Source organism: Mesorhizobium carmichaelinearum, from assembly GCF_900199455.1.
In the GTDB taxonomy this organism is placed as follows: domain Bacteria; phylum Pseudomonadota; class Alphaproteobacteria; order Rhizobiales; family Rhizobiaceae; genus Mesorhizobium; species Mesorhizobium carmichaelinearum.
The window spans coordinates 1-54827 of record NZ_FZQR01000027.1; the positions used below are offsets into that span (position 1 = coordinate 1).

Annotated in this window: 59 protein-coding genes, 1 tRNA gene and 1 pseudogene (1 of these 61 running past the window's edge); 39 read left to right on the forward strand and 22 right to left on the reverse strand. The window is 60.2% G+C overall.

The genetic code is table 11. The features are described from left to right. Window positions 1–164 precede the first annotated feature (164 nt). Window positions 165–647 carry a Ros/MucR family transcriptional regulator gene (locus CKW40_RS34425; RefSeq protein WP_095204169.1) on the reverse strand — a complete coding sequence of 161 codons (483 nt, stop codon included), beginning with the start codon at window positions 645–647 and terminating at the stop codon, window positions 165–167. A gap of 338 nt (window positions 648–985) precedes the next feature. Here CKW40_RS34425 and CKW40_RS34430 point away from each other — a divergent pair, with 338 nt between their 5' ends. Continuing rightward, the gene (locus CKW40_RS34430; RefSeq protein ID WP_095204170.1) at window positions 986–1246 is read left to right on the forward strand and encodes a hypothetical protein; all 261 of its coding nucleotides are present in this window, start codon (window positions 986–988) and stop codon (window positions 1244–1246) included. 92 nt (window positions 1247–1338) lie between these two features. On the opposite strand, the gene CKW40_RS34435 is transcribed toward CKW40_RS34430, so the two are convergent. Further along, window positions 1339–1569 carry a helix-turn-helix domain-containing protein gene (locus tag CKW40_RS34435; protein WP_095204171.1) on the reverse strand — a complete coding sequence of 77 codons (231 nt, stop codon included), beginning with the start codon at window positions 1567–1569 and terminating at the stop codon, window positions 1339–1341. A 122-nt stretch (window positions 1570–1691) separates the two neighbouring features. Between CKW40_RS34435 and CKW40_RS34440 the strand changes: the two genes are divergently transcribed. The 18 genes and pseudogenes from CKW40_RS34440 (at window position 1692) to CKW40_RS34525 (ending at window position 16490) form a co-directional block, all read left to right on the forward strand. Then, the gene (locus CKW40_RS34440; RefSeq protein WP_095204172.1) at window positions 1692–2321 is read left to right on the forward strand and encodes a DUF4339 domain-containing protein; all 630 of its coding nucleotides are present in this window, start codon (window positions 1692–1694) and stop codon (window positions 2319–2321) included. Window positions 2322–2371: 50 nt separating this feature from the next. Further along, window positions 2372–2794, forward strand: coding sequence for a superinfection immunity protein (locus CKW40_RS34445; protein ID WP_095204173.1), 423 nt, complete (start codon window positions 2372–2374; stop codon window positions 2792–2794). A gap of 45 nt (window positions 2795–2839) precedes the next feature. Next, a complete protein-coding gene (locus CKW40_RS34450) occupies window positions 2840–3391 on the forward strand; it encodes a hypothetical protein (RefSeq protein WP_095204174.1) in 552 nt (183 codons plus the stop codon). A gap of 369 nt (window positions 3392–3760) precedes the next feature. Continuing rightward, window positions 3761–4483 carry a LuxR family transcriptional regulator gene (locus CKW40_RS34455; RefSeq protein WP_095204175.1) on the forward strand — a complete coding sequence of 241 codons (723 nt, stop codon included), beginning with the start codon at window positions 3761–3763 and terminating at the stop codon, window positions 4481–4483. Between the two features lie 83 nt (window positions 4484–4566). Next, a complete protein-coding gene (locus CKW40_RS34460) occupies window positions 4567–5229 on the forward strand; it encodes an acyl-homoserine-lactone synthase (protein ID WP_095204176.1) in 663 nt (220 codons plus the stop codon). 41 nt (window positions 5230–5270) lie between these two features. Next, the gene (locus CKW40_RS34465) at window positions 5271–6125 is read left to right on the forward strand and encodes a hypothetical protein (RefSeq protein WP_143748426.1); all 855 of its coding nucleotides are present in this window, start codon (window positions 5271–5273) and stop codon (window positions 6123–6125) included. A 20-nt stretch (window positions 6126–6145) separates the two neighbouring features. Then, a complete protein-coding gene (locus tag CKW40_RS34470) occupies window positions 6146–7144 on the forward strand; it encodes a glycoside hydrolase domain-containing protein (RefSeq protein ID WP_095204178.1) in 999 nt (332 codons plus the stop codon). Between the two features lie 21 nt (window positions 7145–7165). Then, window positions 7166–8221 carry a peptidoglycan-binding domain-containing protein gene (locus CKW40_RS34475; RefSeq protein ID WP_143748427.1) on the forward strand — a complete coding sequence of 352 codons (1056 nt, stop codon included), beginning with the start codon at window positions 7166–7168 and terminating at the stop codon, window positions 8219–8221. Then, window positions 8218–9285, forward strand: a complete 1068-nt coding sequence (locus tag CKW40_RS34480) for a hypothetical protein (protein WP_095204180.1) — start codon at window positions 8218–8220, stop codon at window positions 9283–9285. Before CKW40_RS34475 ends, CKW40_RS34480 begins: the two co-directional genes overlap by 4 nt. Before the next feature lie 13 nt (window positions 9286–9298). Next, a complete protein-coding gene (locus tag CKW40_RS34485) occupies window positions 9299–11035 on the forward strand; it encodes a patatin-like phospholipase family protein (protein ID WP_095204181.1) in 1737 nt (578 codons plus the stop codon). Window positions 11036–11197: 162 nt separating this feature from the next. Further along, the gene (locus CKW40_RS34490) at window positions 11198–12388 is read left to right on the forward strand and encodes a hypothetical protein (RefSeq protein ID WP_095204182.1); all 1191 of its coding nucleotides are present in this window, start codon (window positions 11198–11200) and stop codon (window positions 12386–12388) included. A 135-nt stretch (window positions 12389–12523) separates the two neighbouring features. After that, complete coding sequence (locus tag CKW40_RS34495) at window positions 12524–13021, forward strand: DUF4231 domain-containing protein (RefSeq protein ID WP_095204183.1); 498 nt, start codon at window positions 12524–12526, stop codon at window positions 13019–13021. Window positions 13022–13058: 37 nt separating this feature from the next. Continuing rightward, window positions 13059–13544, forward strand: a pseudogene (locus tag CKW40_RS45465) (helix-turn-helix transcriptional regulator); the annotation flags it as partial. An 83-nt stretch (window positions 13545–13627) separates the two neighbouring features. Next, window positions 13628–14299 carry an acyl-homoserine-lactone synthase gene (locus tag CKW40_RS34505; protein WP_095204184.1) on the forward strand — a complete coding sequence of 224 codons (672 nt, stop codon included), beginning with the start codon at window positions 13628–13630 and terminating at the stop codon, window positions 14297–14299. A 43-nt stretch (window positions 14300–14342) separates the two neighbouring features. Beyond that, on the forward strand, window positions 14343–14891 hold the full coding sequence (locus CKW40_RS34510) for a M15 family metallopeptidase (protein WP_095204185.1): 549 nt from the start codon (window positions 14343–14345) through the stop codon (window positions 14889–14891). Between the two features lie 64 nt (window positions 14892–14955). Next, entirely contained in the window at window positions 14956–15636 is a 681-nt protein-coding gene (locus CKW40_RS34515; protein ID WP_095204186.1) for a peptide-binding protein, read from the forward strand. Window positions 15637–15772: 136 nt separating this feature from the next. Continuing rightward, on the forward strand, window positions 15773–16138 hold the full coding sequence (locus CKW40_RS34520) for a hypothetical protein (RefSeq protein WP_095204187.1): 366 nt from the start codon (window positions 15773–15775) through the stop codon (window positions 16136–16138). A 10-nt stretch (window positions 16139–16148) separates the two neighbouring features. Further along, entirely contained in the window at window positions 16149–16490 is a 342-nt protein-coding gene (locus tag CKW40_RS34525; RefSeq protein ID WP_095204188.1) for a hypothetical protein, read from the forward strand. Window positions 16491–17178: 688 nt separating this feature from the next. Here the strand turns inward: CKW40_RS34525 and CKW40_RS34530 are convergent. Continuing rightward, window positions 17179–17598, reverse strand: a complete 420-nt coding sequence (locus CKW40_RS34530; protein ID WP_095204189.1) for a hypothetical protein — start codon at window positions 17596–17598, stop codon at window positions 17179–17181. Window positions 17599–17966: 368 nt separating this feature from the next. On the opposite strand from CKW40_RS34530, the gene CKW40_RS34535 reads away from it, so the two are divergent. From CKW40_RS34535 to CKW40_RS34545, 3 genes are all read left to right on the forward strand, one after another. Then, window positions 17967–18572: a hypothetical protein gene (locus tag CKW40_RS34535; RefSeq protein WP_143748428.1), complete on the forward strand. Its 606-nt coding sequence runs from the start codon at window positions 17967–17969 to the stop codon at window positions 18570–18572. A gap of 61 nt (window positions 18573–18633) precedes the next feature. Further along, window positions 18634–18939 carry a DUF2924 domain-containing protein gene (locus tag CKW40_RS45640; RefSeq protein ID WP_095204191.1) on the forward strand — a complete coding sequence of 102 codons (306 nt, stop codon included), beginning with the start codon at window positions 18634–18636 and terminating at the stop codon, window positions 18937–18939. Continuing rightward, on the forward strand, window positions 18936–20624 hold the full coding sequence (locus CKW40_RS34545) for a recombinase family protein (RefSeq protein ID WP_095204192.1): 1689 nt from the start codon (window positions 18936–18938) through the stop codon (window positions 20622–20624). The genes CKW40_RS45640 and CKW40_RS34545 overlap by 4 nt, the downstream gene beginning before the upstream one ends. 217 nt (window positions 20625–20841) lie before the next feature. Here CKW40_RS34545 and CKW40_RS34550 read toward each other — a convergent pair. Continuing rightward, a tRNA-Ile gene (locus CKW40_RS34550) sits at window positions 20842–20917 on the reverse strand. Between the two features lie 134 nt (window positions 20918–21051). Between CKW40_RS34550 and CKW40_RS34555 the strand changes: the two genes are divergently transcribed. Continuing rightward, window positions 21052–21765, forward strand: coding sequence for an SIMPL domain-containing protein (locus CKW40_RS34555; protein WP_095204193.1), 714 nt, complete (start codon window positions 21052–21054; stop codon window positions 21763–21765). 201 nt (window positions 21766–21966) lie between these two features. On the opposite strand, the gene CKW40_RS34560 is transcribed toward CKW40_RS34555, so the two are convergent. Further along, a complete protein-coding gene (locus CKW40_RS34560) occupies window positions 21967–22353 on the reverse strand; it encodes a hypothetical protein (protein ID WP_095204234.1) in 387 nt (128 codons plus the stop codon). Between the two features lie 204 nt (window positions 22354–22557). Then, complete coding sequence (locus CKW40_RS34565; protein WP_095204194.1) at window positions 22558–23004, reverse strand: YcgN family cysteine cluster protein; 447 nt, start codon at window positions 23002–23004, stop codon at window positions 22558–22560. 198 nt (window positions 23005–23202) lie between these two features. On the opposite strand from CKW40_RS34565, the gene CKW40_RS34570 reads away from it, so the two are divergent. Next, complete coding sequence (locus CKW40_RS34570; protein ID WP_095204195.1) at window positions 23203–25476, forward strand: OmpA family protein; 2274 nt, start codon at window positions 23203–23205, stop codon at window positions 25474–25476. A gap of 515 nt (window positions 25477–25991) precedes the next feature. On the opposite strand, the gene CKW40_RS34575 is transcribed toward CKW40_RS34570, so the two are convergent. Beyond that, window positions 25992–26858 (reverse strand): SDR family oxidoreductase, encoded by an 867-nt coding sequence (locus tag CKW40_RS34575; protein WP_095204196.1) that lies wholly within the window; start codon window positions 26856–26858, stop codon window positions 25992–25994. Window positions 26859–27041: 183 nt separating this feature from the next. On the opposite strand from CKW40_RS34575, the gene CKW40_RS34580 reads away from it, so the two are divergent. Both CKW40_RS34580 and CKW40_RS34585 read left to right on the forward strand, forming a co-directional pair. Next, the gene (locus CKW40_RS34580; RefSeq protein WP_095204197.1) at window positions 27042–27308 is read left to right on the forward strand and encodes a type II toxin-antitoxin system VapB family antitoxin; all 267 of its coding nucleotides are present in this window, start codon (window positions 27042–27044) and stop codon (window positions 27306–27308) included. Continuing rightward, complete coding sequence (locus CKW40_RS34585; RefSeq protein ID WP_095204198.1) at window positions 27305–27694, forward strand: type II toxin-antitoxin system VapC family toxin; 390 nt, start codon at window positions 27305–27307, stop codon at window positions 27692–27694. Before CKW40_RS34580 ends, CKW40_RS34585 begins: the two co-directional genes overlap by 4 nt. Before the next feature lie 6 nt (window positions 27695–27700). Here the strand turns inward: CKW40_RS34585 and CKW40_RS34590 are convergent, their stop codons facing one another. Together CKW40_RS34590 and CKW40_RS34595 are read right to left on the reverse strand one after the other, a co-directional pair. After that, window positions 27701–28336 carry a helix-turn-helix transcriptional regulator gene (locus tag CKW40_RS34590; RefSeq protein ID WP_095204199.1) on the reverse strand — a complete coding sequence of 212 codons (636 nt, stop codon included), beginning with the start codon at window positions 28334–28336 and terminating at the stop codon, window positions 27701–27703. An 8-nt stretch (window positions 28337–28344) separates the two neighbouring features. Beyond that, complete coding sequence (locus CKW40_RS34595; RefSeq protein WP_095204200.1) at window positions 28345–29217, reverse strand: S1C family serine protease; 873 nt, start codon at window positions 29215–29217, stop codon at window positions 28345–28347. A gap of 168 nt (window positions 29218–29385) precedes the next feature. Between CKW40_RS34595 and CKW40_RS34600 the strand changes: the two genes are divergently transcribed. After that, a complete protein-coding gene (locus tag CKW40_RS34600; RefSeq protein WP_095204201.1) occupies window positions 29386–30336 on the forward strand; it encodes a S1C family serine protease in 951 nt (316 codons plus the stop codon). Window positions 30337–30515: 179 nt separating this feature from the next. On the opposite strand, the gene CKW40_RS34605 is transcribed toward CKW40_RS34600, so the two are convergent. Beyond that, the gene (locus CKW40_RS34605) at window positions 30516–33344 is read right to left on the reverse strand and encodes a patatin-like phospholipase family protein (protein ID WP_095204202.1); all 2829 of its coding nucleotides are present in this window, start codon (window positions 33342–33344) and stop codon (window positions 30516–30518) included. A gap of 262 nt (window positions 33345–33606) precedes the next feature. Next, entirely contained in the window at window positions 33607–34032 is a 426-nt protein-coding gene (locus CKW40_RS34610; protein ID WP_095204203.1) for a VOC family protein, read from the reverse strand. A 66-nt stretch (window positions 34033–34098) separates the two neighbouring features. Between CKW40_RS34610 and CKW40_RS34615 the strand changes: the two genes are divergently transcribed. After that, window positions 34099–34725 (forward strand): TetR/AcrR family transcriptional regulator, encoded by a 627-nt coding sequence (locus CKW40_RS34615; protein WP_095204204.1) that lies wholly within the window; start codon window positions 34099–34101, stop codon window positions 34723–34725. Here CKW40_RS34615 and CKW40_RS34620 read toward each other — a convergent pair. Further along, window positions 34658–35614, reverse strand: a complete 957-nt coding sequence (locus CKW40_RS34620; RefSeq protein WP_095204205.1) for a LysR family transcriptional regulator — start codon at window positions 35612–35614, stop codon at window positions 34658–34660. The two genes, CKW40_RS34615 and CKW40_RS34620, sit on opposite strands and share 68 nt — an antisense overlap. A gap of 107 nt (window positions 35615–35721) precedes the next feature. Here CKW40_RS34620 and CKW40_RS34625 point away from each other — a divergent pair, with 107 nt between their 5' ends. Continuing rightward, on the forward strand, window positions 35722–36354 hold the full coding sequence (locus CKW40_RS34625; RefSeq protein ID WP_095204206.1) for an FMN-dependent NADH-azoreductase: 633 nt from the start codon (window positions 35722–35724) through the stop codon (window positions 36352–36354). Between the two features lie 145 nt (window positions 36355–36499). Here the strand turns inward: CKW40_RS34625 and CKW40_RS34630 are convergent, their stop codons facing one another. The 3 genes from CKW40_RS34630 to gap form a co-directional block, all read right to left on the reverse strand. Further along, window positions 36500–37192, reverse strand: a complete 693-nt coding sequence (locus tag CKW40_RS34630; protein ID WP_095204207.1) for a hypothetical protein — start codon at window positions 37190–37192, stop codon at window positions 36500–36502. An 11-nt stretch (window positions 37193–37203) separates the two neighbouring features. Continuing rightward, a complete protein-coding gene (locus tag CKW40_RS34635) occupies window positions 37204–38244 on the reverse strand; it encodes a 3-oxoacyl-ACP synthase III family protein (protein WP_095204208.1) in 1041 nt (346 codons plus the stop codon). A gap of 251 nt (window positions 38245–38495) precedes the next feature. Then, window positions 38496–39503 (reverse strand): type I glyceraldehyde-3-phosphate dehydrogenase, encoded by a 1008-nt coding sequence (gene gap, locus CKW40_RS34640; protein ID WP_095204209.1) that lies wholly within the window; start codon window positions 39501–39503, stop codon window positions 38496–38498. A 184-nt stretch (window positions 39504–39687) separates the two neighbouring features. Between gap and CKW40_RS34645 the strand changes: the two genes are divergently transcribed. Beyond that, window positions 39688–40314 (forward strand): TetR/AcrR family transcriptional regulator, encoded by a 627-nt coding sequence (locus tag CKW40_RS34645; protein ID WP_179298225.1) that lies wholly within the window; start codon window positions 39688–39690, stop codon window positions 40312–40314. A gap of 13 nt (window positions 40315–40327) precedes the next feature. On the opposite strand, the gene CKW40_RS34650 is transcribed toward CKW40_RS34645, so the two are convergent. Both CKW40_RS34650 and CKW40_RS34655 read right to left on the reverse strand, forming a co-directional pair. Then, on the reverse strand, window positions 40328–40627 hold the full coding sequence (locus CKW40_RS34650) for an AzlD family protein (protein ID WP_095204211.1): 300 nt from the start codon (window positions 40625–40627) through the stop codon (window positions 40328–40330). Further along, window positions 40624–41358, reverse strand: coding sequence for an AzlC family ABC transporter permease (locus CKW40_RS34655; protein ID WP_095204235.1), 735 nt, complete (start codon window positions 41356–41358; stop codon window positions 40624–40626). The genes CKW40_RS34650 and CKW40_RS34655 overlap by 4 nt, the downstream gene beginning before the upstream one ends. A gap of 170 nt (window positions 41359–41528) precedes the next feature. Here CKW40_RS34655 and CKW40_RS34660 point away from each other — a divergent pair, with 170 nt between their 5' ends. Next, window positions 41529–41987 carry an Lrp/AsnC family transcriptional regulator gene (locus tag CKW40_RS34660; RefSeq protein ID WP_095204236.1) on the forward strand — a complete coding sequence of 153 codons (459 nt, stop codon included), beginning with the start codon at window positions 41529–41531 and terminating at the stop codon, window positions 41985–41987. A gap of 38 nt (window positions 41988–42025) precedes the next feature. On the opposite strand, the gene CKW40_RS34665 is transcribed toward CKW40_RS34660, so the two are convergent. Next, entirely contained in the window at window positions 42026–42868 is an 843-nt protein-coding gene (locus CKW40_RS34665; protein ID WP_095204212.1) for a hypothetical protein, read from the reverse strand. Window positions 42869–43112: 244 nt separating this feature from the next. On the opposite strand from CKW40_RS34665, the gene CKW40_RS34670 reads away from it, so the two are divergent. Continuing rightward, window positions 43113–44315, forward strand: coding sequence for an MFS transporter (locus tag CKW40_RS34670; protein WP_095204213.1), 1203 nt, complete (start codon window positions 43113–43115; stop codon window positions 44313–44315). A gap of 53 nt (window positions 44316–44368) precedes the next feature. Here CKW40_RS34670 and CKW40_RS34675 read toward each other — a convergent pair whose 3' ends face one another. Beyond that, window positions 44369–45502 carry an NAD(P)/FAD-dependent oxidoreductase gene (locus CKW40_RS34675; RefSeq protein WP_095204214.1) on the reverse strand — a complete coding sequence of 378 codons (1134 nt, stop codon included), beginning with the start codon at window positions 45500–45502 and terminating at the stop codon, window positions 44369–44371. A 37-nt stretch (window positions 45503–45539) separates the two neighbouring features. Continuing rightward, complete coding sequence (locus CKW40_RS34680) at window positions 45540–46208, reverse strand: peroxiredoxin (RefSeq protein WP_095204215.1); 669 nt, start codon at window positions 46206–46208, stop codon at window positions 45540–45542. 144 nt (window positions 46209–46352) lie between these two features. On the opposite strand from CKW40_RS34680, the gene CKW40_RS34685 reads away from it, so the two are divergent. Further along, window positions 46353–48059 carry an AfsR/SARP family transcriptional regulator gene (locus CKW40_RS34685; RefSeq protein WP_095204216.1) on the forward strand — a complete coding sequence of 569 codons (1707 nt, stop codon included), beginning with the start codon at window positions 46353–46355 and terminating at the stop codon, window positions 48057–48059. 51 nt (window positions 48060–48110) lie between these two features. Here the strand turns inward: CKW40_RS34685 and mocR are convergent, their stop codons facing one another. Continuing rightward, window positions 48111–49580 (reverse strand): rhizopine catabolism transcriptional regulator MocR, encoded by a 1470-nt coding sequence (gene mocR, locus CKW40_RS34690; protein ID WP_095204217.1) that lies wholly within the window; start codon window positions 49578–49580, stop codon window positions 48111–48113. Window positions 49581–49677: 97 nt separating this feature from the next. Between mocR and CKW40_RS44850 the strand changes: the two genes are divergently transcribed. The 6 genes from CKW40_RS44850 to CKW40_RS34715 all read left to right on the forward strand — a co-directional run bounded on the left by CKW40_RS44850 (window position 49678) and on the right by CKW40_RS34715 (window position 54717). Then, entirely contained in the window at window positions 49678–50151 is a 474-nt protein-coding gene (locus CKW40_RS44850; RefSeq protein WP_244571401.1) for a Gfo/Idh/MocA family protein, read from the forward strand. Window positions 50152–50202: 51 nt separating this feature from the next. After that, on the forward strand, window positions 50203–50796 hold the full coding sequence (locus CKW40_RS44855) for a hypothetical protein (RefSeq protein ID WP_244571402.1): 594 nt from the start codon (window positions 50203–50205) through the stop codon (window positions 50794–50796). Further along, window positions 50793–51695 (forward strand): myo-inosose-2 dehydratase, encoded by a 903-nt coding sequence (gene iolE / locus CKW40_RS34700; RefSeq protein ID WP_095204218.1) that lies wholly within the window; start codon window positions 50793–50795, stop codon window positions 51693–51695. The genes CKW40_RS44855 and iolE overlap by 4 nt, the downstream gene beginning before the upstream one ends. 113 nt (window positions 51696–51808) lie before the next feature. Next, window positions 51809–52765, forward strand: coding sequence for a rhizopine catabolism ABC transporter substrate-binding protein (locus tag CKW40_RS34705; RefSeq protein WP_095204219.1), 957 nt, complete (start codon window positions 51809–51811; stop codon window positions 52763–52765). Between the two features lie 54 nt (window positions 52766–52819). Beyond that, window positions 52820–53917, forward strand: a complete 1098-nt coding sequence (locus CKW40_RS34710; RefSeq protein WP_095204220.1) for an ABC transporter permease — start codon at window positions 52820–52822, stop codon at window positions 53915–53917. Next, on the forward strand, window positions 53917–54717 hold the full coding sequence (locus CKW40_RS34715; RefSeq protein WP_095204221.1) for an ATP-binding cassette domain-containing protein: 801 nt from the start codon (window positions 53917–53919) through the stop codon (window positions 54715–54717). The genes CKW40_RS34710 and CKW40_RS34715 overlap by 1 nt, the downstream gene beginning before the upstream one ends. A gap of 23 nt (window positions 54718–54740) precedes the next feature. Here CKW40_RS34715 and CKW40_RS34720 read toward each other — a convergent pair whose 3' ends face one another. Then, window positions 54741–54827 carry the 3' portion of a patatin-like phospholipase family protein gene (locus tag CKW40_RS34720; protein ID WP_244571403.1) on the reverse strand. 2616 nt of this gene lie beyond the right edge of the window, so only the last 87 of its 2703 coding nucleotides appear in the window; its start codon lies off the right edge, out of view — the gene reads right to left on this strand; the stop codon is at window positions 54741–54743.

A 54827-nucleotide genomic window follows, 5' to 3' on the forward strand; every position in this document is an offset into this window, starting at 1 on the left:
CATCCGCGTTCGCCCGGGCTGCGCAACCCTCACCAGCTCCGCCCGGGCGAACGCTGACCGCCGCGCATTACATAAGGGGGTCAAAATTGGACGCCGATCGGGGGTCAGTTTTGGAAGCCGTTTGACAGTTCCACGGCATGACGAGTGGACCTACCTTTCAGCTTTCAGGATTTGGCTTTCCGCTTCGCCCCAGGCTTCTTGGCGGGGATCGATACCGGCGCCGGCTTCCTGCCAAGCCCAAGCGATTTTGCCAAGGCAGAGCGCGTCGCAGAGTAGCTCGGCGCCACCATCGGGTAGTCGTTAGGCAATCCCCATTTCTGGCGATATTGCTCAGGTGACAGATCGTGAGCCGTGCGCAGATGGCGCTTCAATGATTTGTATCTTTTTCCGTCCTCCAGGCTGACGATGTAATCCGGAAATACGGAGCGCTTCGGGTTGACCGCGGGCTTCTGCGCCTCTTCAGGTGCAGCAACAGGACTGTTTACCTGAGCCAATGCCATATGGACGCTCGCAATAACATCAGGGAGCGCCGTAACCGGCACTGGGTTTTTTTGAACGAAGGCTGCGACTATATCAGCCGTAAGTTCGATCAGGTTGATCTGATTATCCTCGGTCAAATTCAACGCTCCTTTGCTTTCAAATATCATACGCTCCAAAATCGCGCTGCATACCGCGGTGCATACCGCGATGCAACAACGGAATAGAAAAAGACTAGGTCGCAGTCAATACAGACGAGCTGCCAACCGATGGATATTCACCGAATTTGTCACTGGTAATCGAGCGAGCCTCACGCAGACGATGGATTGATTGCATATCCCCGGAAGCTGGATTCTGACAAAAGTCGCCCTTCCGGCTACCCTGATTTGAATTCGAAAATCGCAGTCTGGAACCTTCATCCAACGCGGATCGCGTTTCAATAATTACTTACGAGATTGCGACTGGACTTCTTCGTTATAGCAAGCATTGGTACCCCACAGAGACGAGGTTGACCGTGCCGAAGAAGAGAACTGAAATCCATACCGGCAAATTAGCCGACGCTCTTCGCCAACATTTGTTCGATATCGAGCCAGAGCTCATAGTGCTCGAAGGCGTGGTGGCGATACTTCACTCACTGAGCACTGCAGCCGATCACATCGCACCCGTTGCGCTTGCACCACTCGCCCATCTCAGCGCCGAGTCCCTGGAGAAGATTTTTGAGGCATGGCGGGAATGTATGGCTGCGGCCTCCAGCAAGGCGGCACGATGATCACCATTCTCCGCCCCGACCAATCACCTCTCGAGCAGCCTAAAGGCGAGCGTGACTTTAGCGGTGGTTTCGAACAGGCCCGGCTGTGGCCGTCATTGTTTCCGAGAGCCCTCGTCGTCTTTTCGCAGCAAGTCGGCCGGATCGAGTTCCAGGACTTTTGCAATCTTCTCGATCGCTTTCAGGCTCGCGTAATAGCGGCCGCGCTCCAGCGAACTGATATACGTCCGATCGAGGCCTGCCTCGTAGGCAAGAGCCTCCTGGGAAAGCGCTTTCGCTTCCCTAGCCGCGCGAAGATTGCGTGCAAAACGTTGTCGTATGTCCATCGGACGTACAACAGTCGGTTGCAGAGTATACTCCACGGAGTATACTCTGCATCTCTCGTTTCTGCCGCGGAGAAGCGGCGGGTCTCCCCAATTTCCAGAGCCACAGCTGAGGACGCAGGCGCATGACTGACTGGTACTATGAAGAGAACGGGGCGCAGCGCGGTCCGATCAAGGAGGACGATCTCGTCACCATGTTCGCAAACCGGTTCTTATCGCTGGAGGCAAGGGTGTGGTCGGCGGACCTTGGCGCAGAATGGACACCGGCCAGCCAAACCAAATTCAAGGACAGCGTTCGTGTAGCGCCGCCACCGCTGCCACCTCTAAGAGATGCACAAACCGCCAATGGCAGCGTAGAATTCGGTTTGCAGCCGCCAGCGTTTCCCAGCACCACTCCGAGCATCGGTTCGTTTTATGCCGTGATGCTGGCCTACTCGCCGCTTGCCATTCTGTTAGCTGATGTCACCGCCAAAGCGGCCAAACTCGATCCGAGCGCCGCAGACTTCAACAATGCCTCTCAGCTCTGGTGGACCCTCGCGACTGTTTTTGTGTCCATCCTGGACGCCAGGCAGCTCTTCCAGAAAGGCTTAAACCCTCGCAGGCGCTGGATTGCGCCATTCGTGCTGTTGACGCCATTAGGGTATTTTTGGCGACGCGCCGCAATCCTCAATGGTGGCTGGCGATACCTGTGGATTTGGTTGGCTTGCACGCTTGTCTGCCTTATCGGAGAGGTCGCCTTCGTCCTCGATGCGTGAGCCGATTACTCGCTCTCCAAAGTTTCAACCTCCCGGATCAAAGCGCTGACATGTCGGACTCGGATTCCAATTTTCTGATAATTTTGCTTGTCGCGGCTGTCATCTTCCTCATCCCGAGCATCATTGCCTTTCTACGGCGCCACCCGAACAGGTGGGTGATATTCCTCCTCAACACCTTTCTCGGCGCGACAGGCATCATTTGGTTCGGCTGCTTGATCTGGGCTTGCAAGGCCATTCATATCACTGCGAGCCCACGGGGCACCAACGGTGGGGAATCCGGTCTCAACGTCACAGCCAACGACGTGATGCGAGTACGCCTGGAACACGGGGTACCTAACCCGCCGCCCTCGCCCCAGATATCAACGGAGGAAATGCTCAGTCGGCTGGAACGCCTCAAGAAATTGCGAGACGACGGCGCCATCGACGCCGAGCAATTCCAGCGAATGCGTGACGCGATTGTCAGGGCCGACTGATGTGGGCTCCGACAGCTGCATGAAGATCGAGGTCAGATAAGGCGGATGGATATGGAGCCGCAACCTTTCCAATCAAATAGCTTGTTCCGCGTGTGGCAGCGCACGCGAAACAGCAACATCGGTATTATCACCGCATTCCGAAAAGATGCCACCCCGCAATCAAACCGGGCGAATAACGGTGTGCTAGCTGCGACCACGCACGGCCGCTTTGGATACCTGAAAGTTCGTCCGCGGTTGATCGAAGGTGACGTCAACGTCCATGAGGAGAGTTTGCTCTTGATCGGTACCGCTCGCAACGACAGCGGGAACTTACTCGGCCATCTGCGACAGCAAGGGCAGCGCTTCGGGCAGGATCGTTTCGTCTTCAAGCGCTATGACGATGAGAACGCATATCTCCTCGGCGCCAGCACAGCTTTCCCTGCACGTCGCGAAATGCACAAGCTCGGCCCTTGGCACCCGAACCGAATGGCAGAGTATCACGCATTGTTATTCACCAATGAAGGCTTCCCGGACGAAACTCAGCATGCGTGCCGATACCCAGAATTCAGATTTCTTCGGCCGAGAAGCTTCTTTTCGCGTGTCGAAGCGGAGTTCTAGAGGCCCGACACCGCTTGCCAGGGCACGCCCGTCCAGGCTCGAGCCAAGCTAAAGCGGTCGAACGCGAAGGAATTCGTCGCTCTCCAGGCTTCAATCCGAAGGGCGATCAGGAAACTAGGACTTCGGCAGAATTTCGATACATGCGTCATGCTCACCGGCCCATACCAGGCTGGAGGCGATGTCGCGATGATCATGCCATGGGGAAAGGAAGGGTTTTATCCCGAGCATGATCAATGATCGCTCTTGCCCGATGTATGGCAACCCCGACCGCTTAAAAATGATTGCGAGATGCGCTTCGCATCCTGAATTGGCATTCACAAGCAATCATTCTTACTATATTTTCTATACTTGGCGGGTGGGGTATCTGGCGTGATAGATTCAGATGTCTTTGACTTTATCGAACGCTGTAGGAAGCACACGGCAACCGCCTCGCTCCTAGGCGATCTCCTAGAAACCGTCAGAAATCTCGGCTTTGAACACCTTATCCTCAGTGGCGTTCCACTAGGCGGCCAGCAGCTCGCACCGATGGTCGAACTGAATGGCTGGCCGACAGGCTGGTTTGAGCGATACATTGAAGCGGAGCACGCTGCCGTTGATGGCGTTTGCATCTATTCGGCAAAGACCCTGAAGCCGTTTCTTTGGGCCGATGTCCCTGCAAAATGGTCCAACACGGATGGCTCCAGGAGAGTTGCAGGCGAAGCGGCGGAGTTTGGCATCTGCAGTGGTTTCGCTGTCCCGATGTTAAGCGTTCACCACTGGCAGTCGGTTCTCTCGTTTGCATCTTCCGCGAAATCTTGCGCGCTATCGCCACGACAACAAGTGCAGTTGGTCACCATGGCGGTTTATGCCGGCATGTCGATCCAGGCCCTGTCGAGTGACGATAGTGGCGAAGACGGTCTACTAACAGACAGGGAAAAGGAAGTGCTGTTGTGGGCGGCGGCTGGCAAGACTTCGTCGGAAACGTCACAAATTCTCGGCGTAGCCGAACGAACCGTCAAATGGCACTCCAACAAGGCTCGGGAAGCCTTCGGAGTCAGCACAACCACGCAAGCCGTTGTTGAGGCGGTGCGCCGGCGCCTGATCCATCCCTAAACGCGTCAACTGTCCGATCGGACAGGTGACGCATTTTAGAACCACTGCAAGTATCCCCTCCCACAACGGTTGGGGATCGCGCCATGATAACTGCTCATGTCGTCAATGCGCAGAATAAGCATCTCTATGAGAACGAATTCGATGAGTTCCTACGCCGACGTCATGACTTTTTTGTCCACCAGAAGGGCTGGCGGCCGCCAAGCCCCGACGGTCGGGAGCGTGATCAGTTCGACACCGATGCGGCGACATATCTTCTAGGTATCGAAGACGATCGGGTGGTGACGTCGGCGCGGCTGATCCCGACAACCGAACCCCACATGGTCTCGGAAGTGTTTCCGCATATGTGCGAAATAACAGGCGTCCCGAGACGACCGGACTGGGCCGAATGGACACGCACTTTCGTTGTCCCCGATAGACGCTCGGCCGGGCTAAGAGGCACCCTCACCGAACTGTGTTGCGCGGTCATGGAGTATGCTCTCGACGAGGGCCTCAGCGCAGTCGGAGGAATTCAGGAGACCTACTTCATGCCCCACCACGGAGCGTTGAAATGGCGGGCCGAGCCCATGGGAATGGCGCGGGAAGAAAACGGCGAATGGTACATCGTCGCGTATATCGACGTGAATGAGAAAGCGCTGCAGAGCGTCCGCAAGATCCTCGGCATCGACCATTCGATAATCGTTCGTCGTGGCCCCCAAATGTCGTTTCTTGAGAGAGCACAAAAAGCCATCGAAGCTCCGGCTCGCTAGACAAAATATCGCAATTAATTCAGTTCTTTATTGGAGTTTCAATGCGCCTCGCAGTTAACAGAAGCTTGACCGCAGGCCCACATGCCCCCTGGACACGGGCAATTTTTTTATGTGTGTCAGCCGCAGCCGGGCTTAGTGCGTGCTCCACCGTACCGAAGGAACAGACGCTCGCTTTCTCAGGCATGGTCAACAGCGTTGGCACCGCCATCGATCCTCTATTCGACAATCTAAGCGCGGTAGAGCGTCGCCACAAAATCGCGGCGACAGCTGCACACCCAACCATCTTCGTTGTCGCTGACGCGCCATATTATTCAAGTATCGGTGACGCGCCCGAGGCAGCGCAGTTTCGCGCCGGGTTTGCCGTCATCGATGGATATACCAAGCTACTGGTGTCACTCGTAGACGGCTCCTCGGCAGCGGCCTGGCAGGCCCAGGCGCAAAGTGTCCTCGGCAACATTACCGCCATTACCGGTTCAGCGATATCGACAGGCTCCGCGGCACTGCTCAGCGGCATCTTCCAACAGATCGCGAGCGCCTACAGCAACGCCGAAGCGCGGCGACTGATGCTTTCTGGAAAGGACCCTATGATCAAGTTGATCGACAATCTGATAAAAGCCGGCGACCCAATCTTCCTCACGTTGATTCAGGACGACCAGCCATTCTCAAGTAAGAAGACAAAAGAGCAGCGCAAGGCCGATATCGATGCAGCGCGGCTACAAGTCGCCAACTATGTCGTGCTCCTGCAGCAATTGAAGGAGAACTTCGGGAAGTTGAGCATGGCATATATCCAGCAGTCGAGCCCCGAAACCCTAAGTGCAATCGCCGCAACCTCTGGCGAGCTTGCGGCGGATGCCAAGGCGGCACGAGCCGCCTACGCCACATTAGGCAAACCATAACAGACACAAGGGGAGATCAAATGCCTTCGCAATTGCAGCAAACGATCATCGTCACCCTCGACGACATCGAAAAGCGGCTAGATGCAAATCCGAGCGACCCGGAAAAGACTCAGCTTCTGGCCAATGCCAACGTGCTTGTTGCGCTGCTTGGTCAGGTTGATGATCTTGAGCTTCGGAACGCGGCTGATAGCGTGACGGCTGCCGCAGCCGGGCTGCAGCAGGTGATTGATGCCGCCGGGAACGTGCCGCTCAATCTTGATCAACTGACTATAGCAGGCAGCAACCTTCGCAAAGCGATCGCACAAGCCTTGGGGACGGCTGCGCCAGCGGTGCCCGCCCCCGCGGCTCCGGTCGCCTCCGGTCAAGCACCGCCCGCTGTCGCGGCGCCCCCTCCTCTCGCCGCCGGTCTCGTTCATGGTTTGGATTGTGCCACTGACTGCACAGCCCAAAGCCGGGCCATCGCCGCAGCGGGCAAGGCATTCGTCGTTCGATATTACCGCAATGGGGCGTCAGGTTTTCCAACCCTAACCGCCAAAGAAGCAAAGGCCCTCACTGCCGCTGGGGTCAAAATTGTCACCATCTGGGAGAGCGCCTCGGCCAACGTGTCGCATTTCTCGCGCACGACCGGGCTCGACGAAGGCACCAGCGCATATAAACAGGCCATGCTGGTGGGACAACCAGCGGGCACACCTATATACTTCGCGGTGGATTTTGACTGCAGTAAAGATGCTCTTGCCGGTTCGATCAACGACTATTTCCAAGCGATAGCAAGCGCTTTTGCCGCCATGGGAAATGGCAAGTCAGCCTATTCTGTCGGTGTGTACGGCTCGGGGCGTGCCTGCACCTGGCTCACTGCGCACGGTCTGGTAGCCTATACATGGCTGGCTATGTCAAAAGGGTGGAGCGGCTACGCCGCGTACACCAGCTGGAATATCAAGCAAGGCCCTTCAGACCAATTACTGCCGTTTGACTACGATACCGATGTCGCCACCGGCGATTATGGCGGTTTTAACATTTAGCTGCGGTTGTCGGGGGAGATCATGCTTGCCGCTTATCAAGTCGATGGGCTTGTCCTTGATGGAACACAGGCAGGGCCCTCCGATGCCGTGCGTGCCTTGCAGACGGATCTTCGAGCACTTGGCTATCTGGGCCGGGGAATCGACGGGGCATTCGGACCTGGAAGCCTGAGGGCCGTTCGGGCTCTACGCTATGATCTCATCAACAATCATGGCCTTTCACGCTCCGACGACGGGCCTGCGCCTGTAGCGATTGCTGACTACAACAAAGGACGCATAACCGATATCGCAGCTGGCTTTGACCAGAGTCTTGCGGCCTGCCTTGCAGATTTGATCAGCGACTCAAAAGTGCCGAAATTGCCCCGGTCGTTTGATCCGCTCGCGGACAATCGCGCTGCTTTGGCGGCCGTATCCTCAATGACGGATGCGACGGCCCCCTTTCCGTTCATATTGGCGATGGCCGTACAAGAAAGCGATAGCTGTCACTATTGCATACCCCATGGCAACGATGGCGATGACTTCGTGTCGATTGGCCTCGACCGCAACGACAAGGCCAACCCAGATCGCATCACCTCGCGAGGCTATGGCCTTGGACAATACACAATCTTTCATCACCCGCCGCGGATGGAAGAGATAGCGCGCTTCATCGTCGACCCTGTCGGCAACGTTGCAACCGCCTTTGCCGAGTTGCGCTCGAAATTCGATCGTGATGTCGTGGGCCCAGACAGCGAGGCGGATGACCGCGCCGCAGAGCATCCTGTTCTGGCACTTCGTCTTTGTCGATACCCTGTTTCAGACAAGCGCCGCATGGCCGATTGCCAGAGCTGCGCAGCCAACGTCCCGACCGTCACGATCCGGCGTGGGACGCCGCTCTTTCAAGGATCCTCTAAGAGCTGCCAGCCCGACAACCTATATCCTAGCGCCGACTACGGTGCTGTTCCCGACCGTTCAGCATTTCTGTGCGACTGGCCTTATGCGGCACGCCGCTACAATGGCAGCGGTCTCGATTCCTTCCATTATCAAATACGGATCCTCCTGAACCTTGTCAGGCAAAGGGCCGCTTCGGGGGACGCGAAATGACGAATCTCTGGACGATTCTTAATGTCGCTATCGGCCTGGCTCTCACCTATCTCGTGCTCAGTCTGGTCGCCACGGCAATACAGGAAGGGATTGCAGCGGTCTTTCGCTTGCGGGCCGCGACCTTGAAATCGGGCCTTGCAAGTCTTCTCGCCGACCCAGGATCCAAGAAGCCGCAGCTAGACCCGTTCTTTGTCAGCGTTTTTGGTCACGGTCTTGTTCAACGCATATCCTCCAAAGGGGCGCCGTCCTACGTGCCGGCACGTAACATCACGCTCGCATTGCTGGACGTGCTCAAGGATGGCTCCCAGGCCAACGAGTTCACTGCAATCGAACGCGCGGTGGCCGAACTTCCACCCAGTCCCATACGGCAGAGCCTATCCGTTCTGATGAACGAAGCCTCAGGCGATATCGACGTGCTGAAGACACGGGTCGACAAGTGGATCGACGACTCGATGGATCGCATCAGCGGCACTTACAAGCGCAATGTCCAGATCACGATGCTGGCGGTCGGCTTTGTGATCGCCTGCGGTTTCAATGTGGACAGCTTACACGTTGCCAAATCGCTCTGGGCGCCGGAGGCAAACTCCAAGATCGTTCAAACGGCGACAAACTTCCTCGCTCGACATCCGGCCGCAGGTAAGAAAAATGATCCCGGACAGGGCCCTGTCAGCGGTTCCCAAACGGACCAAGATCCTGCCGCAGATCTCATTGCTGCAAAGGCAGCATTTGCAGATGCTCTCGACGAGGTTTCCAGTCTGCCCATTCCCATCGGTTGGAAGGATTTCTTGCTCGGGGATCCCAAGGAATCCAAGGAATCCAAGGACTCCAAGGACTCCAACGTGCCCAAAGATCCCAACGCGCCCAAGGGGTTCTTCTTTATCCTCGCTCGGCTTTTTGAAGCGCTCCCCGGCTGGATCATGACCGCCCTTGCCATCTCGCTCGGTGCGCCGTTCTGGTTCGATCTCCTTCAGGGTTTGATCAATCTCAGGGCGACCGGCCCCAAACCGCCGCGCGCTGATAGCCCCGAAACTCCGGGCGACAATAAGCAGCGATCCACGTCTTAACGGAGAAAGCGCCATGGCAACCGTCACCCCACAACCGCTTTCTGATCAAGAAAAAGATGAGCTATTCCCAAAAGACAGCCCCAATCCTCCTGACGGCACTTTTGAAATTGCGCTAGCGCTTGCGGGTACCGTCTCTGCCGGTGCTTATACGGCAGGTGTTCTCGACTACCTCATTGAGGCGCTCGACGCCTGGGCTCTAGCCAAGGCGCATGGCGATGCCGATGCCCCGAAGCACAATGTTGTGTTGCGCACGATCGCTGGTGCATCAGGCGGTGCAATCAACGGGGCGGCGATATTGCGAACCGCGGGAGGAGCCTATCCGCACGGCCCGGACCCAAACAATCCGCTCTATGCGGCCTGGACAGGTGAGGTCGACCTGGAGCATCTGCTCGCAACGCCGCAAATGTCGAGCTCAGACTTACCACCTTCACTTCTGGACTGCGCTGTTCTGGACCGGCAAGTCAAGAAGGTGCTCGGGATGTCTGCCCCTTCCTATGGAATGCGGCCCTATCTCGCCGACCCACTGCGCCTCACCGTTATGGTTGGCAACGTTACCGGCATCCCTTACCGAATAAACTTCACCGGCAAAAGCGGCCTCGGACACGATCTCGTTGCCCATGACGATCATCTGCGCTTTGCGTTGACGATTGAGAATGGGAAACCTGAAACGCTCCAAACTCGGCCTGATGAGAGGGCTCTTTCCTCGACCGAGAGCACGAACTGGGATCTCTTGGGAGCAGCGTCCCTCGCCACCAGCGCGTTCCCCTTCGCCTTCAAAGCCCGCTCGATAGTGCGCCCGTTCGCTGAAACCGCGTATCGCGTCATTGTGATACCGGGGACCGATACACAGGCTTCCGAGGTCGTTCAGCTCATCCCAGTTTGGCAAAGTTTTGAGGACGCCGGTGCGGCAGCGGGCACCGAGACCAACCTGCTTGCCGTCGACGGCGGCACAGTCAACAACGAACCCATTGATATTGCCAGAACAAGCCTGGCAGGCTGGCTTGGTCGGAATCCCCGGGAAGCGGTTGCCGCCAATCGCGCGGTAATTCTCGTCGATCCGTTCAGCGACGTCGAGACGCTCGGCCCCGCCAAGCCGATTGGAATTCTCGGTCTCATTTCCCCCCTGATCAGCCAATTTGTCTATCAGGCACGCCTCAAACCGTCCGACATCGCCTTGGCGAAGTCGGAAACAGTATTCAGTCGTTTTCTCATTGCTCCGGTCCGCCCACCTATCCCAAGCTCTAATGAAGCGAACGTCGTCGTCGGTTCACAAGCTATCGCGAGCGGCGGCCTAGGCGGGTTCATCGGCTTTGTCGATGCCAAGCTGACCAAACACGATTTCATGCTCGGCCGGTGGAACGCGTACAAATTCCTGACTGAGAGCCTGTATTTTCCACCGGCGAACGTTGCACTGGCCACCGCATCAGCTTGGACGCAGGATCAGATGGCGCTCTATGCGGATAAGGACGGCGATTTGCCTCTCATCCCTCTCGTCAAGTCACTGAGAGACGCGCCGCCGGTGCCGCCGGTGTGGCCGCGCCTCGATGCCATGCCCGCAGGTCTTGCTGATAGTATCGACGGCAGGCTCGATTACCTCTTCGCCAGCTTTACAACGTCGTTGGCATCAAAGAATTTCTTCCTGATGTCCTTCCTCAAAGCTGCGTGGAAGCTCGCGGGGAAATCTCTGGTCCACAACAAGATCATGGACACCCTGTCCACAAAGCTACGAAGCGAAAAACTTATGCCATAGCCGACGCCAGTAACGACGCGAGATTTGTCAGGTCCGTCGCTTTTTTTCAGCGCCGCGGTTTCTCAACGTTTTTGCAAGATTTTCTATGTCTTGCAGCGTCCTTCAGAACGAGCAAATTCATAAGAACGTCTTCGCTGCTTCGGGCCTAAGGAATTTGTTGTCGTGGCTGACGAGAATTTTGCCGGCTATCTGTCTGCTCTGACGTCCAAAACGGATGCCATTGCTCGCGATGTCAAGGCGGCGCGCGATGATATTCAAGCAACTCAAACCAAGGTTGCCAACATCCAGCGCATGCAGACGCAGGCTATGCAGCAAGTGAACCAAGTAGCGGATCAGGTAAAGACCTTGGCGGCCGGGCAGGAAGCGCTCAAAGCCGACCTATTCGCCAAGCTGTCCAGCCTCCAAGAGCAAGTGCGAAGCTACGATACCCAGCTAGATGATGTCCGACGAATGCTTAGTGACTTGGTCGCTCGGAATCGAGAGGAGAACGCCCAACATGCGCTTGAATCCGAGAAGGGGCTGTTCCTTTTGCGTGTGCGCGAGCTCGGCCACCAGGTTGGAGATGGTGCAGTCCGCTGGGTCATTGTTATGCGCGCGCTGAAAGTATGCGCCGAGCGCGAGATCGTCCCCGAGAAATTCCAAAGTCCAGCCGACCAGACAGCTATCGACCAGGGATTAACCGATCTTCGCGAGCTGGAGTCAGGTTGTTCTGATGACGATCGGCGCGAGGGCGCCTTGTTTGAAACCATTGCCGCACTTTCGGCCGAACTTGCCGAGACTACCCGTCAGACAGCGACGCACGCGCAACAAATCACTGAAACCCGAGAATTGCTTCTGGCGAAGAAGGGAGCGCTTGCCGATGCGATTGCGATTTTGGAGAAACCCGAGGCGAAGACTGACTATTTGGCGCGCAGGTATTTGCGGCGCTGGGGCACTGCGGGTTCTGTTTTCTTTATGCTGTGCGCGGCGAGCACCGCCATTGCCAACGCAGCAGCCTATGCGCCCACCTTGGATGCTGTTGTTCCTGCGTATGCGGTGCTTGCTGTGTTCTGCCTTGTGTTCGCGTGGTGGAATTCGGATGCGCGGCGCGTAGGCCGCTTGGAGCGTCTGAAGCACCAATCGTCGGACAACGAACAATCGATCCTTCAGTCAGAGCGGAGCACGGCCACTGATGCTGCAGCAGAACAAAATGTGGTGGCAGACTATCGCAAGCGACTCGAACAAGTCGGAGGCGATGTTTCCGAAACTGCGACACTTACCGCGCTAAGCGCTGCAGCATCGAACCGTCTCGCTACCTGGCTTAGCGCCCATTCAGACGTAAGGTATCTGGCAGCGAACTGGCCCAGAGGTTGAACTTACCTATCAGTGGGGCTGACGTACTCTCTAGTTGGTATCTTCACGGACCGAATGGCAGAAAAATACCGATTCCGGACATAGCTGGCTTCTGTCCTTTACTGAACATCCGCACGCTTGAGAGGCAGGAAGAAAATGACCGAGGGTAGTGGACAACGCAGAGACATTGAGTGGCTGCGCACTCGTTTAAAGCAGCACGCTGACTCCTTTGATCGAGGGCGGCTCTGGAATCGCCGCCAAGCATTTTACTTCACTCTTGGTGCGTCAGTTATTGGGGCCAGTACCACTGTTCTGATTGCGATTCAGCAGAATGATTTGCTTTCCGAAAAATGGAAATCGACAGCATCTATCCTATCGTTGTTAACAAGCGCGTTCGTATCCATTCTAGCTGCGTGGGAAGCTTTTTTTGACCCAAGATGGCTGTGGGTACGATACACATCAACACTCAACTCAATTTACGAATTGTCGGATCAACTGGAATATCTATCAAAAAAGGAAAATGAGCCATCGGCGGAGATCGTTGATAAATTGTATGAACGACTCGCACTCACACTCCAGCAGACTAATTCGGAATGGGAAAAAAAGCGTGCTAGCCGGATAGTGAATGAAGCGCAGGAGGGGGGGCCGACGTGAGCCATCTCGTTCGCTCCCTGGGACAAGCCGCCCGAGCATCTATTCGGCAAAGACCCTGAAGCCGTTTCTTTGGGCCGATGTCCCTGCAAAATGGTCCAACACGGATGGCTCCAGGAGAGTTGCAGGCGAAGCGGCGGAGTTTGGCATCTGCAGTGGTTTCGCTGTCCCGATGTTAAGCGTTCACCACTGGCAGTCGGTTCTCTCGTTTGCATCTTCCGCGAAATCTTGCGCGCTATCGCCACGACAACAAGTGCAGTTGGTCACCATGGCGGTTTATGCCGGCATGTCGATCCAGGCCCTGTCGAGTGACGATAGTGGCGAAGACGGTCTACTAACAGACAGGGAAAAGGAAGTGCTGTTGTGGGCGGCGGCTGGCAAGACTTCGTCGGAAACGTCACAAATTCTCGGCGTAGCCGAACGAACCGTCAAATGGCACTCCAACAAGGCTCGGGAAGCCTTCGGAGTCAGCACAACCACGCAAGCCGTTGTTGAGGCGGTGCGCCGGCGCCTGATCCATCCCTAAACGCGTCAACTGTCCGATCGGACAGGTGACGCATTTTAGAACCACTGCAAGTATCCCCTCCCACAACGGTTGGGGATCGCGCCATGATAACTGCTCATGTCGTCAATGCGCAGAATAAGCATCTCTATGAGAACGAATTCGATGAGTTCCTACGCCGACGTCATGACTTTTTTGTCCACCAGAAGGGCTGGCGGCCGCCAAGCCCCGACGGTCGGGAGCGTGATCAGTTCGACACCGATGCGGCGACATATCTTCTAGGTATCGAAGACGATCGGGTGGTGACGTCGGCGCGGCTGATCCCGACAACCGAACCCCACATGGTCTCGGAAGTGTTTCCGCATATGTGCGAAATAACAGGCGTCCCGAGACGACCGGACTGGGCCGAATGGACACGCACTTTCGTTGTCCCCGATAGACGCTCGGCCGGGCTAAGAGGCACCCTCACCGAACTGTGTTGCGCGGTCATGGAGTATGCTCTCGACGAGGGCCTCAGCGCAGTCGGAGGAATTCAGGAGACCTACTTCATGCCCCACCACGGAGCGTTGAAATGGCGGGCCGAGCCCATGGGAATGGCGCGGGAAGAAAACGGCGAATGGTACATCGTCGCGTATATCGACGTGAATGAGAAAGCGCTGCAGAGCGTCCGCAAGATCCTCGGCATCGACCATTCGCTACTCGTTCGTCGCGGCCCCCAGATGTCGTTCGCGTCCATTGAAAAACACGACGTCCCATCGACCGCTATCAAACCTCTTTGAGAACATAGAAGCGCACGTCTAATCGACAATTTGGAAGGTCACCATGGACGGCCCCAACGACAGAATTCCCATACCGCCCCGCGACAGTTTCAATGTCGGCTTAAGCGCGTGCAGAGAGCAAACCATGCTTTCAAAATTTGGACGCCCGGGCCAACTTACTCAAGATTGCTCTGAACCGACCGGCGACTTCGTTTCACGAGTCAGGCGAGATCTCAACTGCGGGCCGTTCAAAATTACAGGATTGGATTATGCATGCGACTCGTTGAAACAGATATTCGGCGAAGTCAAAGTCGCGTCACCTGCAATATTTTCTGCTACAAAAACTGCGGGCATGCTGTGCGTCCGAAGCAGGCGTCACAATCCATCGCGATACTCGAACCATAGTTGGGGAACAGCTATAGATATCTATTTCGGCTCGAAGGTCGTCGATCAAGGCCTTAACCTCACCAATCGCGGAAATTTTTACTTGGCACCACTCTTCAACAGGCATGGCTGGTACTGGGGTGCTGGCTTTTCGGGTGATAACGTCGACAGTATGCACTTTGAACTCGCCGATGAAACAATATTCAAAATGCCCGATGAGGCTCTATAAGAACGAGACAGATAAATAGTAAACGGCAATAGTCTTTTTTTCGGATTGGTCCCGGGAGGAGAATATGTCTAAGCTTGCAGATGGCATTCGCTGGTTCAAGCAATCGTTCTCCACACAAATCAATGCTGCCGTCGTGCAAAAACCATTTGGTCTCGACCTGATGACGGCGCTGGCAACGCAAGAGACATTTGAAGTCTGGGGAAATTTGTTCACGACGATACCTGTCGCAACGATACTGGAGGTTTGCGTCGGCGATACCATCGATGCGCCGGGGCGGACAGCATTCCCAACAACAAAGTCGAACCTTCTGACTGACCCTAACGGCCAACAGCTTTTTGCAATCGCTCGCAGTGCCCTCGAGGCGGTCGGAGAATACAATGCCACCTATCACAAGGTGGCCATGGCTAACGCAGACAAGTTCTGCCATGGATTTGGAATCTTCCAATATGATATCCAATTCTCCCGTCATGGCGTGGACCCCGATTTCTTCCTGAATAAGAAGTGGTTTCAATTTGACCAAAGCCTCGAAAAGGCATTGTCAGAGTTGGCCGACGCGCAAACTCGCGCTGGGTTTGGTGGGAAAGCTTCGCTTTCTGATCTTGAGCAAGCGTATGTCGCAATCGCCTACAATGCCGGCTCGTTCAACCCATCAAGAGGATTGAAGCAGGGCTTCAAGGACAGGAGTAGCGGGAAGTATTATGGGGAGCTTATTTTTGAGTACTTGAACCTCAGTAAGTCGATATGAACGTTCACGGCCCTATCGCACGGCTCTGCGAACGAGGTCCATCCGGATGCAAAAGCGTTCACTTGGCAGACAGTCAGAACTACCACATCAAAGGTACGGAAGTCGTGTACTATATCTCTACCTGGAGGATTGAGACATGATTCAAATAGGTCGCACGCTCTCCACGGGGTTCGGGGCAGCGATCGCATCGATTTGGGTCAGCATGGCCGTGCCGGCAATGGCCGATGAATGCAACATTCCGAAGGCCACCATTCATAAGGGCGGCACCGTCATTGCCAAAGGTATATCATCGCTGCGGAGCGCACCTCCAGAAGGTGCGTTCGGCACCCTTGGCGATGTTATTGGCTCTACTGAGAAGAACAAGGAATACGTAATTGACGATGAAAAGTGTGTAAGAATTGTCTTTTTCGGTCGACAATTATGGCTACTTCTGAAAGGCGCGGGCTGGGCATTATCCGGAACGGATGACGTTCCTTATCAATATTTCAGCACTAAGAACTGAGGGGATCACGATGTCGGGAAACGTGACGGAATTTCTGCGACCCTATCTCGCATTTGTCGGCAGCCTTTTGTTCATGCTACTTCTAATCGCTCTGTTTTTTTTCGGCGTCTGGTCGCGATCATATCTGTTTCCAGCCAAAGCCAGCCAGCCCTTGCGCCGCCAGTTAGTCGCCGGGTTGCCGGTCGGCTTGATCACCATGGGAGTTTACGCGAAGACCACCCTCCCGGGAATTATCAATGGTTTAGATGACGCTTCCGACATGGCTCTGATTGTGGGCTATGCAATTGTCTACGGCATGCTGTCGCGGGAAACCCTTGATAGGATTCTGGGCGCGGTTAAGCCGCCGCTCTAGTTTCCTGATCCGCGCCATGCAGAATTTGGAGCAATCATATGTATTGTGATGAGATCATACGTCAGAGATCGTCTCCAAAGATAGCGAATACCAGGTTCTTAGCGTTGATAGTAAGTACAATCATCAGCACTACAAGTGTAGCCAAAGCCGATTTCAGAATGCTTCACGGTGACGAAATTAACCGGACCCTACTCGGTCATAAGATGCGACTTAAAGGCACTCTGTTCGGCGGGTTTTCGGGGGAGTTGTATTGGTTCTCACCAAATAAATTCCGCGTAGTGTCAGGAACGTACGCATCAACTTTTGGAAAAAAGATATCGGTTATTAATGCCGGCGGTACATGGTCAATAGATGGCGACGCTTACTGTCGACATCTTATTTATGAATCCAGAGACGACTATCGCTGCTTGTCAATTTATTACGATGACAGCCGCGCGATGTACAAATTTACTGATCACCTATTCGTTATTAGCACTGGCACACTATATCAATAAATACTCACTCCCTATTATCCCACAGAGAGGCATCCAGAATTATTCGATTCTGCCTCCATGGCGATGACAGTCCTTGCCGCGACTAACCCCGGCAAAAGCGCGCTGCGGTATTGTCATGGCCTCGTAAGCCGGGATGAACTCACGTCAAATTCAAATTATACGCGACGCCAAACGCTACTAAAATCCGGTAAATGCTATACAATTGGCACAATTGTTTTTCCTGTAGCTGGGTCAATCCTGCGCTCCACGAATTTCAAAACTATTATATAGAGAACCGTGTTCCCCACAAGCAGAGCAGACCTTATCCAGAATCCAATCTCGACCGCCCGTACTATGTTTTCACCTCCCGCAAAACCCGGGCGGACGAGACTAGCAAGAGCCGATTCTTGCATATTCATGAACCAAAGAACTATCAATAGAAACACGTTACTTATTATGGTTAGACGTAAGAGTCTAAAATTGTACTTGGAAACGAGACGGCGCACCTCATCGTATTGGACCAGCGCATAGTATACGGCAAAAGCCAGGCCAAACATAAGAACAACCAACTGGTTGCCCACGTCCCAGTAGTTTTTTGCGTACGTCAGCGCCATGCCATTGCCAAGTGAGTCCATTTTAACCCCCCATAGAGATCCAAATCTAGGTCACGTTATGCTATCTAACAACAGCAGGTTGGTCGGCAGGCTGCGATCGAAACATCCGAAATTATGATAACATGGCACTTCTTTGACCGGTAGATATATATTTTTTTGTCAAGTTTCACCTAAGAAGGACCCTCGGTGCTGAGAATTGGCTGAATGTCTGAAATTGGGGCCAAAAATGGACAGGCGGCTTCAACGCTCACGATCCCAGAAACGTCAACGGTCAAGCCAGCTTGCTTTCAATCCTAGAATATCGCGAGCCGGCTCTGCCTCATCGAAAGACCGTGTTGTCTTTGGCAAGAAGTCGGGATATTTTCTGGCGATATCGTGAGGGCACGGCTATGAGCGGCACTTCACCTACCGGCTGGAAGAAACCGGAGCTCTGGAGCTTTCGCTTAAGTGTTGCGAGTCTTGTCATTTCTACGTTGATGACCGCCGGATTGTTTTACTATGGCCAGAAATTTGCTCAGCTGTCAGCAGATAGGTCTAGAGTCGAAAAGGTTCAGGATAAGAAAATAGAACTCTGGGATCGAATCGGACCGCAGTTAAATAAAATACTCAGCTACATCATTTATGTGGGTCGCTGGAATCAAATCTCAGCGGCCCAAGTAGTTGACGCTAAGCGGGCGTCAGACGAGATATTTTATATCTACAAGCCTTTTTTTTCAGATAAATTTCAAAACGACTACAATCGTTTTATGGATTCCGCGTTTCAGACCTTTAATGGCATGGGGGAAGATGCAAAGATCCGAACCTCTCCGGCAAGCCGCAAGGACGATCCAAAAGCGTTTGCCGATAGCTACGACCTGCAGGTAACTTTTGACACTTACAACGCCTTGCTTGCCGATGCGGTCGATGAGTTCGGCTTAAGCTTCGCGGAGCCAAAGTTCAAAAGTCTCGCTCCTGTGGGCGTACCTGATAAAGTCACGGTGACCCAGTCGAAGTGAGTTCCGGTGCGTAGAATGATTTGATCGCGTTCACTGCCACGCCACGGTGCAGGATGAATAAGTGACCGCTTTCGGGCGTCGGACTAACGCAAATGCCGTCCACCCGAGCAATACTGGGCCGGATCGCCAGGACGGTGTTCCATCAGTCCGAGCAGCGTCATCGGATAAGGCAGTAACGTCGCCGCCACGATCCCTTCCGCCAAGAGCGGGCTCGCGCCTGATGCGGGAATGGAATGGCCGGATGCACATCGTCGAAGTGGTCGACGACGGCTTCGTGCTTGAGGGCAAGACGTATGGATCACTGTCTGCTGTCGCCCGTCGCATTACCGGCGCACATTGGTCTGGCCCGAGGTTCTTTGGGCTATGACGACGACCCCTCGTCTCAACTGTGCCATCTACACTCGCAAATCGACTGAAGAGGGCCTGGAGCAAGAATTCAATTCGCTCGACGCACAGCGGGAAGCTTGTGCAGCCTTCATCGCTTCGCAAGTAGGTCTTGGCTGGAAGCTGGTGCCGAACCAGTATGACGATGGAGGCATCTCGGGCGGCACGATGGAACGCCCTGCCCTGCAGCGTCTCTTGCAAGACATCCGGGACAAAGAAGTCGATGTGGTGGTGGTCTACAAGATCGATCGCCTTACCCGGTCGCTAACGGACTTTTCCAAGATCGTCGAGATCTTCGATGCCAGCTCCGTTTCCTTCGTGTCGGTGACCCAGCAGTTCAACACCACGACCTCAATGGGCAGGCTTACGCTCAACGTGCTTTTGTCCTTCGCCCAGTTCGAGCGGGAGGTTACAGCAGAGCGTATCCGAGACAAGATCGCGGCCTCGAAGAAGAAAGGCATGTGGATGGGTGGCGTGGTACCCCTGGGCTATCGCGTCGAGTACCGCAAGCTGGTGATTGACGAAACCGACGCACAAACAGTCAGACACCTCTTCGCCCGCTATCTCACCCTGAGATCGGTGCGCGACCTTGTCGATGAGGCTGCGAGCGAAGGGCTTTCCACACGGTCGCGACAACTCAAAGACGGATCAGTTGCAGTCACCATGCCGTTTGGCCGCGGCAATCTTTATCACCTGCTTTCGAACCCGATCTACATCGGCAAGATCAGGCACAAGGAACAAGTCTATGATGGAGAGCACGAGCCGATCGTGTCGCCGGCCACTTTCGAAGAGGCCCAGGCACTTCTTATCTCTCAGGCGCCACGGCGGCGAAGCGATTCCAATGTCACGCAACCTCATCTGCTCACCGGTCTGCTCTTTGACGAAGTGGGCGAGAAATTGCGATCGGTCCATGCCAACAAGCAAGGTGTTCGTTACCGCTACTATGTCTCAAAGCAGTTCGTCGATGAGCGCAGGAAAGGTTCCGAGGGCTGGCGTCTTCCGGCACCCGCACTTGAATCAGTTGTTGAGCATCGCTTGAATCGGATTCTGAGTGATCATGCCCAACTGTCTGATTGGATTCGGCAATGGGCCGACGCTGGCGAAATTCAGTCGGCGATGCGGCGAGCCAAAGAGATGCGAGCGTCCTGGGCATCAGGCACTGCGGACGCGAAGCGATCTCTGCTCCAAAAGATCGTTCGAAAGATCACCCTCAAGCCGGGGGCATTGACCATCGAACTTGACCGCCGCTCGCTATCGGAATTGCTTCTCGATCAGATTTTGCCACCCAACGATGGCGCCCATGTAACTTCCATCGAATGTCCAATCGGTATGAAGCGGCGCGGCGTCGAAACACGGATCTTGCTTACAGACGGATCTAAAATCAGCCGAGAACCCGATGGTGCTTTGATCTACCTTCTGCGTCGAGCCCACTTGTACCTCGGTCAACTTACCGACGGAGCCCATCGAAGCCTCACCGACGTTGCCATGCTCAACGGCACCGATACATCCGAGGTTAGTCGCCTCCTGCCCTTCGCTTTCCTCGCCCCGAAAATTGCGGCCAGCATCGTTGCAGGTGATCAACCTGTCGACCTAACGACGCACAGGCTCTCGCGGGTGTCTGACCTCCCGCTCGCCTGGGGTAGCCAGGCCATTCTCCTCGGCTCCTGATAGCATCACCGGTGCATCCGACCGCAACGCCAACCATCGCTTTGGCAAACACTTGGCTACGGAATTCGCCCGACAGAGACGGAGGGCCGAAAGTCAGGTGTTTTCGGCGCTCACTGCCGTGTCTCAGCCAAGTGTTGCCAACTACCGGGCGCTAACCCACGGAAATGTCGACTCTATTCTGAGACGGTCGAAAAACCCGGAAATCGGATGGACTGTATGGTGGGCCCGGAGGGACTCGAACCCCCAACCAAGCGGTTATGAGCCGCCGGCTCTAACCATTGAGCTACAGGCCCCACGCGGGCTGGATTAATGTTTTTCGCTTCCCGGCACAAGGCTTTCCCGACGAGCTTTCGCGGATCGCCCAAATCAACCCATAATCGCGCTCTACGCGACCTTTGCGACTGGATCGCAGACCAAGGAGATTTTCATGACCAAATATCTTTTGCCCCTCGCGCTCGCCGCTGCAATCGCTTTTCCGGCGATGGCTGGAGCCGCCGATTCGCCGACGCCCGCCCGCATCATTGTTTCGGGTGAAGGCGAAGCGACCACCCCTCCCGACCTGGCGTTGCTGTCGCTCAGCGTCATGCGCGAAGCCAAGACGGCGCGTGCGGCGCTCGACGCCAACAACGACGCCATGGCCGCCGTGATCGCGGCGATGAAGGCGGCCGGCATCAAGGATCGCGACCTGCAGACCGCAGGCATCCAGATCAACCCGCGTTACAACTACACCAACAAGCCCGACGGCAGTCAGGAGGCCGAACTCGTCGCCTACCAGGTGACCAACACGCTTGCGGTGCGCGTGCGCGACATCGACAAGACCGGCGAGATCCTCGACAAGGCGGTGTCGCTCGGCGTTAACCAGGGTGGCGGCATCTCCTTCACCAACGACAACCCGGCGGCAACCATCGACGCGGCCCGCAAGAAAGCGGTGGCCAACGCGATCGCCAAGGCCAAGACGCTCGCGGAAGCCGCCGGCGTGAGCATTGGCCGGGTGCTGGAGATCACCGACCAGAACATCGCGCCGCCGCCGATGGCGATCAATGCCAAGGCCTTCGACGCCGCCGCGGGCGCGGCAGTGCCGACGCAAGCCGGCGAGAACGCCTACAACGTTCAGGTCACCGTTACGTTCGAGCTGAAGTAGGCAGCCCGTGTGATGCGTGGTCGAGCCTCGCCCGGCCACGCCAACGGCAAATGCCGCGCATGAAAAACCCCGCTGGATCGCTCCCGCGGGGTTTTTTCGAGCCGCACCCATCCTACAGAAAGCGGGCTCTGCTAGTCCAGACGACCTTCAAAGAAGGTCGTGTCTTCTGGCTAACCCTCGCAGAGGGTTATGCCGCGAGCCTCAGCGATAGATGACCGGGCAACCGCGTTCATTGGCGAACACGACGACGACGCGGTCGCCGTCCTGGCGGCCGATGACCTTGACCGTGCGGCGGTTGACGTCGACGATGCGGGCGCGGTAGAGGCCCATGCGCTCGGCCTTGTCGAGGGCACGATCCGGCGAACAGCCGCGGCGCCAGCCGTCACGGCGCCAGTCGTCACCGCGCCAGTCGTCGCGGCGCTCATCGCGGCGATGCCGATAGCCGTCGTCGCCGGCATAGACACCAAAGCGCGGATCCTGGTTGTTGCCGAAGCCGAGATAGAGGCTGTCGGCATGAGCAGGGATGGCCGCCAGCGTGCCGAGGCCGACCAGGGCCGAAAGGGCCGCCGTCTTGATCGTGTTGTACATGGTTCTCTCTCCTTGTTGCGGGCTTGCGCCCGTCCTCGTGAAACCGATGATGGGAGAATGCATCAGCCTGTCTGAACTGTTTACGAACCCGCCGTTCATCTGCGGTTCATGTGGCGGGAAGAGGAAATCTTCGCCAGCTTTCGAACAATGCATCCCCAAAAATCTTGCCCCGGTCCTTGTTCCGGAACTGCGCGGATACGGGCCTCAAGGCTCGTCGTCGAGCATATAGTCAAAATAATCTTCAGGCTCGGCCAGATCGGTCTCGCTCGCCTTGACCCGGCCGCGCATCGAGATGCCGGCCTCATGCACGGTCTCGGCACTGCCCGACACCAGCCGATGCCACCAATAGAGGTCGTGGCCCTCGGCCACCAACCGGTAGGCGCAGGTGCTGGGCAGCCAGCTGATGGTGCGCACATTCTGCGGCGTCAGCCCGACGCAATCGGGAACGCGCGCCAGCCGGTTGGCATAGTCGGCACAGCGGCAGGTTTGTGCGTCGAACAGCCGGCAGCCGACACTGGTCCAGTAGATTTCGCCGGTATCCTCGTCCTCGAGCTTCGACAGACAGCATTTGCCACAGCCGTCGCACAGCGATTCCCATTCGTCCGGGCTCATCGCTTCCAGCGTCTTTGTTTTCCAAAACGGCGTTTCCATTTTGGGGATGTGGCCCCAGTGGCCGCCGAGGTCAAGCGCGGCAACGGTTGAAATGCGGCCGCAACTCGGCCGAATGACACGAAGTTGCCTTCAAAAGGCCGGCCATTCGCCCTGTACGACATCTATCCCCAGCAAACTGGAACCAATCGGGCTAAGATCGGTTTTGGCAAGGATGGGACCCCACAAGGAGAGTTTTCGATGAAACGCCAACCACGGATTCTGGCAGGCACCGCACTTGGCCTGCTGATGGCATCCGCGCCGTTGGGCGCGTTCCCGCTTCAGGGAAGTGCCGCGTTCGACCCCATGCAAGGCGGTGGAACCCCGCTGATCCTGGCACAGGACGCACCCACTGACGAGGCACAGCCGACCGACCAGGAGCAGCCGCGCAAGAAGAAGCGCGAAAAGCAGGCCGAACAGCCGCCGGCCGAGCAGGCAGCACCTGCAGCCGAGCAGCCTGCCCCGGCTGCCGAAGAGCAGCAGCCGCGCAAGAAGAAGCACGAACAACAGCAGCAGACCGAGCAGGCTCCCGCCGAACAGGCGGCCCCGGCCGCTGAGGAGCAGCAGCCGCGCAGGAAGAAGCGCGAACAACAGCAGCAGACCGAGCAGGCGCCGGCCGAACAGGCAGCACCCGCCGCCGAGGAGCAGCAGCCGCGCAGGAAGAAGCGCGACCAGCAGCAGCAGACCGAGCAGGCTCCCGCCGAACAGGCGGCCCCGGCCGCTGAGGAGCAGCAGCCGCGCAAGAAGAAGCGCGACCAGCAGCAACAGACCGAACAGGCACCGGCCGGCGAGGCTGCCCCCGCAACCGACGAACAGCAGCCGCGCAAGAAGAAGCGCGACCAGCAGCAGCAGACCGAAACCCCAACCGAGCAGGCTCCCGCTGGTGAGACACAGCCCGCCAATGACAACCAGCCGGTCAAGCCCGGCAGGAAACACAAACAGGACCAGCAGAAAGAGGCGCCCGCTGCCCCGGCAGTGACGCCGGAAGCCGCACCGACGCCGAAGGAAGCTCCGGCAGGGCAAGTAACGACACCGAAGGTTGAATCGGCTCCGGCCGGCGAACAACCCGCTACCCAGGGCGAGCAGCCCCAGGATAAGACAAAGAAGCACGGCAAGAAGCCGGCGGGTGAACAGCCTGCCAATGGCGAGCAGCCGGCGACAGGCGAGCAGCAGCAGACGGGCAAGCAGCCCGTGACAGGTGAACAACCGGCCAATGGCGAGAAGCCGGCAACCGGTGAACAGCCCGCCAATGGCAACACGGCCGCGCCCGTCCAGGGCGAAAACCCCGTGCAGGGCGAAGCGCCTGCCGACAAGAACGCTGCCCCCATCCTCGACAGCCAGAAGGATGCCGAGCGCAAGGCTGGCGGCCGCAAACATGGCAACAAGGCCGGCCAGAACGGCCAGCAGCAGGATGGTGGCCAGAACGCCCAGCAAGGCGGCGACCAGGGCCAGAAGCCGGTGGTTGCTCCTGTCGACCAGGGTCCGCCTCCAACCGACGACAAGGCAGCCCAGCAGGAGATCAAGCCTGAAAAGCTCGTCCCGGTAACGGAAGAGAAGGGCAAGCGCCTCGACCGGGCGCCCGACGAGAACATCCGCGACCGCCGTCGTCCAAAGGGCGTCGACGTGCTCAAGGAGATCGGCGACCGCGTCATCATCCAGCTCGGCGGCCAGACGATCGTCCAGAGCAATGACGCCCCGCGCATGAATCGCGGTGCCAGGGACGTCTATTACGAGGATCTGTCGCAAGGCCGTAGACGCGAGACGGTCCAGCGCGACAATGGCGTCCAGATCGTCACCATCCGCAACCGTTATGGCGATGTCATCCAGCGTTCGCGCATCACGCCGGATGGGCGCGAATATGTGCTGAGCTATGTCGACGAGCGGGACTATCAGGATGAGGGCGACTGGCGCGATCCCGGCGATGACCTGCCGCCGATGCGGCTCAACATTCCGCGCCGGCAGTACATCCTCGATTCCGAGGACGTCGAAAGCGATGACGACTACTTCACCTTCCTCGACCAGCCGCCGGTGGAGAGGGTCCAACGTCTCTATTCGATCGACGAGGTCAAGCGTTCGGCCCGCGTGCGCGACATTGCACGTCGCGTCGACCTCGACACGCTGAACTTCGAATTCGGTTCATCCTCGATCTCCGACACCGAGGTGCAGAAGCTCGAGGGCGTCGCCAGCGCCATGGAGAAACTGCTGAAGAAGAACCCGGCCGAGACCTTCCTGATCGAGGGCCACACCGACGCCGTCGGCACGCCGGAAGCGAACCTTGCTCTGTCGGACCGCCGCGCCGAAGCGGTTGCCGAAGCGCTGACCAATGCCTTCGGCATCCCGCCGGAGAACCTGACGACACAGGGCTATGGCGAAGAGTATCTGAAGATCAACACGCAGGCACCCAACCGCGAGAACCGGCGTGTCGCCATCCGCCGCATCACGTCCCTGGTGGCGCCGGTCGCCAGCAACAATTAGGTCATGATTTCAAAACCATGACCTGGTTTGTGGACTCAATGCGAAAAGCACCCATCCCCGGCTCGATCGGGGATGGGAAAGGTTCGTATCCGGGTCCCGGGCTCAAGAAGATTTGTACCGGCATTAGAGCCGGCTCATTGAATCGCGAGCCCGCTCACCCCAGATTCAGGGCTGGGCGTTCCCTGCCCCGTCCCGACTCCAGCGGGATGTATTGAGCCCCGCCGGCCCTCTCCGGCGGGGCTTTTTGCTTTGATCCTATCTTGCAAAGAGCGGCGGCGTGGCCGAAACACGGCCACCTCGCCTTCGTCGTCTCGGCGCTGATGCTGGCCTATATCGACCGGCTGATGGACCTGAGCAAAGGCAAGAAGGAAGAGGTGTGAGGTAGCTCCCTTCTCCCCGTATACGGGGAGGTGAGACGTGGTCCGCGTTGCGGACAAAGAGCCAATTGCTTGGCTCTTTGAAGGACGAACGCCGGCAGTCGGATGAGGGTCAGCGCCGACAGGTCGTGATTTTCGTCAGTAGATGCTTTTGACTTTTGTATTTGAGTTGGCAAACACCTCGTCCGGCACGAAAAAGTCACCGGCCAGCGGCCCGGTCGCGCCTGGTGAATAGACCGAGAAATCCGTGACCCCCTCGGCGCGCAGCACCTCTTCGTCGATGTAGAAATTGCCCGATGTTTCGCGCGACGGCCGCATGAAGATGGCATGCGCGGCATCGGCCATGATGTCGGGCGACCGGCTCATCGCCGCGACCGTCGCGCCGCCGAGCAGATTGCGCACCGCCGCCGTGTCGATGGTCGAGATCGGCCACAGCGAATTGACGGCGATGCCGTCCTTGGCGAATTCGGCACTCATCCCCAGCGTGCACATCGACATGCCGAACTTGGCCATGGTGTAGGCGACATGGTTCTTGAACCACTTGGCCTTCATGTCGAGCGGCGGCGCCAGATTCAGGATATGAGGATTGCCGGCTAACTTCAGGTGCGGAATGCACATTTTGGACACCAGGAAGGTGCCGCGCGTGTTGATCTGGTGCATCAGATCATAGCGCTTCATGTCGGTTTCCAGCGTGCCGGTGAGCTGGATGGCGCTGGCATTGTTGACGCAGATGTCGATGCCGCCAAATTTCTCCACCGTCTTTGCGACAGCCTCGGCCACCTGCGCCTCCTCGCGGATGTCGCACAGCACAGGCAGCGCCTTGCCGCCGGCCTGCTCGATCTCTTCAGCGGCGGTGTAGATCGTGCCCGGCAGCTTGGGATGCGGCTCGGCGGTCTTGGCGGCGATCGTCACATTGGCGCCGTCGCGCGCCGCCCGCAGCGCGATCGCCAGCCCGATGCCGCGCGACCCGCCGGAGATGAACAGCGTCTTTCCCTTGAGCGACATTTTTCCTCCGCGTGCTGACCCATTCTTCTGAGCCGATCCTTGCCCGTGCGGCTTGCGGATACAAGAGCTTGCCGCGGGAAGCCATGGTGACGCTGCGGAGGCTTTGTTGATCGACAGCGCCCGATATCTATTGGATTTACCGAGGCTCAGGTATATATTCTATACAAACAGGCAGAATATAGAATGGCACTATCGATCAAGAACATGGAAGTGGAGCAACTGGCGCGCGAGCTTGCCCGTCGCCGCCACGTGTCCGTGACAGAGGCTATCCGTCAGAGCCTCGAGCGCGAGGTCGCGCGCGAACGGCTGGTACCGCGCGAAGACGCCAGTGATCTGTTTCAGCGGTTGATGGCGATTGCCGACAGTGCCGGAAAAATCCCCGAACGCGAAGATGCGATGACCGACGACGAAATCCTCGGTTACGACGAGTTCGGAATCCCGACGAAATGATCATCGATTCCTCGGTCTTGGTCGCCATTCTGCGTCTCGAGCCGGGCTACGAACGTTTCGTGCTCGCGATCACGCAGGCCAAGAGACGGCTGCTGGCAGCGCCAACGTATCTGGAAACAACGATGGTGCTCGCGGGCGGCCGGCAAGATGAAATCCTGGATCGGCTAGACACCTTCCTGCGGACCGCCTCGATCGAGACGATCCCCTTCACCGCCGACCACGCAGCCGTCGCCCGCCAGGCTTTTCTGCGTTACGGCAAGGGTCGGCATCCGGCGGCACTGAATTTCGGCGACTGCATCGCCTATGCCACTGCGCGGCTCGAAGCCATGCCGCTATTGTTCAAGGGTGACGATTTCCGGCTGACCGACATCGAAGCGGCAGTCTGAGCAATATCAGACCAGCACCAGTCCCTGCCGCATCGCAATCGCAATCGCGTCCGTGCGGTTGGCGGCACCGAGCTTGATCAGGATCGCGGCGACGTGAAATTTCGCCGTGTGGACGGAAATGTTGAGCCGACGCGCAATCACCTTGTTGGGCGCGCCTTCGGCCAACAGCGCCAGCACTTCCGCCTCGCGTGGCGACAGCGCAGGCCGGGTGGCATGCTCGTCCAAGACTTCATCCTCGAAGGGCTCGCTCTCGCCGGCATGGAAATCCTCATGGCGCCCGTCGCGGCCCTCACCCGTGACGCGATAGCCGGCCGCCGCCAGCCGCGCCGCCGCGGCGATCAGCAGATCGTCGGCGCCCGCGGGCATGACCGCAAACACCTCGCCGGCGGGCCGCTCGCCGCCGGCGCGCCCCGACAGCAGCACCCGTGGCGTGGAGGCCGGCACGGTATCTCCGCTCCTGTCGTCGACGATGGCGACGTCAGCCCTGCCGCCGCCGGCCACGACCGGCAACATGTCGTCGCTGGCGGCAAGCGTGGCGGCCAGGCGCTCGGCGCGCGCGGCATCGCCGAGCGCAACCAGCACCACCAGCCGCCGCGAGGCGGCACTGTTGCTCATGATCCGGTCGCCGGCGAGCGTTTCCATCGATCCTCTCAGCTCAGCGGCTTTTCGCCGATGGTCAATGTCACATCGCGCTGTTCGCCGCCACGCACCACGCCAAGCGTCACAGAAGCGCCGGCGCTATCCGGCCCGAGCCGGCGGATCAGGTCGCGCGGGCCATGCACGGCCTCGCCGTTCCACGCCACGATGATATCGCCCAGCGACAGGCCGGCGGCCTTGGCTGGGCCGCTGTCGTCGAGGCTCATCACCATCGCGCCATGGGCGTCGCGGTCGCGCACCGGATGCAGGCCGGCGCCGAGATAGCCGCGTGCCACATGGCCCTTTTCGCGCAAGGTCGCCACTGCCCGCTCGATCGTCTCATAGGGCATGACCAGCGCACGGCCACGCGGTCCGAACAACAGCATGCCGATCAGCGCGCCCTTGGCGTCCAGCACCGGGCCACCCTCGAAGCGGCCGCCGGCGCCGACGGCCAGATTGATGCGCCGGTCGATCGTGCCGCCGCGCATCGAGCGCCAGGCCGGACCGACTTCGCCGACCGAGCCCGATACAGCCAGTGCCGAGCCCTGGCTGCTGCCGATGGCGATGGCGATATTGCCCGGCCGAACGGCATCGGCCTTGGCAAGGACGGGCGCAGTGGCCGCATCCGCGGGCTTCAGCAGGGCGACGCCCGTCGAAGGGTCGCGGCCGACCAGCTCGGCCTTCACCGTCTCGCCCGAAGCCAGCGTCAGCTCGATCTCCTCGCCGGCCTCGACAGCCTCTTCGGCGGTGACGAAATAGCCGTCGCGCCAGTGGAAGGCGCTTGCCGTGCGGTGATGATGGGCAGTGAAGCTCGCGGTCGCCGGTGCCGCCGCGGCGGCAAGGTCGGCAACGGCTTGCGAAAACGCATTCAGATTGAAATCACTCATGATGGTCTCCTGGGGTTCGTCATGTCCCAGATATCGCCCGACGGCGCCCCTGGAGGTACTCGCCTGACGGCTAGTTGGCGGTTTGACTGGCCATCTGGTCAGGTCGCGGCGGTTCCAGCCGCTCCGCACATATAGTCACGATCAAGCCTGAAAACACGGAGCCCACTCATGGCCCTCGCCGCCGCCAAACTCCAATCCGATGAGACATTGCTCGACGCCTATTCCATGACGGTGGCGGACGCGGTCGACCGCATCGGCCCGGCCGTCTGCCGCATCGAGCGTATTGGCGGCCAGGGCGGCCATGGGTCCGGCTTCGTCATCGCGCCGGACGGGCTGGTCGTCACCAATTTCCATGTCGTGGGTGACGCAAAAACAGTTCGCGTGTCGATGCCGGACGGCGCCTCCAGCGAGGGCCGCGTGCTCGGGCGCGATCCCGACACCGACATCGCTCTGGTGCGCGCCGACGGCAGCTTTGCCGATGTGGCGCCGCTTGGCGATTCCAAGCGGCTGCGGCGCGGCCAGATCGCCATTGCCATCGGCAATCCGCTCGGCTTCGAATGGACGGTCACCTCAGGCGTCGTCTCGGCGCTCGGCCGCTCGATGCGCGCCTCGACCGGCCGGCTGATCGATGACGTCATCCAGACCGATGCCGCGCTCAATCCCGGCAATTCCGGCGGGCCGCTGGTGTCGTCGGCCGGCGAGGTCATTGGCGTCAACACCGCCATGATCCATGGCGCGCAAGGCATCGCGTTTGCGGTCGCCTCCAACACCGCCAATTTCGTCATCTCGGAGATCATCCGCTTCGGCCGCGTGCGCCGCGCCTTCATCGGTGTGTCGGCCGACACAACCAATCTGCCGCGCCGCGCGGCGCTGTTGTCGCAAGTGTCGACCAGCACGGCGGTGCGGCTGCGCAGTGTCGAGAAGAACGGCCCGGCGGCCAAGGCGGGGCTGAAGGAAGGCGACATCATCGCGGCCATAGACGGGCGCCCGGTGACTGGCGTCGACGACCTCGTGCGCATGCTCGACGCCGAGCGCATCGGCCGCGAGACGCTGTGCACGGTGGTGCGCCGCACCGGCGTCAGCCAGGTGGCGGTAACGCCGGTGGCGCGGGCGAGCTAGAGCGGCGCGATCCGGCAAAACGGCCCGGCAGACCGCCGGGCCGTTCCCGTGCCCTATAGCGTTTCACCGTTTTCACGAAAACGGTGAAACGCTCTAACTCTTTGTTTTGACGCAATTCCCTAGGGAAAGCGCTACGCGCTTTTCCCGGGAAAACCGTTCACACTTTTCCTGGAATTGCTCTAATTGATCTCCTGCCCCTGATTGCCCAGGCGCATCTTCATCTGGGCAGTCAGACTTGCCTGCATGCCGTCGAGGCCTTCGATGCCAGCCATTTGCGGCCGTTCACGAAGGGCGACGCGCATGGCATGGAATCCAAGCGCGCGGTAGGCTTCCATCTGCTCTTCCGAAAAGAACTGATCGCTCGTCGGTTCATTCGGGAAAAGCGGGTAGCGGCGCTCGTAGTCTAGGACATAGTCGGGCTCGTCGCCGGTGACCGACGCCTTCACGTAGATGAGGATCCCTTCGACCGGATCATTCTCGTAGTAGATCTTGCCGACCGCGAAATGCCGCAGATGCAGCGGCGAGTCCGGCGGGATGATCTTCGTGCGGTCGGCGTCGCGCGCCAGCGCAGCATCCCTGACCGGCCGCCAGTCAAGCGAGATACGCACGCCGAGATCGATCCGCGCGAAGCGTTGGACATCGGTGAACGCACCGAAATTCATGCCGGCATCGGCTTCGGCGTCGACCACGATGATCAGCTTGCACTTGCGCTTGAGCAGTTGATAGAGGCCGATATTGTCGATATGGCCGCCGTCGGTGATGTAGACGCGCGAGCTGTCCGACCTGAGCTGCCCCGTCGCCTCTGCCAGCAGATACAGCCGCAATATGTCCTCCCAACTGCGTCGGGAAGACCGCTTTTGAAGCTCAACCCCGCTCGGATTGGGAAGCCAGAACCCCAGCCGCAGGTTGAGCAGGGCCAGCGTCGGCCCAAGCAGGCCGAGACTGATGCGACCCATGCTCGAGGAAATGGCGGCGCCTGAAATCGCCACCGCAGCCGCGAGATCCAGCTGCCCCTCTTCCTTGGCCATTGTCGTCGAGGACGCATATCCGGTCGACGCACTGCCGACGAAATGTTTTGAGAACAGAAAGAATTCCGCGTTGCGCCCCCGTTTGCTCGGGTCGGCCTCAGGCAGGCTCAGGGCTTGCACGACAGGCACGGGCGCGATTGGCCGGTGATGACCCGGAAGAACGATGTCCGGCCCGCCCCACCACGCCCGCAACCTCATGGCTTCGGCAATCTTGGCGCCCAGCCAGCGAACCGCCCCGGCGATGACAGACTTTCTCGGAGGATCCGCGGCCTGCCTGGCGCGGCGGACATTCAGCGTGCCGTTGACCAGGAGATAGGGCGCCTTCACGCCCAGTGCATCCAGCGCGATGTCAGCCTGATCGTCGCTGCCGCCGAGGCGAAACGCCTGCCGGAGCCGGTCGCGGTAGAGGCGGTGCAACCCATTGGCATTTTCGGTGAAATTGAAGGCGACCGTTATGACGATGGCGCTGATGGCCAGATAGTTGAGCAGCACGGTGGATTCGTCGTGCTGCCATTCACCTTTCGCCGTTCTGGCGGCTACGGCGAAAACGGCTGAGCCCGCCAGGATCAGCAGCACCTTGACGACCACCGAACCGCTGTAGTCATGCGTCATCGCGCCAAAGAAGCTGGTGAGCCGGCCAGGTGCCAGATCGTCGGCGAGATAGCGAACCACAAAGGTTCGCGCCACCAGAAACAGCAGCATGCAAAGGATAAGGACCGTGAACAGGATACGATTGTCGGTCGTCAGCCATTGCGGTCCATAGGCATAGCCGTTCATGTCGCCGACTGCCGGATCGACCTTGATGCCCCAGATGACGATGACCAGAAACAGCCCATAGATGACCAACGGCAGCGCCAGGCCGAGCGCCAGGAAGGCGGCACGCGCCAGATAGCCCCGGACCTGGTGCCCGATCCCCGGCGCGTTGAGGGCCTTCTGCACCCAGGAAACCAGTATGCCCCTGAATGCGGCGGTGGCCGTGATGACCGCGCCAGCCGTCGCCATCAACGCCTTGAGCGTGTCCAATGTCGTCTGCTGATGACCGCGCGGCGGCGAGGTCACCTCGATCAGCCACAGGATGATCTTGGGCTGGACTTCAATCAGGAACAGGCCGGCCGTGACCAGCAGCAAGGTTCGGCCATCCTTGGCCCAGAGGCTGTCCTGTTCGAGATGCTCGCCTTTGCGCGCGACAGCGTAGCTGTCGGAATAGGAACGCCACAACGCCCAGGCAAGCAGCCAGACGGCGAGAACCAGCGTCGCCGAATACGACAGCACGAAGGGGTTGGCGATCATCGATCGGACGCGGGCAGTCCATCCCTCCTTGCCCCAATCGTCTCCGAACCACCAATTGGCGACATCGAGAGCGATGCTGTGTCCGAGGTGGCTGGTGGTCGGGTTGGTCAGGATGACGAATGTCGCCAGCGGCAGGATCAACGTCAGCAACAGCAGGAAATTGACCATCCAGCCGCGCATCAGGATGCCGATCGACAGCACGATGTCCTGAAAGCCGCGTGGCGCCAGGAAACGGCTGTTGTCACGGATTTGGCCGACAAGCGCGTTGTCGCGCACGTCGTCATCCGAGGCGAAGGGAAAATCGAGCGGCTTGTCCACGCCGTTTTTTGCCTGCTCGAGTTCTTGGCGCGTCATGTCGGCGACCATCGCCGATCCGATATAGCCGCCGCCTGACACTGTGGACAGATAGTCGATCCGGGGGGTGAGCTTGTACTGGTCGAGCGCCTGTAGTGCGCCGAGGCAGAACGAAGCCGATCTTATCCCGCCCCCCGAAAGCGCGACACCGAACAGCCAGGCCGGATCATCCTTGGCAACGGAATCCGGCTTGCCGCCGCCGGCACCCTTTGAAACGCCGACACCAAGCGCCTTGCGACGATCCAGGATCGCATCATACTCCGATCGAAGGACCGCATCGAATTTCTCGGTATACGGAATAGTCTCCGGCTTCTTGCCTCGATTGACCACAGCCATCCCCCGATGTCGCTATGTTCTTGAACAATACAACAGGGAATGACGTTTTCTGCAAGGATTATTAAGATCGGAAGAGTTGAAGCGGGTGGCGACGCCATCGATGTCTTTAAAATCGCAAGCGATTTTAAAGACATCCGACGCTTTGCTTCGCAGATGTCAAAAGCAGCGTGCTGGCCCATCCGACCCCGCGTGCTGCAAAATTCAGCGCGAGCAGCGGCACCGGCAAAGTCACATCTGCCGACAATTCCGCCAGGGACCACCCTCACACCCCTGCCGCGCCCTCCGCGTACTGCGCCAAAAATTCCTCGCTGGGCGGGATCGGCTTGATGACGTCGATCAGCACGCCGTTGGGATCCCTCGTGATGAAATGGCGCTGGCCGAAGGGCTCGTCGCGCAGCGTGCGCAGGATCGGCAGGCCGGCAGCAAGGATCCGCTCATAGACCGCATCGGGGTCGCGGACTTCGAAATTGATCAACAGGCCCGACGTGCGCCCCCGCCCCTCCTGCGGGATCGTCTCATGGTCGCCCTGGACGATGCCGAGATTGACGCGTTTGTTGTCCACCGACTGCAGGTGCACATACCAGCCGCTCTCAAACAGCGGCTGGAAGCCGAAATGCTTGACGTAGAAGACCGCCGTGCCGGCGACGTCGCCGGTCATCAGCACCGGGTAGTAGCTTGTGGTCTTCATCTTTCTTTCTCCCTGGACATAACATACAGTCTGTATGTAAATCGAATTAACATACAGGCTGCATGTATGCAACAGGAATCCGCGCGCCGTTCCAACCGCGACCGCACCGAGGCGACGCGCGCCGACCTGGTCGCGGCGGCGCGAAAGCTGTTCACCGAGAAATCCTATGCCGAGACCGGCACGCCGGAGATCGTCACCGCCGCCGGCGTCACGCGCGGCGCGCTCTATCATCACTTCGCCGACAAACAGGCGCTGTTTGCCGCCGTGGTCGAGCAGGAGGCACAGGCGGTGGCCCAAGAGATCGATCGTGCTTCGCCACCCTCGCTCGAAGCCCGCGATGCGCTCATCGCCGGCTCAGACGCCTATCTCGCCGCCATGCGCGTGCCCGGCCGCACGCGGTTGTTGCTGCTCGACGGCCCGGCCGTGCTGGGCCGCGCCGCCATGGATGCGATCGACGACCGCCACGGCAACCGCTCGCTGCGCGAGGGCCTGGTCGCGGCGATGCGGGCCAATAGGATGACGAGATTGCCGGCGGAGGCGCTGACCGCGCTGCTTGCATCCGCCTTCGACCGCGCCGCACTGGCCATCGAGGCCGGCGCCTCGGCCGAGGATTACCGCGCCGTGCTCATGGCGCTGATTGACGGATTGTCTCCGGGTCGTCCTCAGGCACCTGGCCCGGCTCGAACTCGTTGAAGCAGCCAAGCCCGCGCTTGAACCGGTCGATCAGCCAGGCGGCCGCCGGCTTCGGGCTGCGGTCGTTGCGATGCATGGCAAACAGTGGCGAGCTCACTTCCTTGTAGGGCTCGAGATCAAGTTCCACCAGGCGGCCGGTGGCCAGGTCGTCGGCGATAAGCCAACGCGGTAGCCCGCCCCAACCCAGCCCCTCGCGCATCAGCATATGCTTGGTGCGCATGTCCGTCAGCCGCCAGGTGCGGTAGGCAAAGACACCATAGTCGCGCCCCTTGGTGCGCTCGGACTGATCGGTGACGACGAGCTGCGTGTGCTCGCGCACATCCTCGATCTTCACCGGCTTCGGCAGCCGCGCCAGGGGATGGCTGGGGGCCGCGGCCGGCACCATCGACATGAAGCCGATGCGCACGAGATGGACGTCGACCTCGCCCAGCAGGCCGCCAATGCCGAGATCGGCCTGTCCATTGACGACATGGTCCGGGATCAATCCAAGCGAGCCCATGTGCAGGCGCAGCATCACAGTGGGAAACTGCGCCTCGAATGCCTTCAGCACCCGCACCAGCACGGGCGAAGGCAACGTCGCATCGACCGACAGCGCCACTTCGGCCTCCAGCCCGTGATGGTGGCCATCGACGCGCGAGCGCATACGCTGCAGCACGCCGATCATGCGTTTTGCATCCTCCAGCATCGCCCGACCGATCTCGGTCAGCTGCGGCTCGCGCGTGCCCTCGCGTTCGAACAGCTTCAGCCCCAGCTGCGCCTCGAGATTGGCGATGCCGTAGCTGATGACGGATTGCGCCCGGTTGAGCTTGCGGCCGGCGGCCGAGAAACTGCCGGTATCGGCCACGGCGACAAGGATCTGGAGCTGGTCGAGGGTCGGGTTAGGCTGCATCACTGTATCTATTTTGTGGATGGATCGTATCGAAAATATACCAGTTTATCTGATGGATCGATACCCCATATGTGGCGGGACAATTCATTCCACTGGAGAGACCCGCTATGTCCATTCTTCTTGTTACCTCAAGCCCGCGCGGCGCTGCCTCGCACTCGACCCGCATCGCTACCGAATTCGCCGAAAAGCTCGTCACCGCCGATCCGTCGAACACGCTTGTCGTGCGCGACCTCGTCGCCAATCCGCTGCCGCATATCGATGCCGACTACTCGACCGGCATCTACACGCCGGCTGAAGCCCGCACCCCGCGCCAAGCTGAGGTTGTCGGCGTCTCCGACGTCGTGCTCGACGAGCTGTTCGCCGCTGACACCGTGATCCTCGCCACCGGCTTCATCAACTTCAACATCTCCTCAACGCTGAAGTCGTGGGTCGATCACATCGCCCGCTCCGGCAGGAGCTTTGCCTATGGCGAAAGCGGCCCCAAGGGCCTCGTCACCGGCAAGAAGGTCTATATCGTGCTGGCTTCGGGCGGCATCTATTCCGAAGGTGCGGCCGTGCAGTTCGATCACGCCATTCCCTATCTGCGCGGCGTGCTCGGCTTCCTCGGCATGACCGATGTCGACGTCATCCGCATCGAAGGCGTCGGCATGGGCCCTGACGCGGTGACCGCCGCGCTCGCCAAGGCGACCGCCAAGGTCGACGCCGTGGTGGCCAGCCAGCAGGTCGCTGCTGCCGCGTAAGGCCCCTACCATATGACTGAGAAAGGCAGGCGCCCGCGCCTGCCTTTTTCGTTCAGAGCAAGTCCAAGAAAAGTGTGACCCGGCCTGCGAACGGCCGCCGGTGCCACACCCACAGAGATTCGCAACCGACGTGTCCCGAAGGAACCTAGTCTTGCGCACTCCGTCTGACCGGCACGACCCGCTCAATCCGCTTGCCGCTCGAATCCTCCACGACCAGATGAATGCTTTGAACCTCGGCTGGAGAAGGTGCCTTCAATTGCACCTGCTTGACGATCCAGCCTCCTTCAAATGCCAGGTCCTTGACTTCGACATTGTCCGTGCCCTGTCCGACGCCATACTGAAGTGGCCCCGAGCCGCCCTTTATCACGGCTCGCACCGTAACCAGCCCTGCAGGGCCGACTGGCTGCGGTGAAAGATCCGGCGTGGACAATTCAAACGGCACCTCCAGATTTGCCTTCGAAGACTCCGCCCCGAAGTAATAGCCGACAATCGTGCCAAACACGCCCAGCAGGAGGGACAAGACTTCCTTCGCCCTCTGAAAGCGACCGTCATTCGCGTCGCTTGGAGCTGGCCCGACCAGCGTGTTGAGGACGAGTGCGACGGCGATTCCTATGGTCACGATCGCGAAGAGATAGGTAATCAGCCCTCTGGCAAGCTCGGGCCTTGCCATTCCCGAAAGAAAGCCGTGGTCGACGCCAAGCATCGAAGCGCCGATCATGACAAACAGACTGAGCAGAATCAGAGTTGCAAGGATTACTATCGGATTTTGAAAATTCGCCTGCGAAACATCCGGCTGGGACTCGGCCGGTTTTGGTGTCCCATCGTCCTTGTCTGCCATCACTCCCCTCCTCAGTAGATGCCCTCCATCAGGCCAAATACCATTCCAGCGGAAGCCGGACACAACACCACCCGCATTCCTCGCTCCAACGAACCCTCTTTGGTTGCCTCACACATAGCCGCAGGAATGGACGCTGATGCCAAGTTTCCGAATTTTCGAAATACTTTGTCATAAAGGCGGTCGCCAACACCCAGTCTAGTCGCCATGATTTTCAGGGCCGACTCGCTGGAACTGTGTGGGAACCAGATGTCGATGCCAGAAACGTCGGGGTATGCCGCCTTTACAAAAGAGGTCATTTCCCTGCTCGCCGTCTGTGTAAGCTCTGAGCTGTAGGCAACCAGTTGATGGACGCCATTGGCTCCAACTTTTGTATCAGGCAAGCAGAAATCGCGAAAGCCGGGAAGTGGTAAATTGCAAAGCGATGCAAACTGAGGTCTGGTTCGAAAACGAAATTTCCAAGCATCTGGCGACAATGTAACGACGGTGGCAGTGGCTGCTTCGCCGATAGTTAGAGCTGGAAATGTATAAGCGATTTCAGCATCGGTCCGCATTTTGAAGATTTCGGGATATCCGTTTTCGTAGACGCTGAACTCAGCATTTACGATCAGGATCCTTGTGTATGATCGGGTCAGCAAAAAGCCTTGGGCAACCTGAAGCGCCCTTGCCCAACTCATGCACGCCTCCGTAATGTCGAAGGCGTCACACTCGATGCCAAGTGCAGAAACCAAGAACGTCGCGTTGGCCGGCTCCAGAAAGCCGCGCCCTATCCCGCAGTAGATGACCAGATCTATGTCCCGGGGCACCAGCCCAGCATCGGCGATGGCCGATCGAGCGGCATCATGCAACAGGTCAAAGGCTCTTTCCCCGGCGCCCGTGTCACGGACGTAACGCGACTGTGCGCCGGCTCTTCGGAACAGGCGCTCGATTTTCCGACAATAAGACTCTAACTCTTCTCTATTTTGACTTTTATTGTAATCACGAATATATCTTAGTATATCTTCATTCGAGATCATTCGGGATGGAGTTCTAAACGCAATTGAATCAATACGCATTCCGGCACCCCGAGCACGTCAGGTAGCCGTATTTTTCACCTCGATCTTGATTGCTTCCCGATTCAGTCATTAGCCCCGCCGGTAGCTCGTCTGAAAAACGACGATGAGAAAAGCCGGAAATTATCTCAATTTCGACGATGGCGCACCCTCTAATCCGGTTCGATCCTGCAGCCGGAGTGGAGCGTGACGGCGGAGATCTGCTCCGCACGAGGGGCGGCTGGCCGCATAACATATGGTTGCATCGACTTTTGCTAGTTTGCGCGCGAGATGTGCGCTGCCAGGTCGAGGCAACGGCAGGCATAACCCCATTCGTTGTCGTACCAGGCAACGAGCTTGGTCAACCCGCCCTCGGTCTGCATGCCGGCCAGCGCGTCGAAGATCGAGGAATGCGGGTTGCCGCGCAGGTCGGTCGAGACCACAGGCTCATCGCAATAGGCGAGGATGCCGTCCATCGCATCTGCCGCCTGCGTGCGGAGCATCGTACAGATGTCCTTGTAGGACACGTTTTCTCTGAACCGGCAGGTGAGATCGATCATCGATACATCAGACACCGGCACGCGCACCGCCATGCCGTTGATCCGTCCTTTCAGTTCGGGCACCACCTTGCCGACCATGCGCGCCGCGCCGGTCGTAGCCGGGATGATATTGTCGAGGATGCCGCGCCCGAAACGCCAATCCTTCCGCGCCACGCCGTCGACCGTGTTCTGACCCGACGTCGTCGCATGGACCGTAAGCATCAGCGCCTCCTCGAGGCCGAAAGCATCGTTCAACGCCTTGGCGAGCGGCGCGACGCAATTGGTCGTGCACGAAGCGTTCGAGACAATGCTTTCGCCGGCATAGTCAGCCGCGTTGACGCCCATCACAAAAACCGGCGTATCGTCCTCGGGCGGTGCCGAGACCAGTACCTTGCCGGCGCCGGCGGCGAGGTGTCCTTCCGCTACCGCCTTGGTCAGGAACCGGCCGGTCGATTCGATGACCAGATCGACGCCCGCCTCGCCCCAACCGATCGCGCCGGGTTCCTTTTCGCTGAAGGCCTTGATCGTAGCGCCATTGACAACAAGCGCACCATCCGTGGCGGACAGGCTGCCCCTGAAGCCGCCATGCACGCTGTCATATTTGAGGAGATAAGCGAGATGATCGGTTGGCAGCAGGTCGTTGATCGCCACGATCTCGACGTCGTCGCGCGCCATCGCAGCCCGGAGCACAGTCCGGCCAATGCGGCCGAAGCCATTGATGCCGATGCGGATTTTGTCAGTCATCGATTGTCCTTTTTGGGCGGCGACAAGGCTTGATCGCCCACACAAACCCTGAGCATTGCAGGACGCAGCGCACGCGTCTGCCCGCTACCTTTGCTCCGAGAGGGATTGCTTTCCGCGTGGCCGATTTTTAGACTACTTCGCATAAAAATGACGCGCAATGAATTTATTGCGAAACGGTACAAAAATGACAGAGAAGTCCGCGCGCGGGCGCCCACGCCAATACGATGCCAAGGCCGCGCTCGGCGCGGCGCTCATGGAATTCCGGCGTCGCGGCTACACCGGCACATCGCTCGATCACCTGTCGGAGGCGACGAACATGGCGCGGCCGAGCCTTTATGCCGCCTTCGGCGACAAGCATGCCATCTATCTCAAGGCAACCGCACAGCATGCCGAGGACAGCATTGAACGCCTGAACCGTGCCCTCATCGACGAACCCTCGCTGGCAAAGGCGCTCGATGGTTATTTCTCCGCGCTTGTCGCTATCTATTCGGAAGGCGGCGATCGCCCGCTCGGCTGCCCGGTGCTCAGCGTCATCACCGGCGAGGCCGTAGCCGACCCGGTAATCGGTGCCGAGCTGTTTGCCGCTCTCGGACGCACGGACGCGCGCTTCCGCGATCGGATCGCGGCCGCCCGTGATGATAATCAGTTGCCGCACGCGACCAATATCGATGCCGTCGCCGAAATGCTCGCCGCATTGCAGCATAGCCTTGCGCAGCGCGCCCGTGCCGGCACGGCCCGACCGGAACTCGGGCGCATCGCGCGCAACAGTGTTGCGCTGATCCTCAAGGCTGCGGGCGCTGCTCGCGATTGAACAGGCTCTGAGCCTATCCGATGAAATGCCTGAGCAGACCCGCCGAAGCGATCCCGATCAGCACGGTCGGCAGCATGGAAAGCCGCGTCGCCGCAACAAAGGTGATGGCCAGCGCCAGGAGATCGGCGGGATTTCGCGACACGAAGGCGGGTGCAATGACCGAGATCAGTACGCAACCCGGTGCGGCCTCCATCACTGCGGTCGCACGCGCACTGAGCACACGGTTGCGCAGCACGGCATAACCGCCGATCCGGGTTAGATAGGTGACGCCGGCCATCAGCACGATGGTGAGAAGGGTTGCCGTGTCGATCATGCATCACCTGCCATCAACCAGGCAGCGGCGAGCCCCGACATCGCACCCGCCGCGACATACCAGGCGCCGGGAATGAAGAGATAGACAAGGGCGGCGACAACCAGGCTGACCAGCCAGGGCCGCGCCGCCGCCACGCTTTTCCACATGCCGCGCATCAGCACCAGGAAGACGGCCGGAAACGCCATGTCGAAGCCATAGGTCTCGACATGGCCGAGCATCGGACCGAGCAAGGCGCCGAGCGTGGTGAAGGAAACCCAGGTCAAATACATCGCCAGCGCCGCGCCCATATAGTAGCGCGGGCTGAAGGCCGGCGTGATCCCGGCGGCAGCGCGCTTTTTGGCGTCGGCCAGGCCCAGCGCCCAGCTTTCGTCGCATAGGAAGAACAGCGCCGGAAACACCTTGCGCCGTGGCAGGTCGCGCAGGAACGGCGCAAGTGCTGCCCCCATCAGCAGATGGCGGCTGTTGACCAGGAAGGTGATGGCGACGATGAGCAGGATATGCGGCGGCGACGTCCACAACTGGATCGCCGCGAATTCCGAACCGCCGGCGAAATTCAACCCCGTCATCATGGATAGCTCGAGCGTGCTCAACCCTTTCTGGGTCGCCTGCGCGCCGAGCACCAAGGCATAGGGGATGGTGCCGAGCAGCACCGGCGCGCAGGACGCCACGCCTCGGCGGAACTCGGATCCCGAGCCATCGCCCGCCGCTTCGACTGTCTGTGAAATGCTCATGCTCTGCCGTCGGCCGGCCTCGCGGCCGCCGCTTCCCTGCGTTTGAACTCTCGTGATACCGGCGGCAAACATACCCACACCGCTCCGCAATTTGGTTGCGAAGATTGTTGTTTTTCACTCATTTTTGGCATTGAGTGTCACTCATGGCCGATAAAGTGGAATTCAACACCATGAAGCTCGATGACATCGACAGGCGCATCCTGCGGGCGCTGCAGCGTGACGGTCGCATGGCCAACAACGAACTGGCCAACGAGGTCGGCCTGTCGCCCTCGCCTTGCTTGCGGCGCGTCAAGCTTCTGGAAGAGGCCGGCGTCATCGACCGCTATGTCGCCGTGCTCAACCCGGCCAGCATCGGCAAGGGCCTCACCTTCTTCACCCGCATCTGGCTGAAGACGCAGGACGAGGACACGGTCCAGCACTTCGCCACCGAAGTGGCCAAGCTGCCGCAGGTCATGGAATGCTACCTGATGCTCGGCGACTGCGATGCCTTGGTGCGCGTGGTGGCAGCCGACGTCAATGACTATCGCCGCTTCCAGTCGGAGCATCTGAGCCGCATCAAGGGCGTCCAGAACGTCAAGACCGACGTGCCGAGCTGGACGATCAAATACACGTCGGAACTGCCGATCTGAGGCCTGTCACAGGCACTTTGGCGGCAACCTGTCTGCTGTCAGAGTGAGCCACCATCGCGCGAGATGTTCGGCTTAAGCGGGGCGACAGCAACCAAACCGATCGATGGAGTGGTCCCGACAAATGGCGTGGCACGTGTACTGAGATAAATCGCACTGGTGGTTGCCATGCTTGCGAGCGTAGCGAACCCATAGGCAAACGCTAGCCAGCTGTCGGACAGCGCCAAAGCCACGACGGTGAAAAAGGCCGCGAAAGAAAACGACCCGACGATAACGCCACGCAACAGATTGGCGGCTGCCGGCGCTCCCCGCTGATGATGCGTGAACATCGCCAGGACAAGGACGAACACCGGAAACGGCGCCACGAGCCCGCTGAGCTGCGGCCCAAGATACCTGGTCGACAAGGTGATCAGGAAAACGAAGCCCGTCGAAACGACCATCCGCGCCGGAAGGTCCCATCTCGGCGCTATCCCGGCAAGCGCTTCCATATTCACCGGTTTGGTGAGGAAGGACAGAAGCAACAACGTCACCAGAAGCAGCCCAATGGCCTCAGCGAATGTCCAGTTGGCGAGGTTCCAGACAAAGGTGGCGAGAAAGAAGGCACCGACCCCCACGACCATGCTGACCCAGCAGTTGAAGCGCCTTGCCGCGCGGGCGTAGACGAAGCAGAAAATACAGGTCGAAACCTGGCCCACCAGATTGCCCACCGCCGCGTGCCGGGCGAACGCCGCACCATTTTCCAATGCTGTGAACACCGATACGGGGCCGGTCACCAAGGGTATCCCCATTAGCAGTCCACCCACCGCCGGCCCGAAACGCCGGCTGAGCAATGTGAGACACAGGATAAGGAGCGGCGTGCTGAGAAGCTTGAAGACCAGGATCATGAATGGATGACTTGGCCTTGTCCGGCCGCCTTGAAGAAGGATCAGCCGATCGAATACAGCAGCAAGTCAGCCGATGCCATACCGATCACGACGAGAGCCGCCTGAAAGCCGCGTCAGGCGCTCAACAAACCGCGTCGTTCCAGACTGGATAAAAAATGCAACCGGATTGTAGGATCGTCTTCCGTGCCAGCGTCCTTCGGACGCAAGCAGCGCTCAGCGCTGCCCTCTGGCATGGGAGATTTGTATGAACCTTTCCTATCGTTGGGTCATCGTCGCCACTGGTGCGCTGATGTCCTGTGTCGCCATCGGCACGATGTTTTCGCTGGCGATTTTTCTTGAACCGATGGCGCTCGACACGCAGTGGTCGCGCGCCGGCATTTCGAGCGCCATGACGCTCAATTTCCTCGTCATGGGCCTCGGTGGCTTCGCCTGGGGCGCCCTCTCCGACCGTTTTGGCGCCCGCATCGTGGTCACGATAGGTGCCGGGCTGCTCGGCCTGGCACTGGTGGTGGCGAGCCGGGCCGGCTCGCTTCTGACGTTCCAGATCAGCTATGGCGTGCTTGTCGGGCTTGCCGCCAGCGCCTTCTTCGCGCCGATGATCGCGCTGACCACGGCCTGGTTCGACACCCACCGAAGCCTTGCGGTTTCGCTGGTCTCGGCCGGCATGGGGGTGGCCCCGATGACGATCTCGCCTTTCGCCCGCTGGCTGATCTCAGCCTATGAATGGCGCACCGCCATGTTCGACATCGGCATCATGGCCTGGGTGCTGTTGCTGCCGGCGGTGCTTTTGGTCCGCCAGCCGCCAAGGCCCGCTGTGGCGGGCGGGATTTCCGCGCCGGTCGCCGAGGGTGACGGCATGAGCGTCGGTCAGGCGCTGCGCTCGCCGCAGTTCATCGTGCTGGGGCTGACCTTCTTCGCCTGTTGTGCCGCCCATTCCGGGCCGATCTTCCATATGGTGAGCTACGCCATGCTGTGCGGCGTCGCCCCCATGGCGGCGGTCACGATCTACAGCGTCGAGGGTCTCGCAGGGCTTGGCGGCAGGCTTCTCTACGGCGTGCTGGCCGACCGGCTCGGCGTCAAGCCGGTGCTGATCGCGGGCCTGGCGATCCAGGCGGTCGTCATTGCCGCCTATCTCTCGGTCAGCCAGCTCGACCAGTTCTATGTGCTGGCCGTCATCTTCGGCGCCACCTATGGCGGCGTCATGCCGCTCTACGCGGTGCTGGCGCGCGAATATTTCGGCCAGCGCATCCTCGGCGCCGTGTTCGGCGCTGCCACCATGGCGTCCAGCCTCGGCATGGCCTTGGGACCGCTCGCCGGCGGCATGGTGTTCGATGCCTATGCCAGCTACCACTGGCTGTTCATCGGCTCGGCCCTCATCGGCCTCGGTGCCGCCGGCATCGCGATCGCCTTCCCGCCGCTGCCGCGACGGGAATTTCAGATGGCGTAAAGCAAATGGACGGGCGGCGGTGATAGTTCATCGGCGCCCGCCATTGTCGAAGGTCAATACCCGAACCAGCGGGCCTTGCGGCTGGAGCCGAAGTTCACCTTGTCGACCCGCAAAGCCTCAGATGGTTCGTAGAAAGCACCGGTGGGTTTTGGGCCGGAGAAGAAATCCACATCCACCCTGGCGATCCGGTTGGCACCGAACTCGATGTAGCAGGATCCCGCGCCCGGGTTCCTGGCCGTCGGTTCCTCATGGCGCAGCCTGGCGATCAGGTTCGCTGCAACGGTACGTGCGGCGCCCTCGGCAAAGACGCCCGCCTTCGGCGCGCCCGTATTGGCCAGATCGCCCAGCGCGTAGACGCCGGGAAAGCGGGTTTCGAGTGTGCGCGGATCGATGGTGACCCAGCCGCCCTCGGTGATGCCGGCCTCGACGACGACTTCGGGCGCGCGGTTCCGGGGCACGCCCAGGAACAGATCGCAGGGCAGTTCGCCGCCATTGTCGAGCGTCACAACCTTGCGGCCCTCGTCCACGGAAACCACGCGGGTACTGGGGATGAAGGTGATGCCGCGCTCGGCGAAGGCGGCCAGAAGCGCCTTCGACGTTTCGGGGGAAGGCGGCACCGGGCTCGACATCGGGTTCACACAGGTGATCTGGCAGTCGCCCCGGACGCCCCTCTCGGTCAGGTAGTCATGCAGCATCAAGGCGCATTCGCTGGGCGCGGGCGGGCATTTGTAAGGCGCGCCGCAAACGCCGATCACGGCGTGGCCGTGGGTGAAACCGGGCAGCACCTTGGCCATGTGGGCCGCGCCCGGAACCGAGTAGAATTCGTTGCGGCCGAGCGTGATGCCGGGTGTGGCCGAGACGTCATAGTCGGCGCCGAGAGCGATCACCAATATGTCCGCCTCGTGCACGCCTTTGTCCGTCGTCACGCGCCGCCGTTCCGGGTCGATGGCGGTGACGGTCTCGCGCTTCATCGTGACGCCGGCCTTGGCATAGTCGGCGTAGGGCAGCCGCACAGCCGCTTCGGTTGCGCGGCCGAACATCAGATCAAGCTTGGCAAAGCCGAACACGAAGGAATCCGACTTGTCGATCAGGGTGACAGCAATGCTGTCACCCAAGGCTTCCGACAAGGACGTGCTGAGCTCAAGCCCGCCAAAACCGGCGCCAAGAATAAGGATACGGGTTTTCATACTGTTACCTCCTGTTGCCGGGTGCCTGGGAGAAGGCTCAGGCGTTGCTGTGCGGTTGCGGGACGATGCGGATATACGGCTTGGGCTGCTTCCAGCCCTCGGGATAGAGCACCTTGGCCTCATCGTTCGAAACCGAACCCGCGATGATCACCTCATCGCCCTGCCGCCAGTTCACCGGCGTGGCGACGCGATGCTTGGCGGTCAGCTGCATGGAGTCCACCACGCGCAGGATCTCGTCGAAGTTTCGCCCGGTGGTCATCGGGTAGGCGATCATCAGCTTGATCTTCTTGTCAGGCCCGATGACGTAGACATGGCGCACCGTTTGGTTGTCGGCTGCCGTGCGCCCCTCGGCACTGTCGCCAGCCGTGGCGGGCAACATATCGTAGAGCTTGGCAATGGCCAGCATCGGGTCGCCGATCATCGGAAAGTTCGGTGCATGGCCCTGGGTCTCGGCGATGTCATCAGCCCATCCGGCATGACGCTCGACCGGGTCGACGGAGAGCCCGATGATCTTGACGCCACGCTTGTCGAACTCGGGCTTCAGCTTGGCCATGTAGCCAAGCTCGGTCGTGCAGACGGGGGTAAAGTCCTTGGGATGAGAAAACAGGATGCCCCATGAATTGCCCAGCCAGTCGTGGAAGCTGATCGGGCCGTGGGTGGTTTCGGCGGTGAAGTCAGGCGCCATGTCGGCGATACGAAGAGACATTTGGTTCTCCTGTCAGAGGGTTGGAATTGACTACCAGGGCAGACTAGGCAACCTATGTTCCGCCAGCGTTCCCCGCCGCACAGGGGCTTGTGACGGCCGCTTTTTTGGCGGCAACGGCGGATCGCATGCTGAAGGGGGCTTCGAGTGCGCGTTCAAATTCAATTGCTCGGCGGGTTCAGTGTCGGTCTTGACGGTCAAGTCATTCCGGCCGCGGCCTGGCGCCGTGACCGTGGCGCGGCGCTGGTGAAGCTGCTTGCCGTCACCCGTTCGCACCGCATTCACCGCGAACAGGTCATGGAGGCCTTCTGGCCCGATCTCGATCCGGAGGCGGCCGGAGCGAACCTGCGCAAGGCCATCCACTTCGCCCGCCGCGCCTTGGGTGCTCATGACCTGATCGAGCAGACGGCCGATGTCATCGCGCTCGCCCCCGCTGGCGATCTCGAAATCGACGCCGAGGCGTTCGAGGCCGCCGCCAGGCTTGCCTTGCGCGGGCAAGATCCCGCCGCCTGTGAAGCGGCCGCCGATCTCTACAGGGGAGACCTGCTGCCGGACGATCCCTATGTCGATTGGTTCGAGACGCCCCGCCAGGCCCTGCGGCAGCGCTATGCCGAGGTGCTGCGGGCCGGCAAGCTGTGGCAGCGCCTGATCGCGCTGGACCCGGCCGACGAGCAGGCGCAATGCGCCCTGATGCAGGCGGCGCTCGACGCCGGCAACCGGGCCGAGGCGATCAGGCTGTTCAATCAGCTCAGCCAAAACCTGCGCATCGATCTTGGCGTCGGCCCGGGCGCCGAAACCGTGAAGCTCTACGAAAAGGCGCTGGCCGTGCCCTCTATCGACCCCGTCGGCTTGAGCGACCGCATCCGCGCCTCGCTGGCCTGGGGCCTGCTGCACTTGCAAAGCGGCGACTTCGCCAGGGCCGGCCAGGTTGGCCGGGAAACTCGCGAATTGGCGATGGGCGCGGGGTTGGCCCGCGAGGTTGGCGAGGCCAGCGCCCTGATCGGCCTGGTGGCCCACATGCAGGGCCAGTGGCGCGAACTGTTCAGGGCTGAGTTCATCGAATGGGTCCGCTCCAAGCCGGCCTTCGTCTCCAACGTTTTTGACGGGCATCTGTGCCTGGCCGAATTCTGCCTGTGCAGTGCCAAGGGCCACCACGACATCGCCGCCTCGGCCCGAGAGCTCCTGTCGGTGGCCGAGGGCGCGGGCTCGGTCGCCGGGCGCGGCCTTGCCTCGCTCGTGCTGGGCGAAGCGGCGCTCTTCTCGGGCCAGTTGGCCGAGGCCGAACGCATGTTGACCGAGGCCGAAAGACTCTACGCGCAGGTGGGAGCCGTGGCCGGCCGCGTACTGGCGCTGCAGCGCCTGACGGAACTCGCGCTTGCCCGCCGCCAGAAATGGCAGGCGGGACGATTGATCCACCGTGCCACCACCCTTGCCCATTCTTCCTGGCTGGCGCCGCATTTGCTGATCAGCCTGAAAGGGCTTGAGGTGCGCGCCGCCGCCACATCCGAGAGGATCGCCGAGACCATTCGCGAAGGTGACCGCATGCTGTCATCGGGCTGCAATTGCCAGCCTTGCTCGATGACCTTCCGTACCGCGGCTGCCGTTGCCCTGGCCGAGGCGGGCGAGATCGAGCAGGTCAACCGCCGGCTCGACGAGGCTGAGCGGGTCGCCGGCATGTGGAACGGCGGCCCCTGGGTGGCTGCCGTGTGGGAAGCGCGCGGCGTGCAGCGCCGCGCCGAGCGTAACGAAACCCGGGCCGTCGCGGCGTTCGAGGAAGCAGCCACGCGCTTTGCCGCGCTTGGCAGGCCGATCGACGAGGTGCGCTGTCGAGCACGGATGGCAGGTCTGGGCTAGCACCGTCAAGCGGCACGAGTTCAGCTTAAAAAAACGAATAGCCCCAGTTGCTTAACCAGGGTTTCTCATTCGCGAAAAATGGCTTTGCAGCACGGCACGAAACTTCTGCATCGTCCTTTCGGTCGTCTGCGCATCGGCGGCCGCAAAGCCCATGACAAGACCGTTCTGCTCCGTGCCGTGACGGTACTGGATCGACAGCGCCGAGACGTTGATGCCCTGCTGGAGTGCTGCCTCGGCAACCGCCCTGTCGCTGCATCTGTCGCGAAAAATGCCGACGACCTGGATGCCGGATTCGGTGGTGTGGAAATCCAGCCATTCCCCGAGATGCCTTTGCGCGCTTTCCAGGAAGAACTGCCGCCTCTCCGCATAGAGCCGCCGCATGCGTCGGAGATGGCGGGTGAAATGCCCCTCATTCATGAAATCCGCGAGCGCGGCCTGGGTCAGCAAGGGCGCGAACTGGCCGCTGACGCTCAGCGCCGAAACGATCGTATGGTCTATCGCCTTGGGCGCCACCATGAAGCCCAGCCGCATGGCCGGGAAAAGGATCTTGGCGAAGGTGCCGACATAGACCACGCGATCTGACGCGCCGATGCCTTGCAGTGCCGGAATGGGCTGGCCCTGGAAACGGTATTCGCCGTCATAATCGTCCTCGATGATCCAGGAGCGCCAGGTCTCGGCCATGTGCAAGAGATTGAGCCGCTGTTCCATCGGCATGGTGATGCCGAGCGGGTGATGGCAGGAAGGCGTCACGAAGATCATGCGGGGCACGACATCAGGCGGATCGAGATCCCAGCCGGCATTGCTGACGCGCAGCGGTGCCAGTTTCGCCCCGGCCGAGACGAAGGCCGAGCCGGCGCCGTAATAGCCCGGCTCCTCCATCCACACCGTGTCGCCGTCATCGATCAGCAGCCGGGCCAGAAGATCGAAAGCCGACTGCGCGCCATTGGTGACGACGATCTGTTCGGCGGTGCATTTCACGCCGCGCGAGGCGGTGAGGTAGCGCGCTATGGCCTCGCAAAGCGGCGGATAGCCTTTGACGTGATAGGTGCCGAAAAGATCGATATGGGCGAATTTGGCCCGGCGGCTGAGCAGTTTCGACCAGGTGTTGAACGGAAAATTGTCCGGATCAGGCATGCCGGGATGAAAGGCAAGCATGCCGGGCCGGCCATGATGATAGGGTTGCGCAAGCATCGTCTGCCCGCGCCGCGATATCGGATTGGCGTCCTCGACCGACACCTGTTCCGCCGCCACCGAGCGGGTCGGCAAATCCATCACCACCGAGGGCCTGCGCGGCCGTATCGCCAGATAGCCCTCCAGCGCCAACTGGTCGCAGGCGGCAATCACCGTGTTGCGCCCGACATTCAGATCCCGCGCCATGACCCGTGTCGAGGGCAGCGCATGGCCGCTCGGCAGCACGCGCCGTTCGATCAGGCCGCGCAGCTGGACATAGAGCTGCCGGTGCAGATTGGCAGGGCTGTCGCGATCGAGCGCAATGCCGTCGACGGGAAAACTGGTCTTCATCTGGTTCCCAAAAATCAATGGAATCTGGTTCTAACAATGGAACCAAAGCCGTCTTAGGCTCAAGAAAAATGCGTTCGGGTTCAGATGGGGCTGGCCGATGCAGTGCATAAGGGTGGGAGTGATCGGTGCGGGCGGTGTCGCCCAGGTCGAGCACATCCCAAACCTGCTCAAGCTGCACCGGCAGTTCAAGATCCTTGGCGTCTACGATCCGTCGCGAAAAGTCCGCGCCTTTGTCGGCGAGGAATTCGGCCTCGAGACATTCTCCGATCTCGACGCGCTTCTCGCCATGCCGCTTGACGCCGTGGTTATAGCCTCGCCGGATGCGCTGCACCGCGAACAGAGCCTCGCCGCCTTCGCCAAGGGGCTGCATGTCTTCTGCGAAAAGCCGCTTTGCTACAGCGCAGGCGACATCGACGAATTGATCGCCGCCAGGGATCGCTCCGGAAAGGTGCTCCAGGTCGGCTACATGAAGCGTTTCGACCCAAGCTACGAGGCGGCATTGAAAATGCTGCCCGGCACGGCGCGGACGCTTCGCTACATTTCGGTCGAGGTCAACGATCCCGACGCCTAGCCCTTCATCCGGCATGCCTCCACTTGCCGGGGTGACGACGTCGCGGCGGGGTTGATTGCCTCGACCGAAGCCAGGCAGCGCGAGCAGGTGGAGCGCGCGGTGCCGGGGCTGGACGATCCCGACGCCTTTCGCGGCTTTGTCGGCGCCTATTGTTCCTCGATCGTGCACGACGTGAACGCCGTCCATGGCTTGCTTGATGCGCTCGGCGTCGCCGACGGTGAAGTCGTCGGCGCCTCGCTGTTCGCCAGAGGCGAAGGTGGCCAGGGCACTGTCCGGCTGCTCGACGGCCAGGCGCTGTGGACCATGGCGCATGTCGCCATTCCGAGGCTCCCCGATTATCGCGAGCGCATCACGCTCTACTTCGACGACGCCGCGCTCGAACTGGAATTCCCCTCGCCCTATCTCAACCACCAGCCGACGCGGCTGACACTGCGCACCGGCGACGGCCACACGCTCTCCAGCCGCGACATAAGCAGCGGCTACGAAGAGGCATTCGTCGAGGAGCTGAAAGGTTTCTGGTCGGCGATCGTCGAAGGCGCACCGGTGCGCAACACCGCCGAGCATGCCCGCCGCGACATGACGCTGCTGGCCGGCCTCGCCCGCCATCACCTTGCCCAGTTGAAGCAATCAGGAGTTCACCCGTGACGGTTGTTCGCATCGGCATCAATCCGATCACTTGGTCCAACGATGACGTGCCGGAGCTCGGCGGCGATACGCCGCTTGAAGTCTGCCTCAGCGAGACCAGGCAGGCCGGCTATGCCGGCACCGAGCTCGGCGGCAAGTTTCCGCGCCGCTCGGCCGAGCTGAAGCCGATCATGCAGCGCTATAGCCTTGCCGTGATTTCCGGCTGGTATGACGGCCGATGCGACGAGAAGGACGTCGATGCGGAGATGGATGCGATCACGCCGCATCTCCAGCTCTTGAAGGACATGGGCTCGACCCATGTCGTCTACGCCGACACCTCGCGCGGCCGCCACAACGCCATCTGGGGGCCGATCTCGCAGCGCCCGGCCCTGAGTGAGGAAGAATGGCCGGCCTATGGCCGCAAGCTGACGGCGCTCGCCGAACGGATGGCGGATTTCGGCGTGCGCATGGCCTTTCACCACCATATGGGGACCATCGTCGAGACCGACGCCGAGGTCGGCCTGTTGATGCAGCACACCGGCGAAGCGGTCGGGCTGCTCTACGACACCGGCCATTCGACATTTTCGGGCGGTGACCCGCTGGCCCTGATCAAGGCGCACGTCAAGCGCGTCGTGCATGTGCATTGCAAGGATGCGCGCAAACCCGTGCTCGAGCGCGCCCGCGCCGGGGACATGAGTTTCATGGGTGCGGTCATGGAAGGGATCTTCACCGTTCCCGGCGACGGCTTCATCGACTATCCCGCCATTTTGCGGGTGCTGGCCGACAATGGTTACAGCGGCTGGCTGGTCGTCGAGGCCGAGCAGGATCCCAACAAGGCCAACCCGCTGACCTATGCGACGATGGGCTTCCAGAACCTGTCGCGCATGGCGCGGCAAGCCGGATTCGACGTCATTGAGTGATTGAGGCCGCGATGCGGCCTCCAGGGAACCAGTGCTGAGGAATGGAACTGGAATAAAGGGGCAACTGGACTGCCGACCGTAATTGCGGCGGCGGAAAACAAACAGGAGGTTCTATGTTTTCGCTTGCGAAATTAATAAAGCCTGCGCTCGGCCTGCTGGCCGGCTTCACGATGATGGCGGCGGCCACGACCCTTGCGGCCGCCGATGAGACGCGCGTGGTGTTCGTCACCCACGGCCAGAGCGGCGACCCCTACTGGTCGGTCGTCAAGAACGGCATGGACGATGCCGCCAAGACGCTCGGCGTCAAGGCCGAATATCTGGCGCCCGAAACCTTCGACATGGCCAAGATGGCGCAGATGATCGATGCCATTACGGCCTCGAAGCCGGACGGCATGGTCGTTTCGATCCCCGACGCGGCCGCCCTTTCGGCGCCGGTCAAGAATGCCGTCGCCGCCGGCATCCCGGTCATCATCATCGATTCCGGCGGCTCCAAACTCACCCATGACCTTGGCGGCCTGCTGTTCATGGGGCAGGATGAGTTCCAGGCGGGCGTCATGGCCGGCGAGCGCATCAAGGCGCTCGGCCTCACCAAGGCGGTCTGCGCCAACCATGAGGTCGGCAATTCGAGCCTCGACGACCGCTGCGCCGGCTTTGCCAAGGGTCTGGGCGTCGACGTGCCGGTGATGAACGGCGTCATCGACCCGACCGAAATGAAGAACCGCGTGATCGCCTACATGACTGCTCATGCCGATACACAATTCATCCTCGCCGTCGGCGCCAGCGGTGCCGAACCGACGCTGGCCGCGCTTGATGAATTGGGCCTGTCGGGCAAGGTGAAGACCGGCACGTTCGATCTCTCCCCCACGATCCTGCAGGCCGTCGTCGCCGGCAAGATGGAGTGGGGCATCGACGCCCAGCAATATGCCATGGGCTACATCCCGGTCGCGATGTTCGATCTCTGGAAGAAGTACAAGATCATGCCGATCGCCGACTATCCGACCGGCCCCGGCTTCGTCACCAAGGACACCGCCGCCTCGGTTATCGAGCTGTCGAAACTCGGCAAGCGCTAGCACTGGCGGCCGGAGCCTCGCCCCGGCCGCACCATTTGTGAGGGCAACACAGCCATGGTTTCAGAGATTCGCGACGAGCGGGTCCGGTCCGTCTCACGCCTCAGCCGCCTGTTGAGCAGGCCGGAGCTTGGCGCGGCGGCCGGCACTGTTCTGGTCTTCGTGTTCTTCGCCATCACGGCGGGAAGCTCAGGACTTTTCAGTGCCAAGGGCATCATCAACTTCCTCGAAGTCTCGGCCCAGCTTGGCATTCTCGCCGCACCCGTGGCTCTCCTGATGATCGCCGGCGAGTTCGATCTGTCGGTCGGCTCGATGATCGGTTTTGCCGGCATCCTCATCGCCATCCCCGCTGTGTTCTGGGGCTGGCCGATCTGGCTTTCGCTGCTGTTCACCTTCGCTGTCTGCGGCGGCATCGGCGCGCTCAACGGGCTTGCCGTCGTCAGGACCGGACTGCCCTCCTTCATCGTCACGCTCGGCAGCCTGTTCATGCTGCGCGGCCTCACCCTTGGCCTCACGCGCGGCATTTCAGGGCGGACCCAGGTGTCGGGCGTGCACGAGCTGGCGTTGCACGATCCGCTGAACAGCCTGTTTTCGGGACAGGTGTTTTCCGGCCTGATCGCCGGACTTGCCGACATCGGCCTGATCGGCAAGCGGGCGGATGGCTTGCCTTCGATCTCAGGCATTCCGGTGTCGAACGTGTGGTGGATCGTGCTGACCCTGGCCTGCACCTGGCTGTTGACGCGCAGCCGCTTCGGCAACTGGATTTTTGCAGCCGGCGGCGAAGCCAATGCCGCGCGCAATCTCGGGGTGCCGGTGGCGCGCACCAAGATCACGCTGTTCGTCATGACGGCACTCGCGGCCGCCCTGTTCGCGGCGATCCAGGTACTGGTCACCGGCTCGGCCGACACGCTGCGCGGCACGCAGAAGGAGTTCGAGGCCATCATCGCCGTCGTCATCGGCGGCACGCTGCTCACCGGCGGCTACGGATCGGCGATCGGCGCCATGTTCGGCGCCCTGATCTTCGGCGTGGTGCAGATGGGCATCTTCTACACCGGCATCGACACCGACTGGTTCAAGCTGTTCATGGGCGCCATGATGGTCATCGCGGTGCTGTTCAACAGCTATGTCCGCAACCGCGCCATGAGGAGCCGGTGATGGCCGAGCCCTATGTCGAACTGAAATCGGTCAGCAAATATTTCGGCTCGGTCGTGGCACTCAAGGACGTGTCCTTCGATGTCTGCCCCGGCGAGGTGCATTGCCTGCTCGGCGACAATGGCGCCGGCAAGTCGACGCTGATCAAGACGCTGTCGGGCGTCTACACGCCTGACGAGGGCGAGATCCGCGTCCAGGGCAAGCCGACACGGTTCGCTTCGCCCGCCGATACGCGTAACAGCGGCATCGCGACGGTCTACCAGGACCTGGCGCTGGTGCCGCTGATGAGCGTGGCGCGCAACTTCTTCCTCGGGCGCGAGCCGATGCGCAAGTTCGGGCCGATCAGCCAGTTCGACGCCGATTTCGCCAACCGCACCGCCTATGACGAGATGTCGGCGATGGGCATCCAGCTGCGCGATCCAGAACAGCCGGTCGGCACCCTTTCGGGCGGCGAACGGCAGTGCTTGGCGATTGCGCGTGCCGTCTATTTCGGCGCCAAGGTGCTGATCCTCGACGAGCCGACATCGGCGCTCGGCGTCCACCAGGCATCCGTGGTCCTGAAGCTCATCGTCCAGTCCAAGGCGCGCGGCATCGGCGTCATCTTCATCTCCCACAACGTCCACCACGCCTACGTCGTCGGCGACCGCTTCACGCTGTTGAAGCGCGGCAGAAGCACCGGCACCTACGCCAAGGGCGAAATCACCCGCGATCAGCTGCTCAACCTGATGGCGGGCGGCAAGGAACTGGTGGATCTGGAACAAGAGCTGGCGAAGTCGGCGAGGAATGGCACGGCGCAAGGGTGAAATAGCGACCGACGACAGAGCGATCAAATCATGGCGTCGGCCTGGCGCATGGAGATTTTGTCGGCAGCGGCCTCGGAAATATTCAGTTGAAGCAGGACGTCCTTGACGAG

What these genes read in the sequence shown, in the direction of transcription:
- CKW40_RS34425 (WP_095204169.1), bottom strand. Translation starts at nt 647, where the DNA reads ATGATATTTGAAAGCAAAGGAGCGTTGAATTTGACCGAGGATAATCAG.
- CKW40_RS34435 (WP_095204171.1), bottom strand. Translation starts at nt 1,569, where the DNA reads ATGGACATACGACAACGTTTTGCACGCAATCTTCGCGCGGCTAGGGAA.
- CKW40_RS34440 (WP_095204172.1), top strand. Translation starts at nt 1,692, where the DNA reads ATGACTGACTGGTACTATGAAGAGAACGGGGCGCAGCGCGGTCCGATC.
- CKW40_RS34445 (WP_095204173.1), top strand. Translation starts at nt 2,372, where the DNA reads ATGTCGGACTCGGATTCCAATTTTCTGATAATTTTGCTTGTCGCGGCT.
- CKW40_RS34450 (WP_095204174.1), top strand. Translation starts at nt 2,840, where the DNA reads ATGGATATGGAGCCGCAACCTTTCCAATCAAATAGCTTGTTCCGCGTG.
- CKW40_RS34460 (WP_095204176.1), top strand. Translation starts at nt 4,567, where the DNA reads ATGATAACTGCTCATGTCGTCAATGCGCAGAATAAGCATCTCTATGAG.
- CKW40_RS34465 (WP_143748426.1), top strand. Translation starts at nt 5,271, where the DNA reads ATGCGCCTCGCAGTTAACAGAAGCTTGACCGCAGGCCCACATGCCCCC.
- CKW40_RS34470 (WP_095204178.1), top strand. Translation starts at nt 6,146, where the DNA reads ATGCCTTCGCAATTGCAGCAAACGATCATCGTCACCCTCGACGACATC.
- CKW40_RS34475 (WP_143748427.1), top strand. Translation starts at nt 7,166, where the DNA reads ATGCTTGCCGCTTATCAAGTCGATGGGCTTGTCCTTGATGGAACACAG.
- CKW40_RS34480 (WP_095204180.1), top strand. Translation starts at nt 8,218, where the DNA reads ATGACGAATCTCTGGACGATTCTTAATGTCGCTATCGGCCTGGCTCTC.
- CKW40_RS34485 (WP_095204181.1), top strand. Translation starts at nt 9,299, where the DNA reads ATGGCAACCGTCACCCCACAACCGCTTTCTGATCAAGAAAAAGATGAG.
- CKW40_RS34495 (WP_095204183.1), top strand. Translation starts at nt 12,524, where the DNA reads ATGACCGAGGGTAGTGGACAACGCAGAGACATTGAGTGGCTGCGCACT.
- CKW40_RS34505 (WP_095204184.1), top strand. Translation starts at nt 13,628, where the DNA reads ATGATAACTGCTCATGTCGTCAATGCGCAGAATAAGCATCTCTATGAG.
- CKW40_RS34510 (WP_095204185.1), top strand. Translation starts at nt 14,343, where the DNA reads ATGGACGGCCCCAACGACAGAATTCCCATACCGCCCCGCGACAGTTTC.
- CKW40_RS34515 (WP_095204186.1), top strand. Translation starts at nt 14,956, where the DNA reads ATGTCTAAGCTTGCAGATGGCATTCGCTGGTTCAAGCAATCGTTCTCC.
- CKW40_RS34520 (WP_095204187.1), top strand. Translation starts at nt 15,773, where the DNA reads ATGATTCAAATAGGTCGCACGCTCTCCACGGGGTTCGGGGCAGCGATC.
- CKW40_RS34525 (WP_095204188.1), top strand. Translation starts at nt 16,149, where the DNA reads ATGTCGGGAAACGTGACGGAATTTCTGCGACCCTATCTCGCATTTGTC.
- CKW40_RS34530 (WP_095204189.1), bottom strand. Translation starts at nt 17,598, where the DNA reads ATGGACTCACTTGGCAATGGCATGGCGCTGACGTACGCAAAAAACTAC.
- CKW40_RS34535 (WP_143748428.1), top strand. Translation starts at nt 17,967, where the DNA reads ATGAGCGGCACTTCACCTACCGGCTGGAAGAAACCGGAGCTCTGGAGC.
- CKW40_RS34545 (WP_095204192.1), top strand. Translation starts at nt 18,936, where the DNA reads ATGACGACGACCCCTCGTCTCAACTGTGCCATCTACACTCGCAAATCG.
- CKW40_RS34555 (WP_095204193.1), top strand. Translation starts at nt 21,052, where the DNA reads ATGACCAAATATCTTTTGCCCCTCGCGCTCGCCGCTGCAATCGCTTTT.
- CKW40_RS34560 (WP_095204234.1), bottom strand. Translation starts at nt 22,353, where the DNA reads ATGTACAACACGATCAAGACGGCGGCCCTTTCGGCCCTGGTCGGCCTC.
- CKW40_RS34565 (WP_095204194.1), bottom strand. Translation starts at nt 23,004, where the DNA reads ATGGAAACGCCGTTTTGGAAAACAAAGACGCTGGAAGCGATGAGCCCG.
- CKW40_RS34570 (WP_095204195.1), top strand. Translation starts at nt 23,203, where the DNA reads ATGAAACGCCAACCACGGATTCTGGCAGGCACCGCACTTGGCCTGCTG.
- CKW40_RS34575 (WP_095204196.1), bottom strand. Translation starts at nt 26,858, where the DNA reads ATGTCGCTCAAGGGAAAGACGCTGTTCATCTCCGGCGGGTCGCGCGGC.
- CKW40_RS34580 (WP_095204197.1), top strand. Translation starts at nt 27,042, where the DNA reads ATGGCACTATCGATCAAGAACATGGAAGTGGAGCAACTGGCGCGCGAG.
- CKW40_RS34585 (WP_095204198.1), top strand. Translation starts at nt 27,305, where the DNA reads ATGATCATCGATTCCTCGGTCTTGGTCGCCATTCTGCGTCTCGAGCCG.
- CKW40_RS34590 (WP_095204199.1), bottom strand. Translation starts at nt 28,336, where the DNA reads ATGGAAACGCTCGCCGGCGACCGGATCATGAGCAACAGTGCCGCCTCG.
- CKW40_RS34595 (WP_095204200.1), bottom strand. Translation starts at nt 29,217, where the DNA reads ATGAGTGATTTCAATCTGAATGCGTTTTCGCAAGCCGTTGCCGACCTT.
- CKW40_RS34600 (WP_095204201.1), top strand. Translation starts at nt 29,386, where the DNA reads ATGGCCCTCGCCGCCGCCAAACTCCAATCCGATGAGACATTGCTCGAC.
- CKW40_RS34605 (WP_095204202.1), bottom strand. Translation starts at nt 33,344, where the DNA reads ATGGCTGTGGTCAATCGAGGCAAGAAGCCGGAGACTATTCCGTATACC.
- CKW40_RS34610 (WP_095204203.1), bottom strand. Translation starts at nt 34,032, where the DNA reads ATGAAGACCACAAGCTACTACCCGGTGCTGATGACCGGCGACGTCGCC.
- CKW40_RS34615 (WP_095204204.1), top strand. Translation starts at nt 34,099, where the DNA reads ATGCAACAGGAATCCGCGCGCCGTTCCAACCGCGACCGCACCGAGGCG.
- CKW40_RS34620 (WP_095204205.1), bottom strand. Translation starts at nt 35,614, where the DNA reads ATGCAGCCTAACCCGACCCTCGACCAGCTCCAGATCCTTGTCGCCGTG.
- CKW40_RS34625 (WP_095204206.1), top strand. Translation starts at nt 35,722, where the DNA reads ATGTCCATTCTTCTTGTTACCTCAAGCCCGCGCGGCGCTGCCTCGCAC.
- CKW40_RS34630 (WP_095204207.1), bottom strand. Translation starts at nt 37,192, where the DNA reads ATGGCAGACAAGGACGATGGGACACCAAAACCGGCCGAGTCCCAGCCG.
- CKW40_RS34635 (WP_095204208.1), bottom strand. Translation starts at nt 38,244, where the DNA reads ATGCGTATTGATTCAATTGCGTTTAGAACTCCATCCCGAATGATCTCG.
- gap (WP_095204209.1), bottom strand. Translation starts at nt 39,503, where the DNA reads ATGACTGACAAAATCCGCATCGGCATCAATGGCTTCGGCCGCATTGGC.
- CKW40_RS34645 (WP_179298225.1), top strand. Translation starts at nt 39,688, where the DNA reads ATGACAGAGAAGTCCGCGCGCGGGCGCCCACGCCAATACGATGCCAAG.
- CKW40_RS34650 (WP_095204211.1), bottom strand. Translation starts at nt 40,627, where the DNA reads ATGATCGACACGGCAACCCTTCTCACCATCGTGCTGATGGCCGGCGTC.
- CKW40_RS34655 (WP_095204235.1), bottom strand. Translation starts at nt 41,358, where the DNA reads ATGAGCATTTCACAGACAGTCGAAGCGGCGGGCGATGGCTCGGGATCC.
- CKW40_RS34660 (WP_095204236.1), top strand. Translation starts at nt 41,529, where the DNA reads ATGAAGCTCGATGACATCGACAGGCGCATCCTGCGGGCGCTGCAGCGT.
- CKW40_RS34665 (WP_095204212.1), bottom strand. Translation starts at nt 42,868, where the DNA reads ATGATCCTGGTCTTCAAGCTTCTCAGCACGCCGCTCCTTATCCTGTGT.
- CKW40_RS34670 (WP_095204213.1), top strand. Translation starts at nt 43,113, where the DNA reads ATGAACCTTTCCTATCGTTGGGTCATCGTCGCCACTGGTGCGCTGATG.
- CKW40_RS34675 (WP_095204214.1), bottom strand. Translation starts at nt 45,502, where the DNA reads ATGAAAACCCGTATCCTTATTCTTGGCGCCGGTTTTGGCGGGCTTGAG.
- CKW40_RS34680 (WP_095204215.1), bottom strand. Translation starts at nt 46,208, where the DNA reads ATGTCTCTTCGTATCGCCGACATGGCGCCTGACTTCACCGCCGAAACC.
- mocR (WP_095204217.1), bottom strand. Translation starts at nt 49,580, where the DNA reads ATGAAGACCAGTTTTCCCGTCGACGGCATTGCGCTCGATCGCGACAGC.
- CKW40_RS44850 (WP_244571401.1), top strand. Translation starts at nt 49,678, where the DNA reads ATGCAGTGCATAAGGGTGGGAGTGATCGGTGCGGGCGGTGTCGCCCAG.
- CKW40_RS34705 (WP_095204219.1), top strand. Translation starts at nt 51,809, where the DNA reads ATGTTTTCGCTTGCGAAATTAATAAAGCCTGCGCTCGGCCTGCTGGCC.
- CKW40_RS34710 (WP_095204220.1), top strand. Translation starts at nt 52,820, where the DNA reads ATGGTTTCAGAGATTCGCGACGAGCGGGTCCGGTCCGTCTCACGCCTC.
- CKW40_RS34715 (WP_095204221.1), top strand. Translation starts at nt 53,917, where the DNA reads ATGGCCGAGCCCTATGTCGAACTGAAATCGGTCAGCAAATATTTCGGC.